This window comes from Streptomyces sp. SID13031 (genome assembly GCF_010548305.1).
Taxonomy (GTDB): Bacteria; Actinomycetota; Actinomycetes; order Propionibacteriales; family Kribbellaceae; genus Kribbella.
Genome location: NZ_JAAGLV010000008.1, coordinates 173,015 through 230,685, shown reverse-complemented (window position 1 = coordinate 230,685; position 57,671 = coordinate 173,015). Strand labels below are relative to the sequence as shown.

The 57,671-nt window shown below is 68.3% G+C and carries 51 protein-coding genes (1 of these 51 cut by a window edge); 28 read left to right on the top strand and 23 right to left on the bottom strand.

The features are described 5' to 3' along the window. The first annotated feature begins 35 nt into the window (after positions 1-35). From lipA to G3I17_RS18120, 3 genes are all read left to right on the top strand, one after another. Positions 36-983, top strand: a complete 948-nt coding sequence (gene lipA, locus G3I17_RS18130) for a lipoyl synthase (protein ID WP_164597695.1) — start codon at positions 36-38, stop codon at positions 981-983. A 33-nt stretch (positions 984-1,016) separates the two neighbouring features. Next, positions 1,017-1,712 (top strand): DUF4191 domain-containing protein, encoded by a 696-nt coding sequence (locus G3I17_RS18125; RefSeq protein WP_164597693.1) that lies wholly within the window; start codon positions 1,017-1,019, stop codon positions 1,710-1,712. Positions 1,713-1,852: 140 nt separating this feature from the next. Continuing rightward, complete coding sequence (locus tag G3I17_RS18120) at positions 1,853-3,136, top strand: cyclopropane-fatty-acyl-phospholipid synthase family protein (RefSeq protein WP_164597691.1); 1,284 nt, start codon at positions 1,853-1,855, stop codon at positions 3,134-3,136. Between the two features lies 1 nt (position 3,137). Here the strand turns inward: G3I17_RS18120 and G3I17_RS18115 are convergent, their stop codons facing one another. Next, entirely contained in the window at positions 3,138-3,602 is a 465-nt protein-coding gene (locus tag G3I17_RS18115) for an RDD family protein (RefSeq protein WP_164597689.1), read from the bottom strand. Between the two features lie 168 nt (positions 3,603-3,770). Between G3I17_RS18115 and glnA the strand changes: the two genes are divergently transcribed. From glnA to G3I17_RS18080, 7 genes are all read left to right on the top strand, one after another. Then, positions 3,771-5,195, top strand: a complete 1,425-nt coding sequence (gene glnA, locus G3I17_RS18110; protein ID WP_164597687.1) for a type I glutamate--ammonia ligase — start codon at positions 3,771-3,773, stop codon at positions 5,193-5,195. A 202-nt stretch (positions 5,196-5,397) separates the two neighbouring features. Further along, positions 5,398-6,177, top strand: coding sequence for an SDR family NAD(P)-dependent oxidoreductase (locus G3I17_RS18105; protein ID WP_164597685.1), 780 nt, complete (start codon positions 5,398-5,400; stop codon positions 6,175-6,177). Positions 6,178-6,227: 50 nt separating this feature from the next. Beyond that, entirely contained in the window at positions 6,228-7,559 is a 1,332-nt protein-coding gene (locus tag G3I17_RS18100; protein WP_164597683.1) for an amidohydrolase family protein, read from the top strand. A 78-nt stretch (positions 7,560-7,637) separates the two neighbouring features. Further along, positions 7,638-8,696, top strand: a complete 1,059-nt coding sequence (locus G3I17_RS18095) for an LLM class flavin-dependent oxidoreductase (protein ID WP_164597680.1) — start codon at positions 7,638-7,640, stop codon at positions 8,694-8,696. A 347-nt stretch (positions 8,697-9,043) separates the two neighbouring features. Next, positions 9,044-9,916: a peptidoglycan recognition family protein gene (locus tag G3I17_RS18090; RefSeq protein WP_164597358.1), complete on the top strand. Its 873-nt coding sequence runs from the start codon at positions 9,044-9,046 to the stop codon at positions 9,914-9,916. Between the two features lie 202 nt (positions 9,917-10,118). Further along, positions 10,119-12,350, top strand: a complete 2,232-nt coding sequence (locus G3I17_RS18085; protein ID WP_164597678.1) for an RICIN domain-containing protein — start codon at positions 10,119-10,121, stop codon at positions 12,348-12,350. A gap of 123 nt (positions 12,351-12,473) precedes the next feature. Next, positions 12,474-12,776 (top strand): pyrophosphatase, encoded by a 303-nt coding sequence (locus tag G3I17_RS18080; protein ID WP_164597676.1) that lies wholly within the window; start codon positions 12,474-12,476, stop codon positions 12,774-12,776. 4 nt (positions 12,777-12,780) lie between these two features. Here G3I17_RS18080 and G3I17_RS18075 read toward each other — a convergent pair whose 3' ends face one another. The 5 genes from G3I17_RS18075 to G3I17_RS18055 are packed head-to-tail and all read right to left on the bottom strand — an operon-like array spanning position 12,781 to position 16,559. Beyond that, positions 12,781-13,332, bottom strand: coding sequence for a hypothetical protein (locus G3I17_RS18075; RefSeq protein ID WP_164597674.1), 552 nt, complete (start codon positions 13,330-13,332; stop codon positions 12,781-12,783). Continuing rightward, positions 13,329-13,670: a PadR family transcriptional regulator gene (locus G3I17_RS18070; protein ID WP_164597672.1), complete on the bottom strand. Its 342-nt coding sequence runs from the start codon at positions 13,668-13,670 to the stop codon at positions 13,329-13,331. The genes G3I17_RS18075 and G3I17_RS18070 overlap by 4 nt, the downstream gene beginning before the upstream one ends. Positions 13,671-13,720: 50 nt before the next feature. After that, positions 13,721-15,283, bottom strand: a complete 1,563-nt coding sequence (locus tag G3I17_RS18065) for a DUF6297 family protein (RefSeq protein ID WP_164597670.1) — start codon at positions 15,281-15,283, stop codon at positions 13,721-13,723. Next, the gene (locus tag G3I17_RS18060) at positions 15,280-15,921 is read right to left on the bottom strand and encodes an ABC transporter ATP-binding protein (RefSeq protein ID WP_164597667.1); all 642 of its coding nucleotides are present in this window, start codon (positions 15,919-15,921) and stop codon (positions 15,280-15,282) included. Before G3I17_RS18060 ends, G3I17_RS18065 begins: the two co-directional genes overlap by 4 nt. Next, positions 15,918-16,559 (bottom strand): class I SAM-dependent methyltransferase, encoded by a 642-nt coding sequence (locus G3I17_RS18055; protein ID WP_164597665.1) that lies wholly within the window; start codon positions 16,557-16,559, stop codon positions 15,918-15,920. Before G3I17_RS18055 ends, G3I17_RS18060 begins: the two co-directional genes overlap by 4 nt. A gap of 105 nt (positions 16,560-16,664) precedes the next feature. Between G3I17_RS18055 and G3I17_RS18050 the strand changes: the two genes are divergently transcribed. The 4 genes from G3I17_RS18050 (at position 16,665) to G3I17_RS18035 (ending at position 19,858) form a co-directional block, all read left to right on the top strand. Further along, a complete protein-coding gene (locus G3I17_RS18050) occupies positions 16,665-17,645 on the top strand; it encodes a carbohydrate kinase family protein (protein WP_164597663.1) in 981 nt (326 codons plus the stop codon). Positions 17,646-17,719: 74 nt separating this feature from the next. Next, positions 17,720-18,580 carry an aldo/keto reductase gene (locus G3I17_RS18045; protein ID WP_164597662.1) on the top strand — a complete coding sequence of 287 codons (861 nt, stop codon included), beginning with the start codon at positions 17,720-17,722 and terminating at the stop codon, positions 18,578-18,580. Then, on the top strand, positions 18,580-19,287 hold the full coding sequence (locus G3I17_RS18040) for an SDR family NAD(P)-dependent oxidoreductase (protein WP_164597660.1): 708 nt from the start codon (positions 18,580-18,582) through the stop codon (positions 19,285-19,287). Before G3I17_RS18045 ends, G3I17_RS18040 begins: the two co-directional genes overlap by 1 nt. Continuing rightward, complete coding sequence (locus G3I17_RS18035; RefSeq protein ID WP_203590382.1) at positions 19,277-19,858, top strand: TetR/AcrR family transcriptional regulator; 582 nt, start codon at positions 19,277-19,279, stop codon at positions 19,856-19,858. Before G3I17_RS18040 ends, G3I17_RS18035 begins: the two co-directional genes overlap by 11 nt. A 2-nt stretch (positions 19,859-19,860) precedes the next feature. On the opposite strand, the gene G3I17_RS18030 is transcribed toward G3I17_RS18035, so the two are convergent. Then, positions 19,861-22,386 (bottom strand): polynucleotide kinase-phosphatase, encoded by a 2,526-nt coding sequence (locus G3I17_RS18030; protein WP_164597657.1) that lies wholly within the window; start codon positions 22,384-22,386, stop codon positions 19,861-19,863. Then, positions 22,386-23,846 (bottom strand): 3' terminal RNA ribose 2'-O-methyltransferase Hen1, encoded by a 1,461-nt coding sequence (locus G3I17_RS18025; RefSeq protein WP_164597655.1) that lies wholly within the window; start codon positions 23,844-23,846, stop codon positions 22,386-22,388. The genes G3I17_RS18030 and G3I17_RS18025 overlap by 1 nt, the downstream gene beginning before the upstream one ends. Positions 23,847-24,161: 315 nt before the next feature. Here G3I17_RS18025 and G3I17_RS18020 point away from each other — a divergent pair, with 315 nt between their 5' ends. Continuing rightward, positions 24,162-24,482 (top strand): hypothetical protein, encoded by a 321-nt coding sequence (locus G3I17_RS18020; protein WP_164597652.1) that lies wholly within the window; start codon positions 24,162-24,164, stop codon positions 24,480-24,482. Between the two features lie 68 nt (positions 24,483-24,550). Here the strand turns inward: G3I17_RS18020 and folE are convergent, their stop codons facing one another. Then, entirely contained in the window at positions 24,551-25,222 is a 672-nt protein-coding gene (folE, locus tag G3I17_RS18015) for a GTP cyclohydrolase I FolE (RefSeq protein ID WP_164597650.1), read from the bottom strand. A gap of 83 nt (positions 25,223-25,305) precedes the next feature. Between folE and G3I17_RS18010 the strand changes: the two genes are divergently transcribed. Both G3I17_RS18010 and ybaK read left to right on the top strand, forming a co-directional pair. Beyond that, positions 25,306-25,986, top strand: coding sequence for a helix-turn-helix domain-containing protein (locus G3I17_RS18010; protein WP_164597648.1), 681 nt, complete (start codon positions 25,306-25,308; stop codon positions 25,984-25,986). Positions 25,987-25,995: 9 nt separating this feature from the next. Further along, positions 25,996-26,487 carry a Cys-tRNA(Pro) deacylase gene (ybaK, locus tag G3I17_RS18005; protein ID WP_164597646.1) on the top strand — a complete coding sequence of 164 codons (492 nt, stop codon included), beginning with the start codon at positions 25,996-25,998 and terminating at the stop codon, positions 26,485-26,487. Positions 26,488-26,600: 113 nt separating this feature from the next. Here the strand turns inward: ybaK and G3I17_RS18000 are convergent, their stop codons facing one another. Together G3I17_RS18000 and G3I17_RS17995 are read right to left on the bottom strand one after the other, a co-directional pair. Further along, entirely contained in the window at positions 26,601-27,722 is a 1,122-nt protein-coding gene (locus G3I17_RS18000) for an epoxide hydrolase family protein (RefSeq protein WP_343238343.1), read from the bottom strand. A gap of 75 nt (positions 27,723-27,797) precedes the next feature. Continuing rightward, complete coding sequence (locus tag G3I17_RS17995; protein ID WP_164597643.1) at positions 27,798-27,959, bottom strand: hypothetical protein; 162 nt, start codon at positions 27,957-27,959, stop codon at positions 27,798-27,800. A 156-nt stretch (positions 27,960-28,115) separates the two neighbouring features. Here G3I17_RS17995 and G3I17_RS17990 point away from each other — a divergent pair, with 156 nt between their 5' ends. Then, positions 28,116-29,126 carry a LacI family DNA-binding transcriptional regulator gene (locus tag G3I17_RS17990; protein ID WP_164597641.1) on the top strand — a complete coding sequence of 337 codons (1,011 nt, stop codon included), beginning with the start codon at positions 28,116-28,118 and terminating at the stop codon, positions 29,124-29,126. Positions 29,127-29,198: 72 nt separating this feature from the next. Here G3I17_RS17990 and G3I17_RS17985 read toward each other — a convergent pair whose 3' ends face one another. Together G3I17_RS17985 and G3I17_RS17980 are read right to left on the bottom strand one after the other, a co-directional pair. Continuing rightward, the gene (locus tag G3I17_RS17985; protein WP_164597639.1) at positions 29,199-31,271 is read right to left on the bottom strand and encodes a phospholipase C, phosphocholine-specific; all 2,073 of its coding nucleotides are present in this window, start codon (positions 31,269-31,271) and stop codon (positions 29,199-29,201) included. Between the two features lie 65 nt (positions 31,272-31,336). After that, complete coding sequence (locus G3I17_RS17980; protein WP_164597637.1) at positions 31,337-32,425, bottom strand: 3-deoxy-7-phosphoheptulonate synthase; 1,089 nt, start codon at positions 32,423-32,425, stop codon at positions 31,337-31,339. 267 nt (positions 32,426-32,692) lie between these two features. Here G3I17_RS17980 and G3I17_RS17975 point away from each other — a divergent pair, with 267 nt between their 5' ends. From G3I17_RS17975 to G3I17_RS17965, 3 genes are all read left to right on the top strand, one after another. Then, a complete protein-coding gene (locus G3I17_RS17975; protein ID WP_164597635.1) occupies positions 32,693-33,232 on the top strand; it encodes a GNAT family N-acetyltransferase in 540 nt (179 codons plus the stop codon). Between the two features lie 176 nt (positions 33,233-33,408). Further along, positions 33,409-33,864: a hypothetical protein gene (locus G3I17_RS17970; protein ID WP_164597633.1), complete on the top strand. Its 456-nt coding sequence runs from the start codon at positions 33,409-33,411 to the stop codon at positions 33,862-33,864. A 9-nt stretch (positions 33,865-33,873) separates the two neighbouring features. Further along, positions 33,874-34,419 (top strand): histidine phosphatase family protein, encoded by a 546-nt coding sequence (locus G3I17_RS17965; RefSeq protein WP_164597632.1) that lies wholly within the window; start codon positions 33,874-33,876, stop codon positions 34,417-34,419. A 3-nt stretch (positions 34,420-34,422) separates the two neighbouring features. Here the strand turns inward: G3I17_RS17965 and G3I17_RS17960 are convergent, their stop codons facing one another. Continuing rightward, positions 34,423-35,403: a MerR family transcriptional regulator gene (locus tag G3I17_RS17960; protein WP_164597630.1), complete on the bottom strand. Its 981-nt coding sequence runs from the start codon at positions 35,401-35,403 to the stop codon at positions 34,423-34,425. A 166-nt stretch (positions 35,404-35,569) separates the two neighbouring features. Here G3I17_RS17960 and G3I17_RS17955 point away from each other — a divergent pair, with 166 nt between their 5' ends. Continuing rightward, positions 35,570-35,851, top strand: a complete 282-nt coding sequence (locus G3I17_RS17955) for a WhiB family transcriptional regulator (protein ID WP_026162890.1) — start codon at positions 35,570-35,572, stop codon at positions 35,849-35,851. A gap of 687 nt (positions 35,852-36,538) precedes the next feature. Here the strand turns inward: G3I17_RS17955 and G3I17_RS17950 are convergent. From G3I17_RS17950 to G3I17_RS17935, 4 genes are all read right to left on the bottom strand, one after another. After that, positions 36,539-36,967: a PLD nuclease N-terminal domain-containing protein gene (locus G3I17_RS17950; RefSeq protein ID WP_164597628.1), complete on the bottom strand. Its 429-nt coding sequence runs from the start codon at positions 36,965-36,967 to the stop codon at positions 36,539-36,541. Between the two features lie 69 nt (positions 36,968-37,036). Then, positions 37,037-37,936, bottom strand: a complete 900-nt coding sequence (locus tag G3I17_RS17945) for an ABC transporter permease (protein ID WP_164597626.1) — start codon at positions 37,934-37,936, stop codon at positions 37,037-37,039. After that, the gene (locus tag G3I17_RS17940) at positions 37,923-38,747 is read right to left on the bottom strand and encodes an ABC transporter ATP-binding protein (protein WP_164597624.1); all 825 of its coding nucleotides are present in this window, start codon (positions 38,745-38,747) and stop codon (positions 37,923-37,925) included. The genes G3I17_RS17945 and G3I17_RS17940 overlap by 14 nt, the downstream gene beginning before the upstream one ends. Before the next feature lie 51 nt (positions 38,748-38,798). Beyond that, positions 38,799-39,875, bottom strand: a complete 1,077-nt coding sequence (locus tag G3I17_RS17935; protein ID WP_164597622.1) for an ABC transporter substrate-binding protein — start codon at positions 39,873-39,875, stop codon at positions 38,799-38,801. A gap of 399 nt (positions 39,876-40,274) precedes the next feature. On the opposite strand from G3I17_RS17935, the gene G3I17_RS17930 reads away from it, so the two are divergent. The 5 genes from G3I17_RS17930 (at position 40,275) to G3I17_RS17910 (ending at position 47,058) form a co-directional block, all read left to right on the top strand. Further along, positions 40,275-41,534: an FAD-dependent oxidoreductase gene (locus tag G3I17_RS17930; RefSeq protein ID WP_164597620.1), complete on the top strand. Its 1,260-nt coding sequence runs from the start codon at positions 40,275-40,277 to the stop codon at positions 41,532-41,534. Between the two features lie 35 nt (positions 41,535-41,569). Then, positions 41,570-42,289, top strand: coding sequence for a DUF1365 domain-containing protein (locus G3I17_RS17925; RefSeq protein ID WP_203590380.1), 720 nt, complete (start codon positions 41,570-41,572; stop codon positions 42,287-42,289). After that, positions 42,286-43,545 carry a cyclopropane-fatty-acyl-phospholipid synthase family protein gene (locus G3I17_RS17920; RefSeq protein ID WP_164597618.1) on the top strand — a complete coding sequence of 420 codons (1,260 nt, stop codon included), beginning with the start codon at positions 42,286-42,288 and terminating at the stop codon, positions 43,543-43,545. Before G3I17_RS17925 ends, G3I17_RS17920 begins: the two co-directional genes overlap by 4 nt. Next, positions 43,542-44,291 (top strand): SDR family NAD(P)-dependent oxidoreductase, encoded by a 750-nt coding sequence (locus G3I17_RS17915; RefSeq protein ID WP_164597616.1) that lies wholly within the window; start codon positions 43,542-43,544, stop codon positions 44,289-44,291. Before G3I17_RS17920 ends, G3I17_RS17915 begins: the two co-directional genes overlap by 4 nt. Positions 44,292-44,382: 91 nt before the next feature. After that, positions 44,383-47,058: an alpha-L-rhamnosidase gene (locus G3I17_RS17910; RefSeq protein WP_164597613.1), complete on the top strand. Its 2,676-nt coding sequence runs from the start codon at positions 44,383-44,385 to the stop codon at positions 47,056-47,058. On the opposite strand, the gene trmB is transcribed toward G3I17_RS17910, so the two are convergent. Then, positions 47,039-47,740 (bottom strand): tRNA (guanosine(46)-N7)-methyltransferase TrmB, encoded by a 702-nt coding sequence (trmB, locus tag G3I17_RS17905; protein ID WP_164597611.1) that lies wholly within the window; start codon positions 47,738-47,740, stop codon positions 47,039-47,041. The genes G3I17_RS17910 and trmB overlap by 20 nt on opposite strands. Positions 47,741-47,907: 167 nt before the next feature. Then, on the bottom strand, positions 47,908-50,910 hold the full coding sequence (locus G3I17_RS17900) for a bifunctional [glutamine synthetase] adenylyltransferase/[glutamine synthetase]-adenylyl-L-tyrosine phosphorylase (protein ID WP_164597609.1): 3,003 nt from the start codon (positions 50,908-50,910) through the stop codon (positions 47,908-47,910). 212 nt (positions 50,911-51,122) lie between these two features. On the opposite strand from G3I17_RS17900, the gene G3I17_RS17895 reads away from it, so the two are divergent. After that, positions 51,123-51,596 carry a hypothetical protein gene (locus tag G3I17_RS17895; protein ID WP_164597607.1) on the top strand — a complete coding sequence of 158 codons (474 nt, stop codon included), beginning with the start codon at positions 51,123-51,125 and terminating at the stop codon, positions 51,594-51,596. 69 nt (positions 51,597-51,665) lie between these two features. Here G3I17_RS17895 and G3I17_RS17890 read toward each other — a convergent pair whose 3' ends face one another. From G3I17_RS17890 to G3I17_RS17880, 3 genes are all read right to left on the bottom strand, one after another. Next, on the bottom strand, positions 51,666-55,298 hold the full coding sequence (locus G3I17_RS17890) for a PQQ-binding-like beta-propeller repeat protein (protein ID WP_164597605.1): 3,633 nt from the start codon (positions 55,296-55,298) through the stop codon (positions 51,666-51,668). Continuing rightward, on the bottom strand, positions 55,295-56,374 hold the full coding sequence (locus tag G3I17_RS17885) for a HupE/UreJ family protein (protein WP_164597603.1): 1,080 nt from the start codon (positions 56,372-56,374) through the stop codon (positions 55,295-55,297). Before G3I17_RS17885 ends, G3I17_RS17890 begins: the two co-directional genes overlap by 4 nt. Positions 56,375-56,506: 132 nt before the next feature. Continuing rightward, a protein-coding gene (locus tag G3I17_RS17880) for a glutamine synthetase family protein (RefSeq protein ID WP_164597601.1) crosses the window boundary here: on the bottom strand, positions 56,507-57,671 show its 3' portion. Its footprint extends 176 nt past the window's final position; the window shows 1,165 of its 1,341 coding nt (coding positions 177-1,341); the start codon falls outside the window, past its right edge; its stop codon occupies positions 56,507-56,509.

Here is a 57,671-nt window from a genome sequence, read left to right as displayed (position 1 = left end):
CTGGGTCTCCGGGAGCGCCGCGTACTCTGGTCGGCGTGACGATCGCCCCAGAAGGACGGAAGCTGCTCAGACTCGAAGTGCGCAACGCGGAGACCCCGATCGAGCGCAAACCCGAGTGGATCAAGACGCGCGCCAAGATGGGCCCGGAGTACCAGAAGCTGCAGAAACTGGTGAAATCCGAGGACCTGCACACGGTGTGTCAGGAAGCCGGCTGTCCCAACATCTTCGAATGCTGGGAAGACCGTGAAGCGACCTTCCTGATCGGCGGCGACCAGTGCACCCGGCGCTGTGACTTCTGCCAGATCGACACCGGCAAGCCGGAGGACCTGGACCGCGACGAGCCGCGCCGGGTCGCCGAGTCCGTCGTCAAGATGGGCCTGCGCTACGCGACCGTGACGGGTGTTGCCCGTGACGACCTCGAGGACGGCGGCGCCTGGCTGTACGCCGAGACGATCCGGCAGATCCACGCGCTGAACCCCGGTACCGGCGTGGAGATGCTCGCGCCGGACTTCAACGCCGTACCGGAGCAGCTGGCCGAGGTGTTCTCGTCCCGCCCCGAGGTGTTCGCGCACAACATCGAGACGGTGCCGCGGATCTTCCGCCGGATCCGGCCGGGCTTCCGCTACGAGCGCTCGCTCGACGTGATCACCCAGGCCCGCGACTACGGCCTGGTGACCAAGTCCAACCTGATCCTCGGCATGGGCGAGACGCGCGAGGAGGTCAGCCAGGCGCTGACCGACCTGCACGAGGCCGGCTGCGAGATCATCACCATCACCCAGTACCTGCGCCCGTCCCTGCGGCACCACCCGGTCGAGCGCTGGGTGCGGCCGGAGGAGTTCGACGAGATGAAGGAGGAGGCCGAGGAGATCGGCTTCGCCGGAGTCATGTCGGGTCCGCTCGTGCGTTCGTCGTACCGGGCCGGTCGGCTGTACCGTCAGGCTGTGGAGTCGCGGATGACCTCCGCGACCCGTCAGGATGCTTAGGACCGACCGCAGACATCACAGACAAAGGTAGAGATGGCCAAGAACGACGCGCCCGCCGAGAAGACCAGCCGGCTCAAGCAGATCCGGTCGGCGTACCAGCTGACCAAGAAGTCCGACCCGCGGATCGGACTGATCCTCGCCGGGATCTTCCTCGGCGTGCTCGTCATCTTCGTGGCCGGCGGCCTGTTCATCGGTCCGCTGATGATCTGGATCCCGCTGGGCGTCGCGCTCGGCTTCCTGGCCACCACGATCATCTTCGGCCGCCGGGTCGAGAAGGCGGCGTACAGCCAGATCGAGGGCCAGGCCGGTGCGGCCGCCTCGGCGCTGCAGACGCTGCGCCGCGGCTGGAACGTGACGCCGGCCATCGCAGTCACCAAGAACGCCGACATCGTGCACCGCGTCGTCGGCCGGCCGGGCATCGTGCTCGTCGGTGAGGGCCAGGCGAGCCGGGTGAAGAACCTGCTCGCCGCCGAGGGCAAGAAGCACAACCGGGTCGCGGGCGGTGCGCCGGTGATCCAGATCATGGCCGGTCAGGGCGAGGGTGAGATCGACATCCGCAAGCTGACCAAGCACGTGATGAAGCTTCCGCAGGCGCTGCAACCGTCCGAGATCACCGATCTGCTCCAGCGGCTGAAGGCGCTCGACGCCGTCCGTCCGCAGGTTCCGATGCCGAAAGGCCCGGTGCCGACCAGCATGAAGGGCGCCCGGCAGGCCATGAAGGGCCGCTGAACGACACCGTTGCCGTAACGCGACAGGCTCTTGCTGCGTTTCCCTGGCGTGAGGACTTTCTGTGCCTCGTGTCGCGCCCGCAGGTCGGCTACCGGCCTTAGGGTGCGACCAGGGACGGGATCAGAACCAGGGGTAGCCAGATGACGGATCTTTACACCGCTGTGCACGAGCCTGCGGTGGAGACGTGGCCTTCGCTCGCGCCGCCACGCTCCAACCCGGTACGCCGGGCCGGCGCGAACGCCGCGTTGCGCTTCATCGCGCGCGATCTGCCGGCCACGATCACCTTGGACAACCGCAGCTACGGCCTGGGCGGCCCGGCGATGCTGGTGCACCGCACCGGCCCTTTCCTCGACCGGCTCGGCCACGACGCCGGCTCCGGCTTCGGCGAGGCCTACCTGGCCGGCGACTGGGACACGGAGCCGGGGACAGACCTGGCCGACCTGCTGCTGCCGTTCGCTGAGCGGTTCAACTCCGAGCAGGATCGGCACCTGCTGCCGAAGTGGGCGCAGTCCCTGCGCTGGCTGGTGACGCGGACGCAGCCTGGCGACCAGGAGAACGACCGGGCCGGCGCCCGGGAGAACGTCAGCCGCCACTACGACCTGAGCAACGCGATGTTCTCGGAGTTCCTCGACCCGTCGCTGACCTACTCGGCGGCGCTGTTCGACCAGCAACCCGAGTCGGACCTCGCCACGGCGTCGTACGACGAGCTCTCCGCAGCCCAGCTCCGCAAGCTCGACGCGATCCTGGACGCGGCCGGTGTGACGTCGGGCTCGCGGGTGCTCGACATCGGCTGCGGGTGGGCCAGCCTGGCGATCCGTGCCGCCCAGCGGGGCGCGTGGGTGACGGCGATCACAATCGCGTCGCAGCAGGCGCTCCTCGCCCAGCGGCGAATCGCCGACGCCGGTGTGAGCGACCGCGTTCAGGTCGCGCTGCGTGACTACCGCGACCAGATCGGCGTCTTCGACGCGGTCCTCAGCGTGGAGATGATCGAGGCGGTCGGCGAGAAGTACTGGCCGGTGTACTTCAACGCGATCGAGCGCCGGCTCGCGCCGGGCGGCAAGGCCGTCATCCAGGCGATCGTGATGCCGCACGACCGGATGCTCGCCACCCGCAACACCTTCACCTGGGTGCAGAAGTACATCTTCCCGGGCGGCCTGATCCCGTCGGTCGACGTGATCGAGCAGGTCACCGCGCAGCACACCGGCCTGCAGGTCGAGGTGCTCCGGCACATGGGTCTCGACTACGCCCGCACCCTGCGGGTCTGGCGCAACCGCTTCATCGAACGCTGGCCGGCCATCGCCGACCTCGGCTTCGACCCGACCTTCCGGCGGATGTGGGAGTTCTACCTCGCGTACTCCGAAGCGGGCTTCCGGGCCGGCTACCTGGACGACGTGCAAATCCTGCTCACCAAGCGATTCGGCTGACCTAGCGTCGTACGACGATCGTGCCCGCGGCGAGGTCGTGCAGGCCGCGGTGCTCCTTGTCGAAGATGACGGCCGGGAGGACCAGGCAGAGCAGGAGGCTACGGATCGCGCCGCCCAGCAGCCCGACCTGCGCGGCATACCCCTGGCCGCCGGCCTTCGTCTTGAGCAGGCGCAGCCCCAGCAGCCGGTGGCCGATGGTCGCACCGGCCAGCCCGGTCAGGATCGCTGACATGGCGAAGAAGATGACCAGCTGGGCGGTGTTGAAGTCGTTGCCCCCGGCCCAGATCGGTTTGCCGACCACCGCGGAGGCGATCAGGCCGGCGACCAGCCAGTCGGCGAACAGCGCGGCGAAGCGGCGGCCCCACCCCGCGACCGAGCCCGGGCCCTCCTCGGGCAGCCCGAGCCGATTGCCCGGATATCGGAACTCCTCGGTGGGTCCTGCCCCGGATTGCGCAGATGATGCCATGATGACCAGGCTAGCGATGCGGTTGAGGATCTCACTCCCCTACCCGCCGCAACCAGTGGGTCAGCGCGGACGCGCTGGGCGTAACATCCGCGAAACATTGAGGTCACGACCGAGTAATCGGCAGGGCCTACGTTCAGATGAATCTCTGAGCCACCCCGAGGAGTATGTATGTTTTCCAGCGCTGAGGAGCTGCTCGCCTACGTCAAGGACGAGGGCGTCGTATTCATCGATGTCCGGTTCTGTGACCTGCCGGGCACCATGCAGCACTTCACCGTCCCGGTCGGATCGTTCGGTCCCGAGGTCTTCGAGGACGGTCTCCAGTTCGACGGTTCGTCGATCCGGGGCTTCCAGCAGATCCACGAGTCGGACATGTCCTTGCTGCCCGACCCGACCACCGCGTACCTGGACCCGTTCCGCGCGGACAAGACGCTGATCGTCAACTTCTTCGTGCACGACCCGCTCACCGGCGAGGCCTACTCCCGCGACCCGCGCAACATCGCGCGTAAGGCGCAGGAGTACCTGAAGTCGACCGGCATCGCCGACACCGCCTTCTTCGCGCCGGAGGCCGAGTTCTACGTCTTCGACGACGTTCGCTTCGAGACGAAGCAGAACGAGAGCTACTACCACATCGACTCCGTCGCCGGCGCCTGGAACACCGGCCGCGTCGAGGAGGGTGGCAACCGGGGCTACAAGGTCCGGTACAAGGGCGGTTACTTCCCCGCCCCGCCGGTCGACCACTTCGCCGACCTGCGCAACGACATGACCAAGCACCTCGAGGCCAGCGGGCTGACCGTCGAGCGCGCGCACCACGAGGTCGGCACGGCGGGCCAGGCGGAGATCAACTACCGCTTCGACACGCTGCTGACCGCGGCCGACGACGCGATGAAGTTCAAGTACATCATCAAGAACACCGCCTGGGAGGCCGGCAAGACCGCGACCTTCATGCCGAAGCCGATCTTCGGCGACAACGGCTCGGGTATGCACTGCCACCAGTCGCTGTGGGCCAACGGCCAGCCGCTGTTCTACGACGAGTCCGGCTACGGCGGCCTGTCCGACATGGCCCGCTGGTACATCGGCGGCATCCTGAAGCACGCGCCGTCGCTGCTCGCCTTCACCAACCCGACGGTGAACTCGTACCACCGGCTGGTGCCGGGCTTCGAGGCGCCGGTGAACCTGGTCTACTCGCAGCGCAACCGGTCCGCCTGCATCCGGATCCCGATCACCGGCTCGAACCCGAAGGCCAAGCGGATCGAGTTCCGCTGCCCCGACCCGTCGGCCAACCCGTACCTGGCCTTCGCGGCCCAGCTGCTGGCCGGCCTCGACGGTATCCGCAACAAGATCGAGCCCGCGGACCCGATCGACAAGGACCTGTACGAGCTGCCCCCGGAGGAGCACGCCTCGGTCAGCCAGGTCCCCACCTCGCTCCCGGCCGTGATCGACGCCCTCGAAGCCGACCACGACTTCCTGCTCGAGGGTGACGTGTTCACCGCCGACCTGATCGAAACCTGGATCGACTTCAAGCGCGAGAACGAGATCGCCCCGATCGCCCTCCGCCCCCACCCGCACGAGTTCGAGCTGTACTACGACGTCTGATCGTCACGCAGTACCAGGCCAACGGCCGGCTCCTTCGAGGAGCCGGCCGTTGGTCGTTCTACGCCGCTGACTACCCGGAACCGCTGATGCCCAGCAGGTATCACAGGCGGCGTAAGAGGTCTTGGACGACAGTGTGCTTTGCGATCCACAGTGGATGGCGGCGGCGGAATCGCTGCTGAACCAGATCCGTGGAGGTCGCGTTATGGCAAGGGTGCTGATCACCGGGTCCGCCGAGGGCCTCGGTCTGATGGCCGGCCAACTGCTCGTCAAGCAGGGACATTCCGTCACTCTGCATGCCCGCAACGATCGGCGCGCAGAGGATGCCCGGGCCGAGCTGCCGGGTGCCGACGGGGTGCTCGTCGGCGACCTGCTGTCCATCAACGGGATCCGTTCGGTCGCCGAGCAGGCCAACGACGCGGGCCGGTTCGACGCCGTGCTCCACAACGTCGGTATCGGCTACCGAGAGCCTCGCCGCATCGAGACCGATGACGGGCTGTCCCACCTGTTCACGGTCAACGTGCTGGCTCCCTACCTGTTGACCGCACTGATCACCCCGCCTCGGCGGCTGGTGTACCTGAGTTCGGGGATGGCTCGCGGCGGGAACGTCGATCTGCGTGATCCCCAGTGGGCCCTGCGCCGCTGGAACGGATCGCAGGCCTACAGCGACAGCAAACTGTTCGACCTGCTGCTGGCGTTCGGCGTCGCGCGGAGATGGCCGCAGGTGATGTCGAACTCGGTGGAACCGGGTTGGGTGCCGACCAGGATGGGTGGGCCAGGGGCACCCGATGACCTCCACCTGGCACCAGTCACCCAGGCGTGGCTCGCGGTCAGCGACGACGCCGCCGCCACGGTCACCGCCAAGCACTTCTACCACCAGCGACAACGACCGGTCCCGGCTGAAGCCCATGACGCCGCCGCACAGGACGCGCTCCTGACCTACTGCGCCGACCTGACCAACGTACAGATCCCTGACCCGCTTTGACCGCGGTCGCCGACACCGTGCCACGTGTGAATACGAACGGAGCAACCGACATGTCCGAGGAAATCCTGATCACCGACGGCCACCTCGTCACAGTCGACGACGCGCTCGGCGATCTGCCCAGAGGTGATATCCGCGTACGGGACGGCATCATCGTCGAGATCGGTACCGACCTGCGCCCAGGGGCAGCGACCGAGATCGTGAATGCACGCGGCCGCCTGATCATCCCTGGCCTGATCGATACCCACCGGCATGTTTGGCAGGGCGCGATCGCCGGTTTCACACCGCAGATGACCGGCTACGGCTATGGACCGGCTGTGCTGACGGGCATCGCTCTCAAACACACCCCGGCCGACATCTACGCCGGAACGTTGTGGGGCGCGCTGCAAGCGCTGGACGCGGGCATCACGACGATCGGCGACTGGGCGCATGCCCTGCAGTCGGCCGAGCACGCCGACGCCGACCTGCGCGGCCTACAGCAGTCCGGCATCCGCGGCTTTTTCTTCTATGGTGGGCCTGGCCCGGCCAGCGACGACCCGAACCCACCGCACCCGGTGGACGCGCGCCGCATGCGCGACGAGTACTTCCCCGGCAACAGCGCCAACGGACGGCTGCGGATGGGCATGGCGCTGCGCGGGCCGTGCTTCACCACCGCCGAGCGTAACGTCAAGGACTTCGCCTTCGCCCGCGAACTCGGTCTGCCGATCTCCATTCACGTCGGCATGGCCGGCACTGCCGACGCTGTCACCACCCTGCAGCAGGATGGGCTACTCGGCCCCGACATCAACTACACCCACTGCAATCAGCTCACCGAGAACGAACTGGACCTGATCGCCGGTTCCGGTGGCACTGTCACCATCACCCCCAGCACCGACATGCTGATGCAGTTCGGCACCTACCCGGCGACCGGGCGCGCCCTCGACCGCGGCATCGTGTCCGGCTTCGGAGTCGACACGATCTGCAGCGCCGGTACCGACCTGTTCTCCGAGATGCGGCTGGCGCTGGCCGCGGAACGGTCCCGGGCGAACAACGAGGCCCTGGCCCGCAACGAGCAAGTCCACGAGGTCGCGCTGCACCAGCGGGACATGCTGCGGTTGGCCACCCTCGGCGGCGCCCAGGTCCTCGGCCTCGCCGACGAGACCGGCACGCTCACCCCCGGCAAGCAGGCCGACATCACCATCGTGGACATGCGGTCCCCGCACCTGGACGGCTTCGGCGACCCGGTGGCGATGCTCGGACTCGGCGCAGGCCCCGCCGACGTCGAGACCGTCCTGGTGGCTGGCGAGTTCGTCAAGCGCGACGGAGCCCTTGTCGGCGCGCACGTGGCGAAGGCTCGGGAGTTGATGCACGAGACGCAGGAGCGGCTCCGCACGGCTGACCGGTGACTACTGGGCGCACGAAGGTCCAACCGCCTGATGAGACAGGCAAAGTGTAGTGAGTTGATTGGCTTAGATTTCTTTGTCATGACCCTTCTCTGGTACATCCCGAATCAGGTCGAACCCGGGCACCGGGGTGACGACGCCGTGCAGGATCACAACAGCTTGGATCGGCTGACGGAGTTGGCCAAGCTCACTGAGGATCATGGCTGGGGTGGTGCGTTGCTCGGGACCGGGTGGGGGCGGCCTGACACTCTCACGGTGGCGACGGCGCTTGCTGCTCGGACGAAGAGTTTTCAGCCGTTGGTGGCCATTCGGCCGGGGTACTGGCATCCCGCGCACTTCGCATCGGCGTCGACGACATTGGATCAGTTGTCGGGTGGGCGGTTGCTGATCAACATCGTGTCCGGCCAGGACAACCTGGCGGCGTACGGGGACAGTGAGGGCGACCAGGCCCAGCGATACGCGCGTACAAAGGAGTTCCTGCAGCTCGTACGGCGTCTGTGGACCGAGGAGGACGTCACCTTCAGCGGCGAACACTTCTCCGTCACCGGATCGACCGTCGCCACCCGCCCGGTCTCACGTGAGGGACGGCCACACCCACGCCTGTACTTCGGTGGCGCCTCCCCCGCCGCTGAGCGGGTCGCCGCGACCGACGCCGACGTGCAACTCTTCTGGGGCGAACCGCTGGAGGGCGTCGCCGAGCGCATCGACCGCCTGAAAGGCCTGCAAGCCGAGCTCGGCCGCGAACACGCGCCGCTCGAATTCGGTCTGCGCATCACCACCCTCGTCCGCGACACCACCGACCAGGCCTGGGCCGACGCGGAGGCCAAGGTCGCCAAGATGGCCGAGTCCACCACCTACCGCGACGAGCGCCGCTTCAAGGCCGTCGGCCAGCAACGCCTGCTGGAGCTCGCCGATCGCGGCGAGGTCCTCGACGAGATCCTCTACACCGCCCCCGGCAAGTACGGCGGCGGAGGAGCCGGCACCACCTGGCTCGTCGGCTCCGCGCAAGACGTCGCCAAGGCCCTCCGCAAATACCAGGACCTCGGCATCACCCACTTCATCCTCAGCGACACCCCATACCGCGAGGAGATCACCCGCATCGGCGACCAACTCCTGCCACTACTCGCCGGCAACAGCTGACAAACCCATCGCATCAGTCTGGCGGTACTGCGGGCGCTCGGCAACTGTCCCGACCGACAGGACATAGTGCCCAGAACCCGGCCTCGCGGGCTGCCCGCGAGCGTGAACTTCGGACGCCGGCCCGACTATGTCCTGTCTGTCGGGACGCAGTCGCCGCATCCCGATCTGGCAATGTCGCTCGACTGTATGGCCGACCAGTGGGTAGGTTCCTGGAGGCTTCGTGGAGTGATTCGGATGCGGTCGGTTTGAACACGGAGTACGGTGGAAATCACCGAAAGTAGGGGAACCGCCACTCCCTGTCGCCGGAGGGGTGGGACTCGCACCGCCAAATGCTGCAAGGAGTCCCGATGGTCGACTACCTCCCACGCTCTGCGTGGGGTGCCCGCCCGCCCAGCTCCGGGCCCGGCCAACTCCTCGCCTCGCGGGTACGGGGCGTTGCGATCCACTGGCCCGGCACCGGAACCACCAGCCCTATCCACAGCAAGGCCTCGGTCGCGGCGGCGTTACGCGGCTGGCAGGCGTTCCACATGGACGATCGCGGCTGGTCCGACATCGCGTACCAGGTCGCCGTCGACCAGTCCGGCCGGGCCTGGGCGCTGCGCGGCCTGCGCGTCCAGTCCGGCGCCAACGGTGACGTGGCCGTCAACCAGCAGTACGGCGCGATCCTGCTGGTGCTCGTCACCGGCGAGCAGCCGACGAGTGCGATGAAGGCGACCGTGCGCGCCGTCGTCGCCGACTTCCGCCGCCTGTTCTCGCGCGGTACGGCGATCGTGCCGCACTCCGCGATCCGGCCCGACCCGACCGACTGCCCAGGACCGGCCGCCCGCGCCGCGATCTCCCGCGGGGACTTCACCCCGAAAAGCTCACCGGAGGATGACATGACTCCCGCCCAGATGACGGAACTGAAGAACTTCATCGAGGCCCGCACCCAGGCGTACGCGCTCTGGGTGCACAAGGCGCTGTCCCGCCAAGTGGACGCCACGGTGAAGGCGTACGCCCTCGACTTGAAGGCGTACGACCGCCAGACCAACGCAGCCGACGCAGCCCGCGCCGCTGCCGCCGTCTGGGCCACCCAGCCCAAGCCCACCGACGACCCCACAGATCCGACCGACCCGACGGATCCCACCGACCCGGAAGATCCCTCGGACCCGACGGATCCCACCGATCCCCCGCTCGAGCCCTTCCCGCCGCTCCCACCAGAGGAAGCCCCCAAGCCGTAGAGCTGATTAGGCACGATGCGGCGCCTCCGGCCACCGGCCGGGGGCAGCGGGCGCGGGCGGCGAGCGGGCGGAGTACCGGAAGCGGTTCCGAAACTCGGGGTTACTTAGACTCACTCTTGAATTAAGTAGGGAAGTTGGCTTTCCTTAGGGCAGCGCGGCTTGAATGCGCATTCCCGCCCCCGAAAATTTCACAGGAGAGTCAATGACTCCAGGAGACGCCCCACTCCGCCCAACGCGAACTCGCCGGTTCGTGGCGATCGCCGCGGCCCTGGTGGCCACGGTAGTCGCGACAGGTCTGACCGTTGCCTCGTCCCCCGATGCCAGTGCGGCGATCTCGCCGACCGGCTGGAACACCGTGGTCAGCAAGAACAGCAGCAAGTGTGTCGATGCCCGCGCCGCCGCGAGCGCGAACGGCACCGCCGTCCAGCAGCAGGCCTGCAACAGCGGCAACGCCCAGCAGTGGCAGTTCCAGCCGACCACCAACGGCTACGTCCGGGTCAACGCCCTCAACAACGCGGCCCAGGCGCTCGACGTCACCAACGTCTCCACCGCCGACAGCGCGCTGATCCAGCTGTGGTCCTACAGCAACGGGCTCAACCAGCAGTGGCAGCCCGTCGAGGAGGCCGACGGCGCCTACCACCTGGTCAACCGCAACAGCGGCAAGTGCCTCGACGTACCGGGTGCCTCGACCGCTGACGGCGTCCAGCTGCAGCAGTACACCTGCAACGGGACCGCTGCCCAATCGTTCAGGATCAACCCAGTGGACGGCACTCCCCCGACCGACCCGCCCGCGGGCCAGCCCGACCTCGGCCCGAACGTGTCGGTCTTCGACCCGTCGATGGCGCAGAGCACGATCCAGAACAAGCTCAACTCGGTCTTCAGCCAGCAGGAGACCAACCAGTACGGCGAACAGCGGTACGCGCTGCTGTTCAAGCCGGGCACCTACAACGTCAACGCCAACGTCGGCTTCTTCACCCAGGTCGCGGGGCTCGGCCTGACGCCGGGCAGCGTGACGATCAACGGCTCCGTGCACGTCGAGGCCGACTGGTTCCCGCCGCAGAACGCGACCCACAACTTCTGGCGTGGCGCCGAAGGCCTGACCGTCAACCCGACGGGCGGGCTGGACCGCTGGGCCGTCAGCCAGGCATCGGCGTACCGGCGGATGCACCTCAAGGGCAACCTCGCCCTGGACGACGGCGGCTGGGCCAGCGGCGGCTTCATGGCCGACACGCTCGTCGACGGCCAGGTCCGGTCGGGTAGCCAGCAGCAGTGGTTCTCCCGCAACACGAACTGGGGCAGCTGGACCGGCCAGAACTGGAACCACGTCTTCGTCGGCAGCCAGAACGCGCCGGCCGGCGGCTTCCCGGACCCGGGCTACACGAAGGTCGCGCAGACCCCGATCATCCGGGAGAAGCCCTACCTGTACATCGATGCCGCGGGCAACTACAAGGTCTTCGTCCCGGCGCTCAAGGCGAACTCGGCCGGCCCCAGCTGGGTCAGCGGCAACCCGGCCGGTGAGTCGCTGCCGATCGACCAGTTCTACATCGCCAAGCCGGGCGTGACAGCGGCGACGCTCAACGCGCAGCTTGCCGCCGGCAAGAACCTGCTGTTCACGCCGGGCGTCTTCAAGCTCAGCGACTCGCTCCGGATCACCCGGGCGAACACGGTCGTCCTGGGCCTCGGACTGGCGACCCTGATGCCGACCAACGGCACCACGTCGATCTCCGTCTCCGACGTCGACGGCGTCAAGCTCGCCGGTCTGCTGATCGATGCGGCACCGACCAACTCGGCGCTGCTGATGGAGATCGGCCCGTCCGGCTCGTCGGCGAACCACGCGGCGAACCCGACCTCGCTGCACGACATCTACTACCGGATCGGTGGTTCGGCCATCGGCAAGGCGACCGAGACGCTGCGGATCAACAGCAACAACGTGATCATCGACCACGCCTGGCTGTGGCGCGGTGACCACCGCGACGGGGTCGGCTGGAACGTGAACACGGCAGCGACCGGGCTCGTTGTCAACGGCAACGACGTGACGGCGTACGGGCTGTTCGTCGAGCACTATCAGAAGTACCAGACGATCTGGAACGGCAACGGCGGGCGGACGTACTTCTACCAGAACGAGATGCCGTACGACCCGCCGAACCAGGCCGCCTGGATGAACGGCTCGACCCGCGGCTACGCGGCCTACAAGGTCGCCGACTCCGTCACCACTCATGAGGCGTGGGGGCTGGGCAGCTACTGCGTCTTCACCTCGGACGCGAGCATCGTGGCCGAGCGGGCGTTCGAAGTACCGAACAAACCGGGTGTGAAGTTCCACAACATGATCACCGTGTCACTCGGCGGTCGCGGAACGATCAACCGCGTCATCAACAACGTCGGTGGCACCGCCAACTCGGCCAACAACGAAGGCACCTGGAACGAGTACCCGTAGGGATCACCTGATCAGGGGCCTGGCCGAGACCTGCCCTTCCGCCAGGCCCCTTCCACTCAACGCCCTGCAGCCGTCAGGGGCGGCAGGGCGTTGAGTGTCGGTCCCAGGTGCTTGGGTTATCGGGTGGAGTTCACAGAGCTGTCAGAACGACTGGAGAAGTTGTCGGCCCGCTACGGGGAACACCTCGGCATCGAGCGGGACGGCGATTGGTTTCTGCTGAAGCTGCAGGAAGAGGTCGGCGAGCTGACCCAGGCCTACCTGCAGGTGACCGGCCGCGCCCGCACCAAGGGCAAGACCCCCGAGGAGATCCGCGACGCCTTCCAGCTCGAGTTCGCCGACGTCTGCTGCCAACTCCTCCTGCTGGCCCGCCACTTCGACGTCGACGTACCGCACGAGATCGAGCGCAAGTGGCTGTCCCACGAGTAGCGGGTCAGCCGCGGCGGGGGGAGGCGTTTCTGATCAGCATCGAGGTGGTGGCTGTTTGGCTGACGAAGATGACGATCCAGCCGGTCCAGGCGAGCCAGGAGGGCATGTCGAGCGGGATGTAGTACTTGAGCAGGAAGCCCGCGAAGGCGTAACCGAAGGGCCAGAGCAGCGTGCCGAACAGCTTCTCGTTGCGCGTCCAGCGGTCGGAGGCCCAGAGCAGGACGACCCCGATCACCCAACCGAACAGGAACACGAAGCCGCCGACCGTGAGCAGCATCAAGGCTGCCACTTCCCGCCTGCGGAACCGCGGACCCAGGTCGACGAGCACCAGGCCGTCGGTCGCCGCCGCCACGATCTCGTCCGGCGAGCCGAGCCGGGTCAGCATCTCGCGGATCTCGCTCTCGCTCGCGGCACCCTCGGCCCGCGCCTCCGCGATGTGCGCGGTGACCTCGGCGACCAGTTCGGTACGCCGGGACTCCGGCAGCGGCTCGGCCTCCTTGGCCAGCCGGCGCTGGTAGTCCTCGACCAAGCGGTCCGCGTCGTTCTGCACGTTCATCCCTGTCTCCCTCGCCCCAGCACGGTGTCGACCGAGTTGCGGAACCTCTCCCAGTCCGCGACGAACGCAGCCAGCGCCTGCCGCCCCTGGTCGGTGGTCTGGTAGTACCGCCGCGGCGGCCCCGAACCGGACTCGCGCCACGTCGTGTCCACCAGCCCCTCCCGCCGCAACCGCGCCAGCAGGGGGTAGATGGTCCCTTCCGAGGTCACCAGCCCGTCGACCTCGCCGAGCTCCTTGACCAGCTCGAAGCCGTAGCGCTCCTCCCCCTGCAGCAACGCGAGCACGCAGAACTCGAGCGTCCCGCGCCGCAGCTGGGTGAAGACCTTCTCCGCTACCATGCGACACAAGGTACCTGTGTACACCAGTAACCGCAAAGCGCGGCCGGCGCTCAGTTCTGTTTCGGGGGGACGGCGAAGAGGATCATCAAGATGATCGCCGGGATGATGACGATCCAGGTGCTGCTCAGCCCCAGGAGTACCGGTGCGAGGCAGATCAGCAGCAGGTCGAAGCCGCGCATCGGCGTCGTGAAAAGGCCCGGCGGGATGGCCCCCATCGGCGAGGCGACCAGTGGTCCGCTGTACGACGGCGGACGGGCCGACGCCTGGCGGACGGCGCCCGTAAGCATCCCGGCCGCGACCGCGAATGCCACCGAAGGACTCCCCAGGGCCGGCTCAGCCAGAGCAGCCCAGACGACGGCGAAGAAGCCCGGTACGACCCCCATGATCACCCGCAACTCGCGGAGGTCCATGCCGAGTGCTCGCACGAGTCCAGGGGACCGGCAGACCGAACGCAGTCCGTCCATCAAGGGGCGTACGGCGCCGAACCCGGCCAGCCCGGCGGCAATGGGCACCAGTACGTCGTACCCGGTACCAGCGACGGCGTACGGGACGACCAGCAGCGCAAAGGCGATCACCACCCGCCGCGGCCACCGCAGTATCCGGAGGAACTCCCGGTGGATCATGGCGACCGCCTCGGAGCCACGGCCGCGCCGCGACTTGAACCGGCCCTGCAGCCGCCAGTGGCGCCCAGAAACGACGTCAGCAAGAAGGCTGACATCCAACGTGATTGCAGCACCGGAGAGCCCAGCCAGCAGGTCTCCCCCGGCAATCACTGTCTGCCGGCTGAGCTTATTCAGCGTCCGGGCTGTGACGACGACCAGGACCACGGCGACCAACAGCCCAGCCAGGCCGAGAATCAGCAGCCGGACCTGCTCCGGAGAGAACAGCGGCTGATCGCCGCCGTCGTCTGCCAGCGCGGACAGCCCCAGGGTTACAGGACCTTCAGCCGTGGGGTGCTGCCGCAGCGCCAGGAGCAATGCGGGGACGGCTGCAACGATCAGGAGCCCGTCGGCGATCCAGATTGCCCAGCGGGACCGCTTGGCTGTCTGCTGCGCCCACACCGTCGCGCAGGCCGTGAAGAGCAGCAGCACTGTCGTCAGTAGAGCCGCCTCGCCCACAGTCGACCAGGAAGCGCCGAACAGCGCCCATCCGATCACCGCCGCCGCAGCACCCACGACAGCGGCCACAATCACCACCAGCCGGTACGACGGACGCAGCAGCGACGCGCGATCGACAGGGGTCGCCAGTAGCCAGAACCCGGTGGCTCGGGATGCCGACACCGGCCCGATGCTCAGCAGCACTCGCAGCATGGTCGAGACAAGTAGCGGCACCAGGATGTAGGGCACCGTGTCGAGCAGCCAGGAGCACGACCCCGACGTACAGGCCGCTGACTTGTCGTTGAGATTCAGCAGTACGTTGCCGCCGGTCGCGCCGAGCATGGCCACAGCGAAGACGATCACGTAGATGTCCTCGAGCTGCTGCCAGACCGTACGGTCCGCCTTGCCCCGGCGGACCTTCCGCATCCACCGGCGCAACGACCGCGACGACGGGATCGCCCCGAAGTCGAGCGGGTCGAAGACGACCGGGCCGTCCGCGGCGTCCGCCGTGCTCATGCGAGCGGGGTGAGCGTGACGGTCTCGTCGGCGACGGCGTCCACCAGCGCCGCGTCGTGACTCGCGAACAGGATCGATGTCCCGGTCTTCTTCTCCGCGATCAGCATCTCCGCCAGCCAGGCGACACCCGCTGAGTCGAGCCGGGCCTCGGGCTCGTCGAGCACCAGCAGCTTGCGCGGCCGGACCAGCGCCGTCGCCAGCGCGAGCCGGCGCCGCTGACCCGACGACAACGAGCCGGGAAGTTGTTCCGCGGCACCGAGCATCCCGACGTCGTGGAGAACGGTGTCGACCAGGTCCTCGGGCTCCGCGTTGCCGTGCGCCCGGGCCAGCAGGTCCAGGTGCTCGGCGACGGTCAGGTCGGGGAAGAAGTCGAGGTCGTCGAGCAGCGAGGCGACGTGGCGACGGACCAGCTCGGCGCGTTCGTCGATGGGTACGCCGTCCAGCAGGATCTCACCCGCGGCGGGCTCGGCGGAGCCCACGATGCACTTCAGTACGGTCGTCTTGCCTGCGCCGTTCGGGCCGACCAGGGCGATCGCCCGGCCGGCCCGCAGGGTGAAGGTGAGGTCCTCGATCACCGGGCGCTCGGCGTACAGGTGCCGCAGGCCCTTCACGGCCAGCCGAGGGGCGGCCTTCGTCACCGCTTCCGGACCAGGGTGAGGCCGTCGCCGATCCCGAGGATGACCACGTCGACCCGCTCGTCCGCGGCGAGGTGCGCGTTGAACTCCTTGCGGTCGACCGGGTCCTCGTCGTGCTCGCCCACCACCCGGCCACCGGCCAGCGTGTTGTCGAACAGCAGCAGCCCGTTGGACCTGACGCGAGGAACGAGCTGCTCGAAGTAGTCGATGTAGCCCGGCTTCTCGGCGTCCACGAAGGCCAGGTCGAACTCGCCCTCGAGCTTGGCGGCCGACTCGTGCGCATCGCCGATCCGCAGGTCGATCTTGTCCGCCACCCCGGCCCGCTCCCAGTACCGGCGGCCGATCGAGGTCCATTCGTCGCTCACGTCGAGGCAGATCAGCTCGCCGTCGGCCGGCAGCCCGCGGGAGATCGCCAGCGCGGAGAAACCGGTGAAGGTGCCGATCTCGACCGCGCGGCGGGCGCCCACCAGCCGGGTCAGCGTGGTCAGCAGGGCCGCCTGGTCGGCGGTGGTGAGCATCTCCGAGACACCGCCCAGCGCGTGCGTCTCGGCGACCAGATCGCTCGCGACCTCGTCCAGCGGCATCCCGTGCGCGACCATGTACTCGTGCAGTTCGTCGGTGACCAGAACCTGACTACCCATCGAAACCCGCCATCCTGAACATCCCAAAGTGTCAATGCTTTCTCACCTGTAGTCTCTACGGGTTGTCCAGCCGCCCGACACCCACCCCTCCGAGGAGACCTCCGTATGCGCATCGCCGTCGCCGGATCGATCGCGACCGATATCCTGATGACGTTCCCCGGACGTTTCAAGGACCAGTTCCTCGAAGAGCAGATGCACAAGGTGTCGCTGTCGTTCCTGGTCGACGAACTGGTGGTCCACCGCGGCGGCGTCGGCGCCAACATCTGCTACGGAATGGCCCAGCTCGGCCAGTCCTCGCTGCTCGTCGGCTCGGTCGGCGCGGACTTCACGGAGTACGGCGAAGCGCTGGCCGCGGCCGGCGTCGACATCTCCCACGTGCGCATCTGCCAGAACGTGCACACCGCCCGCTTCACCTGTACTACGGACCTCGACGCCAACCAGATCGCCTCCTTCTACACGGGCGCGATGGCGGAGTCCCGGGAGATCGACCTGAGCGCGATCCACGCCTCGACGGGTGGCATCGACCTGGTGCTGGTCGGCGCCGACGACCCGGACGGCATGCTGCGGCACACCGCGCTGGCCAAGGCGAACGGGATCGACGTGGCCGCCGACCCGTCGCAGCAGCTGGCCCGGATGGACGGCGAGCAGATCCGCGAACTGATCGACGGCGCGACGTACCTGTTCAGCAATGAGTACGAGTCCGGCCTGATGGTCCAGAAGACCGGCTGGAGCCACGACGAGATCCTGTCCCGGGTGGGAGTCCGCGTCACCACCCACGGCGGCGACGGCGTCGTGATCGAGAACTCCGGCGGCATCCTGGCCAAGATCCCGGCCGTCCCCACGCCTGGCCTGGTTGACCCGACCGGCGGCGGCGACGCCTTCCGCGCCGGCTACCTGACCGGCCGCGCGGCCGGCCTCGACCACGAAGCCGCCGCGCAGATCGGCTGCACCCTGGCCACGACGGTCCTGGAGACCGTCGGCACCCAGGAGTACAGCCTCGACCGCCCGGCCTTCCTCGCCCGGCTGGCCTCGGCATACGGCGCCGACGCCTCCGACACCGCGGCCACCACCCTCAAGCTCAGCTAGTCCGGCAGCTCCTTGCGTAAGGCTCATCGCGCGCTAATGTGAACTAGACGTTCAGTTCACTTAGGAGATGGATCATGACCGAAGCAGTCGCAGCGGCGTCCGGTGAGTTCACGATCGGCGGCGACCTGACCGTTCGCCGGCTCGGATACGGCACCATGCAGCTTCCCGGCCCCGGGGTCTGGGGCGAGTCGCGCGATCCCGACGAGGCCGTGCGGGTGCTGCGCCGCGCCCTCGAGCTCGGCGTCAACTTCATCGACACCGCCGACGCGTACGGGCCGTTCACCGCGGACCTGCTGCTCAAGAAGGCACTGCACCCGTACGCCGACGACCTGGTGATCGCCACCAAGGCCGGCTTCACCCGCCAGGGCCCCGGCGCCTGGGCACCCGTCGGCCGGCCGGCGTACCTGCGCCAGGCCGTCGAGCTCAGCCTGCGGCACCTCGGTCTCGAGCGGATCGACCTGCTCCAGCTGCACCGGATCGACCCCGAGGTCCCCGTCGCCGACCAGGTCGGTGAGCTTGCGAACCTGCAGACCGAGGGCAAGATCCGGCACATCGGCCTGTCTCAGGTGAGCGTCGACGAGCTCGAGGAAGCGGCCAGGACCGCGACGATCGTCTCGGTGCAGAACCTGTACAACCTCAGCCAGCGCGACGACGAGCCGTTGCTGGAGTACGCCGAGAAGAACAACCTCGCCTTCATCCCGTGGTTCCCGCTCGCGACGGGTGAGCTCGCCAGGCCGGGCGGCCCGCTCGACGCGATCGCCAAGCAGCACGAGGCGAGCCCGTCGCAGCTGGCGCTGGCCTGGCTGCTCAAGCGCTCCCCCGTCGTCCTGCCGATCCCCGGCACCTCGTCGGTCGCGCACCTCGAGGACAACGTCGCCGCGGCCAAACTCGAGCTGACCGACGAGGAGTTCGCCCAGCTGACGGCAGCGATCTGATGAGCGTCTGGTTCATCACCGGCGCGTCGCGCGGGTTCGGCGCCGAGCTGGTCCGGGAGGCTGTTGCGCGGGGCAACCAAGTGGTTGCCACCGCGCGCAGACCCGAAGACATCCCTGAACAGCAAGGGGTTCTCCGGCTCGCCCTCGATGTGACCGACGAGGCCGCGCGCGCGGTCTTCGACACCAACGTGTTCGGCGTCCTCAACGTGCAACGCGCAGTACTGCCGGTACTACGCCGGCAGCGCTCCGGACACCTGTTGCAGCTCAGCTCGATCGGCGGCTTCACCGGTACGCCGGGCTGGGGCGTCTACGCGGCGACCAAGTTCGCCGTCGAGGGCTTCTCCGAGGCCCTGTACGCCGAATTGAAGCCGCTCGGCGTCAACGTCACAATCGTGGAGCCCGGCTTCTTCCGGACGGACTTCCTGGACGGATCGAGCCTGCACCGGGCAGACGACGAGCTTGCCGACTACGCCGAGACGGCCGGCGTCATGCGTTCCGTCGCGACCAAGGTGAACCACGGCCAACCGGGTGACCCGGTGAAGGCCGCGGCCGCGATCGTCGACCTGACCGAGGTCGCCGATCCACCCCAGCGCATCCAGCTGGGCACCGACGCGGTCGAGCGAGTCGAGGCCAAGCTCGACCTGGTCCGCTCGGAGCTCGACAAATGGCGGAAGCTTTCTCTAGGTACGGATCACGATGATGCTTGAGCAGTCGTCGCATCCGCGCAGCCTGCGGGCCAAGGACTCGGTGCTCACGGCAACGACCGAGCTCCTCGCCGAGGGTGGGCTGCCGGCTGCGACGGTCGACGCGGTCAGCGCCCGCTCCGGGGTGAGCAAGGCGACGATCTACAAGCACTGGCCGTGCCGGACGGCGATCGCGGCCGAGGCGTTCGGAAAGCAGATGGCGGCGGCGATTCCCCAGCCGGACAAGGGAAACGCGCACGATGATCTGGCCGAGCAGGTGCGCCGGGTCAGCGAGTTCTACGCGGGTCCGGAGGGGCTGGTCTTCGCCCAGCTGCTCGCCGCTTCCGTCACCGATCCGGCGGCCTCGCCGTACTTTCGGAAGTACTTCCTGGATCTGCGGCGAGCGGCGGTGGCCGAGCTCTGGCAACGGGCGCTCGACCGCGGTGAGGTCAAGCCGCAGATCAGCGCGGAGACCGCGACCGACATCCTTTTCGGCCCGCTGATCTTCCGCCTGATGACCGGCCACGCGCCGCTCACCGCGGAGGAGGCCGACAAGATCTCGGCGGCCTGCCTCCACGGGTTGCTCAAGGACTGAGGCTAGAGCCGCGGGTCGACCGGCTCGGACTCCAGCGCCAGGACGGCGAAGACGCATTCGTGGATCCGCCAGAGCGGCTCACCCCGGGCCGCTCGCTCCAGCGCCTCCAGACCGACGGCGTACTCGCGCAGCGCCAGCGACCGCTTGTGTCCGAGCTTGCGGTCGCGCAGCCGGGTGAAGTTCTCCGGCTCGGTGTAGTCGGGGCCGTAGATGATCCGCAGGTACTCCTGCCCACGGACCTTCAGCCCCGGCTGCGCCAGACCCTTCGCTACCCGGACGAGGTTGGCCGCGGGCTTCACCACCATGCCCTCGCCACCGGCCGCGGTCAGCTCCTCCCACCACGCGATCCCGGCGTCCCACGACTCCAGGTCGACGTAAAGCCGTCGGGTCTGCGTGATCAATGAGGGGCCTGCGGCAACCATCCGGTCCGCCAGCGCGAGATGCCAGGCGTGCGGCTTCTCCTGGTACGTCGCCCCCTCCGAAGCCAGCAGCTGGAACGGGGCCAGCCGCACCCCATCCAGCCCCTCGGTCGGCCAGCAGTACCGGCGATAGGCCTCGCTGAAGCGGTCGGCGTTCGCAGTACGGCGCTGGGTGCGGGCGAGCATCTCCCCCACGTCGAGCCCTGCTGCGGCGGCGGATTCCAGGGCAGCCGTTGCGGCGGGCAAGGAAGATCGCGCGGCCGCGCCGACAGCGGCGTACTGATTGCGCAGCAGGGCTCCGGCCTTCGCGCTCCACGGCAGCAGCTCGGCGTCGAGCAGCAACCACGAGGTATCCAGCTCCTCGAACAGGCCGGCCTCCTCAGCGACGGCACGTAGCCCGAGCAGCAGGTCGTCCGTCAGAGCTGCGTCGAAGAACGACCGCCCGGTCCGCGTGTACACGGCACCTCGTCCTGCCAGCCCGAAGCGCTTCTCCGCGACATCATCGTCCCGAGTCAGCAGTACTACCGCCCGCGAGCCCATGTGCTTCTCCTCGCACACCAGCTCGGTGACGCCCTGCGCCTTGTACGCCTCGAACGCCTGCGCCGGATGCTCCAGCAGCCCCGGCACCGGCGAGGTCGCGACCGGGCTCATCGTCGGCGGCAGGTAGAGCAGGAACCGCGGGTCGATCGCGAACCGGCTCATCACCTCGAGCGCGGCACCGGCCTGCTCGGCTCGAACGCTGATCCGGCCGTGCGTACCGGTCTCGATCACCCGCCGGCCGACCACATCGGTGATGTCGAGAACATCGGGCTCGCGCTCCGGAGCAGCCGGTACGTGCAACGGCTTCGCGGGTTTGTAGTACTGCTCGGCGGCGTCGACCTGGACGAGCTCGCGCTCGGGGTAGCGCAGGGCGGTCAGCGAGCCGCCGAACACGCACCCGGTGTCGAGGCAGATCGTGTTGTTGATCCACTCCGGCTCCGGCGTCGGCGTGTGGCCGTAGACGACCATCGCGCGACCGCGGTACTCGTTCGCCCACGGGTAGCGGATCGGCAGTCCGAACTCGTCCGTCTCGCCGGTGGTTTCGCCGTACAGGCAGAAGGAGCGGACGCGACCTGAGGTTCTCCCGTGCATCCGCTCGACCAGGCCGGCGTGCGAGACGACGAGCTTGCCTTCGTCGAAGACATAGTGCGAGATGAGTCCGTCGATGAAGGCGGCGACCTCGGCGCAGAACTCCTCCGGCTCGGCGGCGAGCTGCTCCAGGGACTCGGCCAGACCGTGGTTGATCCGCACCTTCTTGCCGCGCATCGAGCGCAGCAGCTTGTCCTCGTGGTTGCCGGTCACGCAGTACGCGTGGCCGGCGGCGACCATGCCCATCGCCAGCCGCAGTACGCCGGGGGTGTCCGGGCCGCGGTCGACCAGGTCGCCGACGAAGATCACGCGACGGGTCGGGTGTTCCGCGTCGATCGCGCGATTCTGGTCGTCGCGGGTGATCGTGTAGTCGAGCGTGCTGAGCAGCTGCTCCAGCTCGGCGCGGCAACCGTGGATGTCACCGATGATGTCGAACGGGCCGGTCTGGTCGGTGAGGTCGTTGAAGAGTCGCGTGCGCTCGATGCTGACGGCATCGATCTCCTCGACCGAGGTGAGCAAGTGGACGGTCCGGAAACCCTCGCGTTTAAGGCTTTTCAGGCCGCGTCGCAGCTGCGAGCGCTGCCGCTCGACGACCTGTTTGCCGAACTGCCGGTCGGGACGCTGCTCGTTGCGCGCGACGCAGACCTGCTCGGGCGGATCGAGGACGATTGCCACCGGCAACACGTCGTGCTCGCGGGCGAGCGCGACCAGCTCCTTGCGTGCCTCCGGCTGGACGTTGGTCGCGTCGATCACGGTCAGCCGGCCGGCGGCGAGCCGCTTGGCCGCGATGAAGTGCAGGACCGCGAACGCGTCCTTGGTGGCAGCCTGGTCGTTCTCGTCGTCCGAGACGAGGCCGCGGCAGACGTCGCTGGAGATCACCTCGGTACCGAGGAAGTGCTTGCGGGCGAAGGTCGACTTGCCCGACCCGCTCGCGCCGACCAGTACTACGAGGCTCAGCGCCGGTACACCGATGGTCGCCATCAGACGGCCTCCTTCCGACGGAACACGGCGAGCTGGGTCGGCGGCCCGACCTCGCTGTCGTCGGGGCCTACCGGGCGGAGCTCGACGGCGTACCCGTACAGCCGGCAAACCCGGTCAGCCCAGTCGCGGAACTCGGCCCGGGTCCACTCGAACCGGTGATCGGGATGCCGGAACGCACCGGCGGCCAGCTTCTCGAACCGCACGTTGTACTCCGAATTGGGCGTTGTCACCACGACGGCCCCGGGTCGCGCTGACCCGAAGACCGCCTGCGCCAACGCCGGCAGCCGAGGCGGATCCACATGCTCGACCACCTCCATCAGCACGGCCGCATCCAGGCCGGCCAGTCGCGCGTCGGCGTACGTCACCGACGACTGAAACAACCGAAGCCGCTCCCGCTGCCGATCAGACATCTCCGCCACATGCAGCCGCTTCTCAGCAAACCCCAGTGCCCGAGAAGACACATCCGTCGCAATCACCTGGTCATACCGCCCATCCTTGAGCAGCTCAGCAACAAGCACTCCTTCACCACACCCAAGATCCCCAACGCGCTGCCCACCGATCTCCCGCAGCACCTCCAGCACTTTCTCTCGACGCTGCGCAGCGAGAGAAAGTGGCGGTTGGGAAGGCGCTTCCGCCTCCCCCGCCGACCCGGCGGAGTCGGGGAGGTTGTCGCCGTGCTCGGTGAGCGGGTCGTCCTGGAGGAGGTTGCCGTCTGCTTCGGTCATGCGTTCCAGGGCTGAGTCGGTGTAGGTGCGGCGGTGGGCGAGGTAGCGGCGGGCGATCAGCTCTTTCTCGGGGTGGGTGCTGAGCCAGCCGTCGCCGGCTCGGAGGAGTTTGTCGATCTCGTCGGGGCCGACCCAGTAGTGCTTGGCGTCGTCGAGGACGGGCAGCAGGACGTACAGGTGGTTGAGGGCGTCGGCGAGGCGGAGGGTTCCCGTCAGGTGCAGGTCGACGTAGCGGGAGTCACCCCAGGACGGGATCTCGGGGTCGAGCGGGATCGGGCGGGCGTCGACCCTCCAGCCGAGAGGCGCGAAGAAGCGCTCGGCGAGGGGACTGCCGCCTCGGCACGGGAGGGCTGGGATGTGGATCTCCAGCGGGATCGGCTGGGCCGCGAGGTCGGGGCGGGCGTCGCAGCGACCGTTCATCGCCGTGCGGAAGAGTTTGCCGAGCGCGACCGCCAGCAGGCTCGAGGCGGCGTACGGGCGGTCGTTGACGTACTGCCCGAGCGTGAACCCCTCGGCAGCGCGCCCCTTCCCGGAACGCACCAGCGCGATCGGGTCGACCTCCAGCAGCACCGCCGCTGTACAGCGTTCCGCCGTCGCCTCCGGGTAGAGCACATGCGCGATCCCGCCGGCGACCTCCAAGGACTGAGGTCGTGCCGGATTCTTGTGCAACAGGAATCCGAGGTCGGTCGCGGGGACTGCCGCAATGTCAGAACGGGTGGCGATGGTCAGGAACACTTCCGTATTCGATCACGCAGTGCGGCCGAACGGCTCATCATTTGTCCACCGAACGGATCGAAGACTGAGACACGCCCACGAACCACTGGCGTGTCCGGCCGGTTGGTTCTACCTTGTTTTGCAGTGAACGTGTCGCTACAGACCGTCCTTCCCCGCTGACAGTCCGTACCGGTCCCCGGTTTGTGGCGAATTGCCCTGAACCACGCCGACATCCGGGGAAAGGACCATGGCTACTCCCTCAGGCCATTCGAGCGAAAAACCCTGCAAGAGACCCAGTGGCAGTCAGCGGGCAGTGCGGACCGAAGAGGTCCGCCGGTGAAACCCCAGACTTTCGAACTCGTCCGGTACGCCGATATCAGCGGAGTCTCCGGTACCGGCACGGTCGCCGAAGGATGCGTCTTCACCGACGGATCGGTGGCGCTGCGCTGGCACGGCCAGAACCCCTCGACGGCGGTCTGGCCCGACCTCGACTCCATCCTCGCCGTCCACGGCCACTGCGGCTCGACCGTCGTCCGCTGGCTCGACGTCTCGGAGATGGAGACGGTCCCCGGCACCGACCTGCTGCCCGGCGAGGTCGCCCACATCCTGGCGACCGGCCGTCACACCCACCACCCACCGGCAGTCGCCTCAGCCTGACCCGTACGCCGGTACGCCGCGCGCCCGCCGTTCCCCCGCCGACCTCATGTCCGAGGCCGGACGAGAGCTCAGGTCGCGGAGGAGATACCGGTGAGCGCGAAGAACTCCTGGCGTGAGCTGGGGCTGTCGCGGAGCATGCCGTGCAGCGCCGACGTGACCGTCCTCGAGCCGATCGCGCGGACCCCACGCAACGACATGCACTGATGCTCGGCCTCGATCACCACGCCCACCCCCTTGGGTGCGAGCTGATCCTGGAGCCAGTCGGCGACCTGCTTGGTCAGCCGCTCCTGCACCTGCAGGTCACGCGCGAACAACTCCACGACGCGCGCCAGCTTCGACAGCCCGAGGATGCGTTCGCCCGGCAGGTAGCCGACGTGCGCGACGCCCTGGAACGGGAGCATGTGGTGCTCGCACAGCGACTGGACCGGGATGCTCCGGGCCAGCACCAACTCGTCGTACCCCTCGTCGTTGGGGAAGGTCGTCAGCTCGAACTCGCGCGGCGTCAGCATCTCGGCATACGCGTTGGCCACCCGCCGTGGCGTCTCGGCCAGGTGGGCGCTGTGCGGGTCGCGCCCGAGTGCCACCAGCAGGTCGGCGACTGCACGCTCGGCCGCCACCAGGTCGATCTCCGGCCGCCTGCCGACGACGTGCAGCGGAACGGGGTGAAGCGCGGTCGCCGGCTCAGGGCCGGCCAGCTCGTCGAGCCCAACCGGGTCGAGCTCCGAACGGATCGTGGTCATCTGGCGCCTCCAGCGTCGAGAACGATTGACCTTAAAAGCCACCTTACTGTTTCGTCAACGGGAGTTGGCGATAGAATCACCCCGTGGACCAGCCGACGGACGCGAGCATCCAGGCGGTCGCCTCGCTCGACGAGCCGACCCGGCGGCGGCTCTACGACCACGTCGTCGCCGAGCCGGCGCCGGTCAGCCGCGAGGAGGCCGCCGCGGCGCTCGCACTGCCCCGGACCACGGCCGCCTTCCATCTCGACAAGCTCGTCGAGGAGGGCCTGCTCACGGTCGAGTACGAGCGTCGTACCGGCCGGACCGGACCCGGCGCGGGACGCCCGGCCAAGCTCTACCGCCGCTCGGACCGCGAGATCGGGGTGTCCTTCCCGGAACGCCAGTACGACGTCGCCGGGCGGCTGCTCGCGACCGCGCTGGAGGACGCGGAGATGTCGGGGGGCTCGCCCCGCCAGGCGCTGGAACGACGAGCCCGCGAGTACGGCGAATCCGCCGGCCGCGCCGCCCGCAACCACCCCGGGACGCCGCTCGAAGAAGTGCTCCAGGCGCACGGCTTCGAGCCCCGGCGTAGCGGTCTCGCCTTGGACCTCGCGAACTGCCCGTTCAAGGCGCTGGCCAAGGAGCACACCGACCTCGTCTGCAACATGACCCTCCACCTCCTCGGCGGACTGCTCGACGGCCTCGGCGGTACCGGCCTGCAGGCAGTGCTCGAGCCCCAACCCGCCCACTGCTGCGTGCGCCTCACCCCGACGCCGAGGTCGTAGGCTGCACGGGTGGCGAAAGGAAAGCAGAGTGGCCAGGGCACGCCGGCGACGGTCGCGCTGACGAAGGCCGGTATGACGTTCACGACCCACCTGTACGAGCACGACCCGGCGGCCAAGTCGTACGGGCTGGAAGCCGCGGAGGCACTCGGGCTGCAACCGGAGCAGGTATTCAAGACGCTGCTGGTCGAGGTGGACGGCAAGTTGGCGGTCGGCGTCGTACCGGTCGACAAGCAGCTGGATCTGAAGGCGGTCGCCGCCGCCCTCAACGGCAAGAAGGCGGCGATGGCAGACCCCGCGGCCGCCGAGCGGATCACCGGGTACGTCGTCGGCGGCATCAGCCCGATCGGCCAAAAACGCCTCCTCCCCACGGTCATCGACGAGACCGCGACGATCCACGAAACCGTCTACGTCTCCGGCGGCCGCCGCGGCCTCGACCTCGGCCTCTCCCCCACCGACCTGATCACCCTCACCTCAGCCCGCACCGCCCCTATCGCCCGCTGACGGCTCTGTCCCGACCGACAGGACATAGTCCGGTTCGCGCCGGCAGTTCACGCTCACGGCCAACCCGGCGGGACGGGAAATCGGCACTATGTCCTGTCGGTCGGGACGGGCCCCTATCTCACGGTGCGGAAGAAGGCAGTCAGGTCATCGGCGAGGAGGTCGGGTTCCTCCCACGCGGCGAAGTGGCCGCCGCGGGGCATGGCGGTGTAGCGGGTGACGTTGTACGTGCGCGCCGCCCACCTTCTCGGCGGGCGAACCAGGTCTTCCGGGAAGACAGCGATCGCGGTCGGCACGGTCACCGAGGTCACGCGTTCGCGCTGGCCACGGTGGAATTCGTAGTACGGGCGGAACGACGTCCCGATCGAGTTCGTGAACCAGTACAGCGATGCCTGGGTCAGGATGAAGTCGTCGCTGAAGCGGGTGCCGAGGTCGCCGTCGCAGTCGGTCCACGCCCGGTACTTCTCCAGCAGCCAGCTGAGCAGCCCGGCCGGCGAGTCGGACAGCCCCGCGCTCAGCGTGACCGGACGCGTCATCTGCTCGTGCTCGTAGCCGCCCTCCTCGGCGAACCACTCGGACTCCGAGTCGAGGTAGGCCTGCTCCTCCGGCGTCACCTCGGCCGGGTCGAACTCCGCCGGATTCGCCACCGCGAGCACATGGATCCCGACGACCGACTCCGGATACGTCTGACCGAGCAGCGCGCTGATACCGGCGCCAAGATCGCCACCGTGCGCGCCATACCGCTCGAAGCCCAGCTCGTTGTGCATCAGCCGGTGCCACAGCTCGTGCGTCGCAGTTGCCGGTGGCAACGAAGGCCGTTGCGGCGAGAACGCGAAGCCCGGCAGCGAAGGCACGATCACGGTGAATGAGTCGAGTGGCGATCCCCCGTACTGCGACGGCGTGGCGAGCCGGTGAGCCAGCTCGGTCAGCTCCAGCACCGAACTCGGCCAGCCATGCGTCACCACGATCGGCAACGCGCCCGGGTGCTCACCGTCGTACTGGAGGTAGTGCACCGGCACACCGTCCAAGTCGGCGAAATGCGAGGGCAGCGCGTTGAGCGCCACCTCCTGCTTGCGCCAGTCGAAACCCGTGGCCCAGTACTCGACCAGTCTGCGGAGCTCAGTGCTATCGGTACCAGCCTCCCAGCCGGCCCCCGGCCAGGCCGTCGCCCACCGCGTCCGCCGCAGCCGCGACCGCAGGTCGTCCAGCTCCTCCTCAGGAACAGCAAGCACATCCACGCGAACGATCCCTCCCCAAAAATCGCCCCGACTAAGCACCTCACCTTTCCTCAAGTTGCGTTGAACCACCAGTGGTCAGCTCAGATTGAGGTGCTGGAAGACCCCGGTACCGCGGAAGACCTTGAGGCCGAACTGACCCGACGACTGATCGGTGTCGGTGGCGTGAAGTCGGCGCCGATCGCCTTGCTTGGACGAAAGCATCGCCGCCGCCCTGACCTTGCTTGCCGCCAGCAACATCTGTCCAGTTGCCGCTCGCCGGGTGGATCTGCCCGATGTGCTGCACGGTCTCGATGCCCAAGGCATCCAATTACTGCTGCGCCTGGTGCCGCATCGTCTTGCGGTCGTTTGCGCAAAGGGTTGCGCAAAGCACGCTGAGCGACGAATATTCGACGGATGGTCACGATGACGGACGTCGCCCGCACCGCCGGCGTTTCGGTCAGCACGGTCTCGCACGTCGTCAACGGCACCCGCCGGGTCGCCGCCGCGACCCGCGACAAGGTGCACCAGGCGATGGGCCTGCTCGGCTACGAGCACAACCCGATCGCCCGCTCCCTCGCGGCCGGCTCGAACCGGACGATCGGCCTCGCGCTGACGGCGGCCTCCAACCCGTACTGGGTCGATCTGGTCCAGGGCATCGACGGCGAGGCCACCAGGGCCGGTCTGAACCTGATCATCGTCGACACCCGCGACGACGCCCGGCACGAGGCGGTGGCGGTCGCCAATTTGCTTGCCCACCACATCGAAGGCCTGGTGATCGCGCCGTCCGACGACTGGCGCCACCTCACCCTGCCGCTGCTGCGCGACCACCCGGTCCCCTACGTGATCGTCGACCGGATCGATCCCGACCTGCGCGCCGACCAGGTCGGCGTCGAGAACGAGGCGTCCACGGCCGCGGTGATCGACCACCTGATCTCGGCCGGTCACACCCGGATCGGGATGATCGCCGGTATCTCCGGCCTGGCGACCAGCGCCGAGCGGCTCCGCGGTTTCCGGAACGCCCACCACCACGCCGACCTCGCCATCGACCCCTGCCTGATCGTGGAGGGCGCCTCGACGAGCGAAGGTGGTCGCCGGGCCGCGCTCGCACTGCTCGACCTGCCGGAGCCACCGACGGCGGTCTTCGCCGCGAACAACGACATGACCATCGGAGCACTGGCCGCCTTCAAGGCGGCGGGCATCCGGGTGCCGCGCGATCTCGCGATCGTCCACTTCGACGACTTCGCCTGGGCCGATCTGTTCAGCCCCGGGCTGACGGCCATCGCCCAACCGTCGGCGGCGATCGGCGCCCGCGCAGTCCAGCTCCTGGTCCGCCGGATGACGGATCGCGAGGCACCACCCCAAACGATCCGTCTCCCGGCAGAGATCATGCACCGCGAGTCCTGTGGCTGCCCACCCCGCACCTAAGGTCACGAGCCCACCTCTGGTGAGCTCGAACACCTTCCGGCGGGCGTGGTCGCTGGTTCTGGCCGGGTCGGGCTAGCCGGTGACGCTGGCCGCGCCGCTCTCGAGATGGCCGGTCAAACGGCGCCGGTATGTCGTGTCGTCGGCGGTGGTGATCTCCAGGTCGTACCAGCCTCGGTCGGTCGGCCAGGTGAGCGCGCGCGTCTGCTTGCCGCGGACGTCCTGGTTGATCGTCCGGCTGCCATAACCGCGCGCCTTGAGCTTCACGGTGAGGGGCTTCGTGCCGGTGTTCTCCAGCTCGACGTGCAGCGAGCCGCGGTCCTCGCGGATCCGCACGTCGAGTCCGGCCGCGATGCCGTCGACCGCACCCGCCAGCTCGACCCAGAAGCGGTTGGGGCCCTGGACCGCGAGCTCGTACGGACCGCTGACCGGGATCTCCCGGACGGTCTCTGCCGTGACGTCGAGGTGCGCCGGCGCGGGCAGCTCGCCGCCGTACGGATAGATCACGAAATGCGCCGCCTCAGCCGCATTGTTGCCCAGCGCCAATTTCAGCTTGCCATTGGCAACGAAGCCTGAAACCGACGGCTGGTAAGGCAATGCGCGCGCCGGACGACGGCCCGGTTCCTGCAGCGGAAGCGCCTGGGTGACGGGCGGCGTCGGCTTCCAGCGAGAGATCGGCGCCGGTACCGGACCGGGTGCGTCGGTCGACGGCTGCTTGTGCGACCGCTTGAAGTCGAAGGCCGAGGTGAGGTCACCACAGGCTGTCCGCCGCCAGGAGCTGATGTTCGGCTCCTTGACGCCGGTCCAGCGCTCGAGGAACTGGATCACCGAGGTGTGGTCCGACACCTGCGAGTTCACGTGACCGCCGACCGACCAGGGTGAGATCACGGTCATCGGGACGCGCGGGCCGAGGCCGATCGGGCGACCGGCGTACCAGTCGTCGCCGGCGCCGGAATCGGGGCGCGGCGCGACCGGCGGCGGTACGTGGTCGAAGTACCCGTCGTTCTCGTCGAAGTTGATCAGCAGGACCGTCTTGGACCAGGTCACCGGGTCCGAGGCGATCGCGTCGAGCAGGTCGTAGACGAGGTTCGCGCTGCCGACCGGGGTCGACGAGCCGGGGTGCTCGGAGTCGACCGCCGACGGGACCAGCCAGCTGACGGCGGGCAGCTTGCCGGCTTTGATGTCGGCCCGCACGCGCGGTACGAGCGACTCGGGCTCGCTGCGGTGCATCGCCTTGTAGAAGAGTTTCTGGTCGGCCTCGGGCTGCTTCGCGACCGCGTCGGCGAGCAGCTTCAGCGCGGCGGCCTGCTCGGCCGGGTTCTTCTCGAAGAGCTTGTCGTAGAACTCCTCGGTGGTCCGGTAGCCGGGCACGGACGCGAGGATCCGGTGGCCGAGCTCCTTGAAGGTCTTGAAGTACTCCACCGCGTTGTCGGTGAAGTTGTCCCACTCCTGGTAGATCTGCCAGGAGACGCCGGCCGCTTCCAGCCGCTCCGGGTACGCCGTCCAGTCGTAGCCCTTGTGGTCGTAGCTGTACGCCGCGTTGGTGACCGCGCGCTGGGTGGTACCGGGCTCGTAGCCCGTCGTGCCGGACCACAGGTAGTTGCGGTTCGGGTTGGTCGAGCCGTTCACCGAGCAGTGGTAGGCGTCGAGGATGGTGAAGGTCTCGGCCAGCTCGTACTGCAGCGGGATGTCGCGACGGTCGTAGTGCGTCATCGTCGCGGCCGTCTTGGCCTGCACCCAGTCGTCGTTCCAGCCGTTGCCCCAGGCCTGGGTCGCATCGGTGAAACCGTGCGCGAGCGCACCGAGGTACTGGATGTCGTCCGGGTTGCGGCCGGCGTCGGCAGCGGCCTTCCGGATCGAGAACGGCAGTACTTCGCCGCCGCCGGTCACCGGCTGGTGGAACACCGACTTGCCGTTGCGCAGCCGCAGCGGCAGGCGGTCGCCGTACCCGCGGACACCGCGGAGCATGCCGTAGTAGTGGTCGAAGGAGCGGTTCTCCTGCATCAGCACGATCACGTGCTCGATCGCGTCGAGACCACCGGGCCGGATGGGCTGCGCCATCGCCGAGTGCAGCGACGGTGGGAGCAGCGACAACGCTGCCCCACCGGCTGCGGATCCTAGAACCAGGCGGCGGGAAATCTCAGTCATGCCCCGGACAGTAGGTCAGGACGTGCTGGTCGCGGGATGGCTCACGACCTACATTCTTCAGAAATTCACGCGCCGGTACGACGCTTGATCGCGGCGTCGCGCAGACCCTCCAGAACGGTCTCGGTGGTCTCCCAGCTCAGGCACGCGTCGGTGATCGACTGTCCGTAAACGAGTGGCTTCGTGGGGTCGAGCTCCTGGCGTCCCTCGACCAGGAACGACTCCAGCATCACGCCGACGATCGCCTTGTTCCCGGCGGCGACCTGCTGCCCGATCTCGGCGGCGACGGCCGGCTGGCGGCGGTGGTCCTTGCGGCTGTTGCCGTGGCTCGCGTCGATGACGACGCGCTCGGGCAGGCCGCCCTTGGCGAGCAGCTCGGTGGCACCGGCGACGGACTCGGCGTCGTAGTTGGGTCCGGCGTCGGAGCCGCGCAGTACGAGGTGGCAGTCGGGGTTGCCGCGGGTGTGCAGGATCGCGGGCGCGCCGTCGTGGTCGATCCCGGTGAACACGTGCGGGACCGCCGCCGCCTTGATCGCGTCGACCGCGGTCGCGATGCTGCCGTCGGGGCGGTTCTTCATCCCGATCGGCATCGACAGGCCGGACGACAGCTGGCGGTGCACCTGGCTCTCGACGGTCCGCGCGCCGATGGCGCCCCACCCGACGGTGTCGGCGATGTACTGCGGGGTGATCGGGTCGAGGAACTCACAACCGACCGGCAGCCCCTTGGCCAGTACTTCGAGCAGCAGCGCGCGGGCCGTGCGGAGTCCCAGGTTGACGTCGCCCGAGCCGTCGAGGCCGGGGTCGTTGATCAGGCCCTTCCAGCCGAGGGTCGAGCGTGGCTTCTCGAAGTACACGCGCATCACCACGAGCAGCCCGTCGGAGAGTCGCTCGGCGATCGGGGCGAGCCGTTCGGCGTACTCGAGGGCGGCCTTGGCGTCGTGCACCGAACAGGGGCCGACGACAACGAGCAGCCGGTCGTCGACGCCGTTGAGCACATCGGTGACGGCCTGGCGGCCCTTGACGACGGTCTCGGCGAGCTCGGCGCTGAGCGGCAACTCGTCGTGCAGGGCGAGCGGCGTCACCAACGGGACGGTCTTCTCGATCCGTCGGTCGACGACCGCGCCTTGCGGTGCCTGCTGCTGCGGGAGGGTGTTCATGAGGGGGACCTTTCCGCCGGTACTCCGCGGTGGACCCGAGGACAGCGCCGGCTGGGAATGAGAAAAGGCAAGGACGAATGTCCTTGCCTCGAGAGCCGGCTCTGGTTCGTGTTCAGGCGTCAGCGATTGGCTGAGCTGCCCGGCACCACAGCCGGCCACTCAAAAAATCGCCAATAGCAACGCTTCACGTCGCCGACGATATCACCCAGCGCAACCGGCCGGCGAAATCGCCTGGCACCTGGACCGTCGTCATGGTTGCCTCGGGCCATGACCACCGACATCACCATCCGCGCCACCCGGGTGGACGAAGTCCCCCGCCTCCGGTCGATCGAGAAGGCGGCCGGCGTGCTCTTCCACGAGATCGGCATGACCGACGTGGCCGAGCATCCGCCGCCTTCACTGGAGATCTTCGAGCAGTACCAGCGGGCCGGTCTGGCCTGGACCGCCGCTGGTGTGGACGGCCAGGCAGTCGGCTTCGTGCTGGTGAAGTTGATCGACGGCGCGGCGCACATCGAGCAGGTGAGCACCCATCCGGATCATGCCCGGCAAGGCATCGGGCGGCGGTTGATCGACGAGGTCGACCGCTGGGCGGCGGGGCGGGGACTGCCCGCTCTCACCCTCAGCACCTTCCGCGACATCGGCTGGAACGGGCCGTACTACGCGCGCCTGGGTTTCCGGGAGCTGACCGCTGCCGAGCTGACCCCGGGGCTGGCCGAGATCCAGCGGGAGGAGACGGCGATGGGGCTGGATCCGGCCGGGCGGGTGCTGATGCGGCGGGAGATCGAGACGGGTGGTGTCAGTGGGTGAGATCTGACTTTCCCCGGGTGTAACCGGGAGGCGCCGTGGGTCGTTGAGGGTCGCAACAGGTTGAGGACTTCTCTGTGGAATCTCTTAAGGGGTGCTAGCACGGTGGCAGGTCCGCTCGGGGGTCATGGGTTGCGTGCGTCATCCGGCAGACACGGTTGCCGGGCCGGGGCCGGGCGGTGAGGCCGCGGACTTTCGAACTGGTCCGCTATCGCGACCTCAGCGGCGTCTCGGGTACCGGCGTCGTCGCCGAGGGGTGTGTGTTCACCGACGGCTCGGTCGCGCTGCGCTGGCGCGGCACCAACCCGGCGACGGCCGTCTGGCCCGACATCGAGTCGGTGCTCGCCGTCCACGGCCACCAGGGCGCGACCGAGGTCCAGTGGCTCGAGGGTGAGGAGTCCGTCCCGTATGCCGGGGCCGACGCGTGGGCCGAGCCCGCCGAGAGCGCTGACGGCTGGACCGCGCCGGAGGACACCTGGTCCGCGCCTGCGGTCGAGCGAGGCGGGCCCGAGCTCGACCTGGAGCACTTGTTCGGCGGGCAGCACAATGTGCGGCCGCCTGGTTCCGTATCCGACCCTTCCGCGCTTCCGCCAAGCCGCGCCAGAGGCTGGGCGGGGGCTCGGCATCTCAGGTAGAACACTCTTGTGACCCACATCTACCTGGTCCGGCACGGTCAGCCGGACTATGCGCCGGTGGATAGCCGTGGCTGGCCCGGAATGGCCGCTGACGCCGCTCCGCTGGCTCCAGAGGGCTCCGGGCAGGCCGAGGCGGCTGCGGACCTCCTGAGTGGCATCGGTGCCACATACCTGATCGCCTCCCCCTTCACCCGGGCCCTGCACAGTGCAGCGATCATCGGGCACCGGTTGGCCCTCGGAGTACGGGTCGACTACGACCTGCGCGACTGGCTGCCCGACAGCACGGGCTCCTGGCGAGGGGTGGCCGACGTGCGGGCGGCGCAGGCCGAGCTGGACGAGTACGACGGCGAGTGGCCCGACGGGATCGTCCGGGCTTGGGAGCCGCTATCGGTGGTACGGGCTCGGGCGCGGGCAGCGCTGGCTCGGCACACTGCGAGCACCGACGGGCCGGTGCTCGCCATTACGCACGCGATGGTCATCCGGGCTCTGACGGGTGAGCGCGAGACTGCGCACGGCGGGCAGGTGTACTTCCGGTACGACCCGGCCGACGATTAGGGCCTAGGGCCGGACTGCCGAGACCAGGGTGGTCACAGCCTCAGCGAGGGAGTTCACCCAGCCGTCCGGCTCCCCCAGCGTCTGCCAGCCGGGGCCGCCGACCACGAGGTGGTACGACGGCCTGGTGCGCGCCAGGCCGCGCAGAGCGTCCAGGTCGGCCGTCTCGGACGCACTGGACCAGATGAAGACGGCTGCCGGGCGGATCCGGCGTACGGCGTCAGACAGCGAGTTGACCGGCGTCGCGGCACCCAGTGTCCGCACCCGCACGCCACGCTCGGCCAGCGCAGCCGCCACTGCCAGCAGCGGCAACGCGTGGTCCTCCCGCTCGAGGCAAGCCAGTACTACGGCCCGCTCCGTCTCGTCCGGCCTGTGCCGCTCCACGTTGCGCCGGGTGTGGTACCTCAACCCGCCGGCCACCGCGTCCGACGCCAGGTGCTCGACCTCGACGCATGCCCCGGTCCGCTCCCACTGGTCGCCGACCTCGACCAGCAGCGGCATCAGCCGGCTCGTCCAGGCGTCGACAGCTCCCGACATGTCCAGGCTGCGCGCGACCTCATGGGTGAGCCGGTCGCCGTCCATCGCGTTCGCGAGCTGGAAGAGGTCGGCCAGCTTCCCCGGGCCATCGGTGCGAGTCCGGGCGGACCGGCGTACCGGGACCGGCTTCGGAACTCCGTGTGACCGCGTCCGGGTGCCGTCGGCAACAGAAGTGGCGGATGTCACAGTGGGTGATTGGGTGGGATAGATCCGGTCACGAACCGATGCCGCCGCCTCGGCCGTCGCGACGCCCTGATCGATCAGCCGGAGCATCGCCCGCAGCCGGGCCAGATCCTCCGGGCTGTAGCGCCGATGACCGCCTGCTGACCGTGCGCTCGGGCTCAATCCGTACCTGCGCTCCCAGCTCCGCAGGGTCGGCGCGGCGATCCCGAGCCGGCGCGCGGTGGCCCCGACGGTGAGCGAATCGGCGGGGGTCGGCACGGCGTTCATGATGCCCTCCCACCGCCTCGAAAACGTGAAAATCGCCACGGGCCGATAACAACTCGACCGAGTTTCGAGACAACAAGGGTTGAACTGCGCATGAGTTGAGCATAGTTTTCACCGAGCGCCCGTCCGCGCTCACGGTGAGTCATAGGAGGTTGCCATGTCGAGAGGGATGCCTCGCCTACCCCGCCCGCTCATGGATTTGTGGGACTGGCAGTCGCAGTCTGCGTGCCGCGACGTCAACCCGGAGCTGTTCTTCTCCCCCGAATCGGAGCGTGGCGTTCGCAAACGCGCTCGCGAGATGGTGGCCAAGTCGCTCTGCGGTACCTGCCCGGTCCAGCCCGAATGCCGTCAACACGCTCTCTCCGTCGGAGAGCCGTACGGCGTCTGGGGTGGAACCACGGAATCCGAACGGGACAACGTAGTACTCGCCGAACACAGGAAGTCCGCCTGACGGCCGCGGGGAGCTGAACCACCCCGACCCACCCGGGTCCGGCCCTGCCGCCGGACCCGGCCCCCGACCTCCAGCGGCCTCGCCCGCACCACAGGTCGGCAACACCGCGCCCCCGGCCCAGCCCAGCTGGCTCTATCCGGCGCGCCCAAATCCTGGCAACGATTGCAGCGCAGCCCGGCTCGCGACGCCTGCTCCGCTGCGCTACGCCGCCTGCCTCGCGGTCGATCGCCGTAGCCACCGCGAGCGGGCCGACGCAGTGAGAACTGAGTGTTCGAAGGCTCGCACGCCGTGGAAGGTGTCGCGATCCAGATCTACTCCAGTTCGCCGGCAGGCAGGCTCCTCTCCAGGCACGCCTAACTCCACCGGCGAGCGCTCACACTCGCGCATTATGGGGAGAGCGACAGGGTTATGTATGCGCGGCCATCCAGAGCCCGAACACAGCCAAGCCCACCACCCCGGGTGGGAAACTAACTTGCACCTGGCGACGAAAAGTTTCCCACTGAACCCGGCCATCAGCCGAGCCCCACCCGGCGCTCGCCCCGACCGGCCCCGCCCGAATATCGATCGGCGTCACGTGGCGGCCCCTGCCCTACCCAACGCGGGCGTCAGCGCATCCACCTCCCCGGGCGATGCAACCGGCGCAGCGGAGCGGAGCAGGCGCCGCGAGCTGGGGACGGGGGCGGGCGGTTAGGGCTTGCCGTCGTCTGGTTCGGTGGGGGCTTCTTCTGCGTCGGCCGGCTTCGGCTCTTCGGACGGGGATTCGTCTTTGGGCTTGTCCTGGATCGGGTCCGTCGGCTTCTGTGGCTCCGGTGGGCGCGCGGTGGTGCGCGGGTCGCGATACCGGTCCAGGGACGCCAGGAAGTCCGGGTCGTCGTCCGGCGCCACCGGGCGGCCTGTCGGCTTCGGCTTGGGGACCGCCGTTCGTTCTCGGCGGACGGCCTGGGCGCGGGACATCAGGAGCCAGACGATCGGGCCGACGAAGGGCACGAAGACGATCAGGACGATCCAGACCAGCTTGGGCAGGTACGGAACGTCTTCATCGCGTGTCTGGATGCAGGAGAAGAGCGCGTAGACGCTCAGCACCAGGCTGATCAGGAACGGCAGAAATCGGACCACGCTCCAACAGTACGGGCACCGGACGATCGGTGCGGTCAGCTAGCGCCGGACCCCGGGATGTCTCTGCGCTCAGTTCGCGCCGGTGAGGCCGCGGGCTCGGAGGACTGAGCTCTCCAGGGGGCGGAAGACGAGTAGTTCGATTCCGACGCCGACGACGAAGATCAGCAGGATGCCGGCGAAGACCATCGAGATGTCGGACAGGGACATTCCGTCGTGCAGGTACTGACCGAGGCCCACGCCCAGGTCGGGCGAGGTGGCGATCAGTTCGGCTGCCATCAGCGAGCGCCAGGAGAACGCCCAGCCCTGCTTCAGCCCGCCCAGGAAGCCGGGCAACGCGGCCGGCAGCAGGACGTACCGGATGCCGCTGAGCCGACTCGCGCCAAGTGCCTTGCCGACGCGCGGCAGGATCGGTGGTACCTGGTCGAGGCCGGAGACCAGGCCGTTGGCGATCGACGGTACGGCGCCGAGTAGCACGACCCAGTAGATCGCCTGGTCGTTAAGCCCGAACCACAGGATCGCGGCCGGGACCCAAGCCACCGATGGCAGGCTCTGCAACCCGGACACCAGCGGGCCGATCCCGCGCCGGACGACGCTGAAGTTCGCGATCGCCAGCCCGAGCGGTACGGCGATCACCAGCGAGATCGCGAACCCGATCACCGCGCGGTGCACCGACACCCAGAACAGCTCGACGATCTTCCCCGAGGTCACCAGTTGCCAGATCTGCGCCCAGACATCGGCCGGCGCAGGCAGCTTGAACTCGGGCCAGAACGCCGCCGCCCACAGCACCTGCCAGATGACCACGAAGAGCACGATCGCCGCGATCGGCGGCCACACCTTCGTCAGCGTCCGCCGGAGCAGACTCCCGTCAGGCGCGTTGACCGGAGTGTCGAGCGCGTCCAGGCCGGCCTCGACCGACCCGGGCTCCAAAGCGGCAGAACGATCCTGTACGCCGGTGTCAGGCTGCGGCATGACTGCTGATCACCTTCCGCAGCGCACCGTTGATCTCGTCGACAGCGCCCGTCTCTCCCGCACCGGACAGCCCGTCGACGTCCCACTCGCGCACGACCCGCCCGGGCCGCGACGACAGCAGTACTACCCGCTGCCCGAGCCGCACCGCCTCCCGCACGTCATGCGTGACGAACAAGATCGCAGTACCGGTCGCGCGCCAGATTCGCAGCAACTCGCCCTGCAGCACGTCCCGCGTGATCGCATCCAGCGCAGAGAACGGCTCATCCATCAACAGCAACGACGGCTTACCCGAAGCCGAGCCAGCCCCAGAGCCAGACTCAGTGTTGTCAGTAGTCGAGGCCAGCGCCCGCGCCAGAGCGACCCGCTGCCGCATACCGCCCGACAGCTCGTGCGGCCGCTTGTCGCCCAGCCCGCCCAGCCGCACCAACTCCAGCAGCTCAGCAGCCTTCGCCCGACGAGCGGCCTTCGACACTCCAGCCAGCCGCAGTGGCAGCTCCACGTTGCCCGCAGCAGTCAGCCACGGCATCAGCGCAGCCTCCTGGAACACCACCGCAGGCCGCGACGAGCTCAGCTCGATCCGCCCGCTGGTCGGCTTGTCCAGCCCCGCAACGAGGTTGAGCAGCGTCGTCTTGCCACAGCCGGACGCACCGAGCAGGCAAACGAACTCACCGGCCGCCACATCCAGGTTGACGCCTTCGAGCGCGACCACCGACTTGCGGCCCTGCCCGAACGCCTTCCCGACCTGGTGAAACCGCACCGGCCGTACTGCGTTGCTCGTGGCCGTCGCGCTGGCTTCGGCTGTCGCAGTCATCGTCTGCCTCCTCGTTGCGGAACCGTCGTACCTGTAGGCACTTCGGGGGAGCTACTTCTTGTCGAGGCCGGCTGCGTCAACCGTGGGCTTTCCGGCCTTGGTCAGTACTTCGTTCAGCGGGCCGAGGTCGGCGAAACCGGAGACGCTGGGAGCCGTCTTGGCGATGCCGGCGGTGACCTGGTCCTTGGCCAGCTGCGGGAACTGCGCGGCGATCGGATCGGCGGTCGCCTCGATCGTGCTGAAGGCGCGGTCGATCACGGCCGGCTTGAGCGCCTTGCCGGTCAGGTCGAGCAGCTGCTTGTTGACCTCGGTCTTGGCCGCGGTCTTGTCCGCGTTGATGCTGTCGATCGACGCGACCAGCCCGGTGAGCAGCTGCTTGACCGACTCCGGGTGCTCCTGCAGGAACTGGGTCCGGACGATCAGCACGGTGGTCGGGAACTTGCCGTCCGGCCAGAGCGAGGCCTCGTCGAGCAGCACCTTCGCGCCGGCGTCGAGGACGAGTCGCGACGACCAGGGCTCGGGCAGCCAGGCGGCGTCCACGTCACCCTTCTTGAAGGCGTCCAGCGTCTGCGCGTTCTCCAGGTTGGTGACCTTGACCGTCTTGGTCAGGTTCTTCTCGGCCAGCCACTTCTTCAGCGACACGTCCTGGGTGTTGCCCAGCTGCGGCGTGACGACGGTCTTGCCGGCCAGGTCCTCCGGCTTGGTGATCGTCGACCTGACGACCAGCTGCGCGCCGCCGGACGTCGTACCGGCGATCAGCCGGACGGCCTCCCCGTTGGACTTCGCGTAGGCGTTGATGGCCGGGCCGGAGCCGATGAAGGAGGCATCCAGCGAGCCGCCGAGCAGCGCGCCGACCGCCTCCGGGCCGGCGTTGAACTTGGTCGGCACCAGCTTCGTGCTGCCCAGCTCCTTGGTGAACAGACCCTTGCCGAGGCCGACCAGCGCGGCGGCGTGCGTGACGTTCGGGAAGTAGCCGAGCCGCAGCTCGGTCGCCGGGCCCTTGTCGGCCGAGGCAGCCGGCGCTGCGTCATCCTCGGCGCGCGAGCAACCAGCAGCGACGGCGATCAATGACAAGACAGCGGCCGAGGCGGCCAGAACACGGGCAGGACGGAAGCTCGTGATGCTCACAGGGATGACCTTCAGGTGTGCGGGCGACCCATAAAGATCGCGGGCGGGAATTTCAGAGCGGCTGGACAGCAAACAGCTGGTCGGACCGGATCCGGTCAGGACCTGCACTGAGAGGTGGCGCCGAAGGTCAACAGGTTGCGGAGGCGACGCGGAGCAGGTCGACATGCCGACGGCGCGTGAGCGTGTCGGCTGGCCGGTTGGCGGTGACCTGCATGCACACCATGAAAGCGGACAAAGTCCATCAACGGGCTCTGGTTTCGGTATATGAGACGACAAATCACGATCTGAGACATTTCAAGCGATTGACCCCGGCACCGATCAAAACCGCCCGCTGCTACGAACCACCCCCAAGCGCGTCCTGAACTTGTTCAGAACTTATGCAACGGGAAAGGCTTTCGTATGAGCGGCGACCGTCCGACCGCCGCGGTGCTGGGCTCCGGAGTCTCCGGCCTGACCGCGGCCCACGTGCTGAACCAGACCCATGACGTGACCGTCTTCGAGGCGGCCGACCGGCCGGGCGGGCACGCCCACACCCATGACGTGACGGACTCCGCCGGCAACCCGCTGCGGATCGACACCGGCTTCATCGTGCACAACGAGCGCACCTACCCGAATCTGCTCCGCCTCTTCGCCGAGCTGGGCATCGACACCCAGCCGACCGAGATGAGCATGAGCGTGCACTGCGACGGCTGCGGTCTCGAGTACGCCGGCGGCCGCGGCGCCCGCTCGCTGTTCAGCCAGCCCCGGCGCATCGCCGATCCGCGATTCCTGCGGATGCTGGCGGAAGTACCGCGCTTCCACCGTGAGGCCCGCCAGGTGCTCGACACCGGCGACGACCGGCTGACCTGGGGCGGCTTCCTCCGCACTCGGGGCTTCACCCAGTACTTCGTCCGCCACTTCGCGTTGCCACTGGTCGCGTGCGTCTGGTCGTCCGGCTCAGCCGACGCGGAGCGCTACCCCGCGCAGTACCTGTTCCGTTTCCTCGACTACCACGGCATGCTCACGGTGACCGGCTCGCCGCAATGGCGAACAGTCACCGGCGGCTCCCGGACCTACGTCGACGCAGTGCTCGACAACATCGCCGATGTCCGCACCTCAACGCCCGTACGCGCGGTACTACGCCACGACGACGCCGTCGAGGTGATCACCGACCGGTCCGAGGAGTTCGACAAGGTCGTCGTCGCCACGCACGCCGACACCGCCCTGGACCTCCTCGGCGATGCAGCGCCCGAGGAGAAGACCCTGCTCGGCGCCTTCGACTACTCCGTCAACCCGACCTGGCTGCACACCGACACCGCAGTACTGCCGCAGGCCAGCAGTGCGCGCTCCTCCTGGAACTACCGCATGCGCAGCTGCGAGACCCCCGAGCCGCAGGTGCTCGTCAGCTACTGGATGAACCGCCTGCAGGACCTGCAGAGCCCCGACGAACACCTGGTCACCCTCAACCCGCACGGCTCGGTAGACCCCACCAAAGTGACCGCACAGATGACCTACGCCCACCCGATCTTCACCCCGGAGTCAGTAGCCGCAGCACCCGTACTACGAACCGCCGGCGGCCCGCGACTCGCATTCGCCGGAGCACACCTCGGCTGGGGCTTCCACGAGGACGGCTGCCGCTCCGGAGTCGAGGCAGCCGAGAGACTGGGCGCTACGTGGTGAACCACCAAAGGCAGACGCAGAGGCAGCAGCCGGCCGTGGCGACTCTCCCGCAGTTGCCCGCCATCGTGTCCGGGCACGTGAGCCACTCACGCCGAATGCCCCTACGCCACCGGTTCCGCTACCGCACGTACCAGTGGCTCGTGGACGTCAACCACCTCCCCCGCCGGCGTTTCTCGGCCAAGGACCACCTCGGCCTGGGCCCATCCCTGCGCGACAACATCGCCACCTTCACAGCAGCCCACGGCATTCAGCTCCGGCCGGATGATCGCGTACTGATGCTGGCGAACGCCAGGAGCTTCCTCGGCTTCGTGTTCGACCCCCTCAGCGTCTTCTGGTGTCTCACCTCCGCCGGCGAGCTGCGCTGCGTAGTACTGGAGATCCACAACACCTACGGCGAGCGCCACGCGCAGCTGGCCAGACCTGACGCCGCCGGTCGCTTCACGCTCGGCAAGGAGTTCTACGTCTCGCCCTTCTTCACAGTGGACGGCCGGTACGACGTCACGCTGCGCCTGGACGCCGAGCGGGTCTCGGTCGCGATCGACCTCGTCCAGCAGGAGCGTCGGGTGTTCTCCGCCGCCTTCACCGGGAAACCACGCATTGCCAGCCGACTGACAGTGCTGAGAGCGGCCTTGCTCACACCTTTCATCACCTATCAGATTTGGGCGCTGATCCGAATGCATGGTGTCTGGCTCAGGCTTCGCCGCTTACCGGTGATCCACCGCGAGCCCCACATCCCACCGGAGGGAGTCCGATGAGTTCTCTGCGCCTCGTCGACGCCGAGCACTGGCCGCGCGTCGCGCGTACGCCATACAGCCCGGTACGGGCCGCCGCCGCCCGGCTGATCTTGCGGAGAGCGGTCCGCGATCTCCCGCTCGTCGTCCTGCTGCCCGGTGGTGGCCGCGTCGGCGCCGGCTGTGCGGGTGCACCCGTGATGGAGATCGTTGCCGAGAGCTTCTTCCACCGGATCGGCGCGGATCTCAAGATCGGCTTCGGCGAGGCGTACATGGCCGGTGACTGGCGCGCGGGCGAAGGCACTGACCTGGCCGAGCTGCTCACCGTCTTCGCACGAGAACTCACCGATCTCGTACCACCGGCACTGCAACGGTTCCGCAAGCTGATCGAGCAGCGGATGCCGTCGTCCGAGGACAACGACCGCGAAGGCGCGCGCTCCAACATCGCCCGGCACTACGACCTGTCCAACGAGCTCTTCGCCACGTTCCTGGACGAGACCATGAGTTATTCATCGGCTTGGTTCGAGACGCAGGACGAAGACCTGGCGACAGCGCAACGCCGCAAGATCGACGGCGTCCTCGACTATGCCGGAGTCGGCGAAGGCACCCGGGTGCTGGAGATCGGTACCGGCTGGGGACAGCTCGCGATCCAGGCAGCCGAACGCGGCGCGACCGTCACGTCGGTGACGCTGTCGGCCGAGCAACGCGACCTGGCCCGGAAGCGGATCGCCGAGGCCGGTGTCAACGCGGAGGTCGAGCTGCGCGACTACCGCGACGTGCGCGGCCAGTACGACGCGGTGGTCAGCGTCGAGATGATCGAAGCCGTCGGCGCGCAGTACTGGCCGGCGTACTTCGCGACGATCGACCGGCTGCTGGCACCCGGCGGACGGTTCGCGCTGCAGTCGATCACCATGCCGCACGACCGGTTGCTCGCCACCAGGCACGCCCAGGGCTGGATCCACCAGTACATCTTCCCCGGCGGCCTGATCCCTTCGCTGACCGCGATCGAGCAGATCGCGGGCGCGGCGGGCGGGCTCGAGATCGCTCATCGCCGCGACCTCGGGCCCGCCTACGCCCACACGCTGCGGCTGTGGCGGGACCGGTTCACCGATCGCGCCGCCGAGGTCGCGAACCTTGGCTTCGACGCCGTCTTCCGGCGGATGTGGGAGTTCTACCTGGCGTACTCCGAGGCCGGTTTCCGCGCCGGGTACCTGGGCGTTTCCCAACTGGCTCTGGTGCGGAAGGACCTGACCGGGGCGGTGGAGTGGAGGTCAGAATGAGCAGAGCTATGGATGTCGCCGGCCGCAGGATCTGGGTCGTCGGCGCCTCCTCGGGCATCGGCGCCGCACTGGCTCGGGAGCTGTGCCGCCGCGGCGCGCACGTCGCGATCTCCGCACGCCGGGCCGACGCCTTGCAAGCGGTCGCCGGCGAGTGGATGACGGCCGTTCCGTGCGACATCACCGATGCTGACGACGTCCGGCAGGCGGCCGATGTCGTCGCGGCCGAGCTCGGCGGGATCGACATCGCTGTCCTGAGCGCCGGCTACTGGAAGCAGATGGGCAGCGACTTCGACGTCGAGTCGATCAACCAGCATCTCAAGGTGAACGTCGGCGGGATGGCGAACTGCCTCGGCGAGCTGATCCCCCGGATGAATGTGCAGGGCGCCGGAGTGATCGTCGGCATCTCGTCGGTCGCGGGCTACCGCGGGCTGCCCGGGTCGGAGGCGTACGGCGCGTCGAAGGCCGCGCAGATCAACCTGCTAGAAGCCCTGCGCGTCCGGCTCCGCCCTGACGGTATCGACGTCATCACTGTCTGTCCCGGTTTCGTCAAGACGGAGATGACCGAGCAGAACACCTTCCCGATGCCGTTCATGGTCTCCGCCGAACAGGCCGGCCGGGCGATCGCGGACGGCATCGAGAAGCAGTCCGCGCGGATCGTCTTCCCGTGGCAGATGTCACTCCTGATGCGGGTTGCCAAGCTGGTTCCCGACCGGCTGTGGGCGATCGCTCTCACGCCTCGGTCCTGAACTGTCCAGATCAGGACACGGCTGTTGCTCAGGACTTGGGCGGGTGCATACGGTCCTCCGGGACCTTCCCGCCTTGTGAGGAGCTCGCGTGATGCCTGTTGCCCCGGACAGCTGGACCCCTGGTGGACCGTTGACCGCGGACAAGCTCACCACCGAGTACGCCGACCGCCCGCTCGGTACGGACGCCAACCGACCCCGGCTGGGGTGGATCGCGACCGCGCCGGGCTATGGCGCGACCCAATCGGCGTACCAGCTGCTGGTGGCCTCGAGCCCTGACCTGCTGACGCCCGAGACGGCCGATGTGTGGGACACCGGGCAGGTCTCCTCGGCGAAGAGCTTCGGGATCGCGTACGACGGGCCGGTACTGACGCCGCGGACTCGCTATCACTGGGCTGTCCGGTTGTGGGACGGGCTGGAGCGAGTCGGTCGCTGGAGCCCGGCGAGCTGGTTCGAGACCGGGCTGCTCGGCGAGGGATTCGGCGACGCGCGATGGATCGGTGCTCGCGACTCCGAAGTACGGGACGAGGACGTTCCGGCGCCACTGCTGCGGCGTGCTTTCACGCTGGCTGGAGGTGTCGAGCGGGCGCGGCTGTATGCGAGCGGGCTCGCCTACCAGGAGCTGCGGATCAACGGGCAGCGCGTCGGCGACTCGGTGCTCGATCCCGGGTTCACCGACTACGAGGACACCGTGCTGTCGGTCGCGTACGACGTGACGGCGCTGCTGCAGTCCGGTGACAACGTGCTCGGCGCCGAACTCGGGCGCGGCTTCTTCGGGCTGTCGACCCCGAACGTGTGGCGTTGGCACCAGACACCGTGGACCGCCGAGCCGCGGCTGCTCGCCCGGCTGGTGATCGAGCACGCCGATGGCACCGCGACCGAGATCGTCACCGACGATGCATGGCGAGTGACCGATGGGCCGACTCGCTCCGACTCGCTGTTCTCCGGCGAGACCTACGACGCTCGACTGCACCCGGCCGGCTGGGATGCGGCCGGCTTTGACGACTCCAGTTGGACCAGGGCGCTCGTCGTTCAGGCTCCGCGTGGTCAGGTACGCGCGCAGGAGCACGAGCCGATCCGGGTGATCGAGGACGTCGCGCCGGTGGCCTTCACCCAGCCGAAGCCCGGCGTGTGGATCGCCGACTTCGGGCGAACGACGGCGGGCTGGACGAAACTGCAGGTGACCGCACCGGCCGGTACGACGATCAGCCTCACGCACGGTGAGAGGTTGCTTGCCGACGGCACCGTCTTCGCCGAGAACCCGCATGTCCGGAAGGATCGTTTCCAGCGCGACGAATACCTTGCCTCAGGCAACGGTATCGAGGAGTGGGAGCCGCGCTTCTCGTACAAGGGTTTCCGCTACGTCCAGCTCGAAGGCTTCCCGGGCGAGCCGACGCGCAGCTCGGTGACGATGCGGGTGGTGCACTCCGATGTCGCGGAGATCAGCCGGTTCAGCGCGAGCCAGCCGCTGTACGAGCAGATCGACCAGGCGATGCGGCGGACCGTGCTGAACAACCTGCACGGCATCCCGACCGACACCCCGAAGATGGAGAAGAACGGCTGGACCGGCGACGCCCAGGTCGGCGCCCCGACGATGGCCGGCACCCTCGGCATGGCCCGCTTCTTCACCAAGTGGCTCGGCGATCTGCGCGACAGCCAAGACCTGGACGGCAGGTTGCCGGTGATTGCGCCGACCGGCGACTGGGGCTACACCGAGCTCTCCCCCGCCACCGAATGGTCGACGGTCTACCCGTTTATCCTGCGCGAGATGCACCGCTGGTACGGCGACGAGCGGCTGCTCGCCGACCACTGGGACGCAGTACTGCGGTATCTCGACTACGAACTCGATCGGGTCGAGGACGGGTTGTCGCTGAGCGTCCTCGGCGACTGGATCCCGCCGGGCTACCCCGACGGCCCGCCACCGGAGGACCGCCGCCTGACCGGTACGGCGTACCTGTATCGCGCCGTACTCGCGGTCGCCGAGATCGCCGAGATCCTTGGCCGGCCGGCCCAGGTCGATCGGCTGCGCAAAGCCGCGGGCGAGCTGGCCGACGGGCTGAATCGCGCGTTCCTGGATCGCTCCGCGGGGCTCTATCGGACGGCCTCGGATCCGGACTACCGGCAGACGTCGAACGCGCTGCCGCTAGCCTTCGGATTAGTTCCGGAGGAGTCGGTATCCGCGGTGGTGGCCAACCTCGTGGCCGACATTGAGGCGCGCGGCTTCCACCTCAACACGGGATGCCTCGGGGTCGGCGTACTGCTGCCGGTGCTGAGCGCACACGGCCATGCCGACGTGGCCGCGAAGGTCGCGTTGCAGCGGTCGTATCCCAGCTGGGGTTACTGGTTCGACAACGGGGCCGACACGATGTGGGAGATGTGGGAGACCGATACCCGGTCGCGCAACCACTACTTCCAGGGCACGGTCGCACAGTGGCTGTTGGAGAACGTGGCCGGGTTGCGCAACGTCGCCAACGGGTGGGAACGCATCCTGGTCCGGCCGGATGGGCGCTCCCAGGTGGATTCGGCTTCGCTGCGGACCGACACCGTTCGCGGGCGGGTCTCGGTGGCTTGGCGGCGAGTTGGGCGGGTGTTCCAGCTCGAAGTACAGGTGCCTGTCGGTACGACTGCCGAAGTACACGTGCCTGCTGAGGCGGCCAGCGATGTGACGGTCATTCCGGCGCCCTATGCCGACGAGCCGGTGCAGCGGGACGGGTACTGCGTCTTCACCGTGCCGTCAGGTCACTGGAACTTCACGTCGCGGACTTCGTGAACATCAGGTCGCGACAGTGACGGCCCTCGGCGTGCGCGCGTGACTCGAACTTGGTGACCGGCCGCCAGTCGGGTCGCGGTGCCCAGCCCTCGTATTCGTTGGTCAGCAGCGGCTCAGCCGCACAGATCGAGAGCATGTCGTCCGCGTAGTCCTGCCAGTCCGTTGCCAGATGCAACCTTCCGCCCGGCTGCAGGCGGGTGGCGAGCAGCTTGACGAACGGCGCTGTGATCAGCCGCCGCTTGTGGTGCCGCTTCTTCGGCCACGGATCCGGAAAGAACACCCGCACTCCGGCGAGCGTGTCCGGCCGCACATGGTCGCGCAGAAAATCGAGCGCGTCCCCATGCAGCAACCGCACGTTGTCGAGCTCGTACTTCTCCACCCACAACATCAACTGCCCGAGCCCGGCCGGGTAGACCTCCGCCGCCAGGTGGTTGACCTCAGGCGCCTGCCGAGCAAGCTGCGACGTCCCTTCCCCCATCCCGGACCCGATCTCCAGGACAACAGGCGCCTCCCGCCCGAACCAGCCGGCCAGATCAACCTCGCCAGCCGGCAGTTCCTCCAGCTTGCGCCCCAACTGAGGCCAGTTGGTCTCCCAGACCCGCTGCTGCCCAACCGTCATCCGGACACTCCGCCGGATGTAGCTGGACACCCCCGCCTGCCTGACCTGATCCACCGTCTCCACCCGCCAATCCTAGGCTCGCGTCCCGAACGACAGGACATAGCACCTGTCCCCAGGCATCCCCCGGCCCGCCTGAGCGCGGAATCCCGAGCCGATCGGCACTATGTCCTGTCGCTCGGGACATCCCCATCGCTGTACCACCTGGCTCCGCGCTCTCCTCTGAAAGGTGGTCAGTCGCCCCAGAAGAGGCGGTCGACGACGTTGCGGGCCTGGCGGGTTCGGCGGAGGTAGTCGTCGGAGAAGCGGCTGGTTTCGCCGGCGTTGTAGCCGCAGATCTGGGCTACGGCGGCGAGGTCGCGCGGGTCGCGTGGGAGGGAGTCGCTCGGGCGGGCCCGGACGAGCATGATCGCGTTGCGGATCCGGGTGGCCATTTCCCAGGCGCGGCTCAGGACGTCGGCATCCGGGGCGTCCACCAGGCCGACGTCGACCGCGGCGCGGAGGGCGCCCAGCGTGCGGGTGGTCCGGAGGCCCTCGATCCGGTGGGCGTAGCGCATCTGCAGGAGCTGGACGGTCCACTCGATGTCGGCCAGTCCCCCGCGGCCGAGCTTGGTGTGGGTCGCGGGGTCGGCGCCGCGCGGCAGGCGTTCGGCATCGACGCGCGCCTTGATCCGGCGGATCTCCATCACGTCGCGCTCGGAGATCCCGCCCACCGGGTATCGCAGCGGGTCGATCAGCTCACGGAACCCCTTGCACAGTTCGGAATCGCCACACAGCGGATCGGCGCGCAGCAACGCCTGCGCCTCCCACACGGCCGACCAGCGTGCGTAGTACGTGGCATAAGAAGCGAGTGTGCGAACCAACGGCCCCTGCCGGCCCTCCGGTCGCAGGTCGGCGTCGATCGCCACCGCGGGATCAGCACCGGGCAGCGCCAGCAACCGCCGCAACTCGGTCGCAGCCTGGGTGGCGAAGTCCGTCGCCGCCTTCTCCGATGCCCCCGGCAACGGATCGTGCACGAACATCACGTCGGCATCGCTGCCATAGCTCAACTCGTGGCCACCGAACCGCCCCATCGCGACGATCGACATCCGCGTCGGCTCCGGCTCGCCCTTCGCCACGGTCCGCCGGGCAACCTCGAGCGCAGCCGTCAGGGTCGCCACCGACACCGTCGTGAGCGCCTCCCCCACCGCCTCGACCTCGAGCAACCCGGACAAATCCGACGCCGCGACCCGGAACAGCTCCCGCCGCCGCGCCCCACGAATCGCCGCGACAGCCGCCGCCGGCTCATCCTGACGCCGCCCAGCAGCAGACATCTCGATCAGCAGCGACTCCTGCGCCCGCGGAGCCAGCTCGCGCTCATCCGCGAGCATCGCCGTCGCCTCAGGCGCCCGCTGCAACAGATCCACGGCGTACCGCCCACTGGCGAGCAAGTGCGCGAGCCGCTCGGCCGACGCCCCCTCGTCGCGCAACTGACGCAAGTACCAAGGAGTCGACCCAAGCGCATCGGAGATCGTCCGGAAAGCCAGCAACCCGGCGTCGGGATCAGGCGACTCGGCAAACCACCCGAGCATCGCCGGCAGCAACGCCCGCTGGATCGACGACCGTCGCGAAACTCCCTCCGACAACGCCTCGATGTGCCGCAGGGCCGAGGCCGGATCGGCGTACCCGAGCGCAGTCAGCCGTTGCCTGGCGGCCTCCGGCGTGAGCCGCACCTCGCCACCGGGGATCCGCGCGACCGCAGCCAGCAGCGGCCGGTAGAAGAGCTTCTCGTGCAGCCGTCGTACTTCGAGCCCGTGCTTCTTCCAAGCCGACATCAGATCGTCGATCGGGTTCTTCGTGAACCCCAGCGACCGCCCGAGCCGGCGCAGGTCGTCGTCATCGTCCGGAACCTGATGCGTACGCCGCAACCGGTACAGCTGGATCCGATGCTCCATCGACCGCAGGAACCGGTAAGCATCAGCCAGTACTGCGCCGTCGGTCCGCCCCACATATCCCGAGCCGGTCAGCTGCTCGAGCGCGACCAGCGTCGTCCCGCTCCGCACCGACTCGTCGCTGCGCCCATGCACCAACTGCAGCAGCTGTACTGCGAACTCCACGTCCCGCAAGCCACCGGGACCGAGTTTCAACTGCCGATCCGCGTCGGCCGCGGGGATGTGGTCGACCACCCGCCGCCGCATCGCCTGGACGTCGCCGACGAAGCCTTCGCGATCGGCCGCCGACCACACCAGCTCGCGCGTCTTCTCGGCGTACTCCCGGCCGAGCTCCGCATCGCCGGCCACCGGCCGCGCCTTCAGCAGCGCCTGGAATTCCCACGTCTTCGCCCAGCGTTGGTAGTACGCGAGGTGACTGTCGACCGTGCGCACCAGCGGACCCGCCTTGCCCTCCGGACGGAGCGCCGCGTCGACCGGCCACAGTGTGCCCTCGGCCGTGTGCGCCGAGCAGATGCGCATGGTTGCCGAGGCCAGCGCGGTCGCAGTCTTCAGCGCCCGCGCCTCGGCCTCGCTTTCCAGCGGCTCGGCCACGAACAGCACGTCCACGTCGCTCACATAGTTCAGCTCACGCCCGCCACACTTGCCCATGGCAACAATCGCGAGCCGGCAGTCGGCCGCCTTCGGGTGGGCCTTGAAATAGTCGTTGCGCGCGATCCGCAACGCCGTCTCCAACGCACCACCGGCAAGATCGGCCAGTACTGCGGCTGTCTCGTCGACGAGCAGCCCTTCGGCCAGATCCCTCGATGCCAGCCGTAAGAGCAACCGCCGGTACTCCACCCGCAACGCGTCCACCGGGTTGTCGGCATCGACAGCGGTCGCGAGGCAGGCGGCGACGTCGTCGGGCGTCGGCCGGGCCGCCGCCAGCGCCGGATCGGCCAGGTCGTACCAGTGCCTTGGATGCACACTCAAGTGCCGCCCGAACGCCTCGCTCGCGCCGAGCACGAAGACCAGCCGGCGACGGAAGTCCCCGTCCATGTCGAGGGTGCGCGCGAAGGCGGCGAGATCGAAGCCGTTGGCGTGCAACGACTCGGCCATCCCGAGCAGACCGGTCAGTGCGAGATCGGGATCGGCCGACTCCGACAGCGACGCGATCAGCTGATCGCTCGCCATCGGGCTGTGCTCGTCCGGCGCGCTCAGCGCATCCAGCGCGTCCAGCTCGTCGAGCATCCGCCCGGCCCGCGCCGAATCCGCGAACCCGGCCCGCGCCAACCGTCCCGCCCCAGAACCCCTCCGTACCTCCGCCACGAGAGCCAGCCTAGTGGTGGGCCTCTTCCTCCATGTCGGCCGTCGTGTTGAGGGTGTCGAGCAGGTCGCGCAAAACCTGTACTTCCTGCCTGAGCACTTAAAGCAACTTCACAGCAGATCTCGGGCGGCGCGCGACCGGATTGCGGTGCGATTGCGGTCAACACACGGAGTGGCTTGGCATATTCGCGCTGTAGTCGGCATGATGGCTCGTTATGGTCATGATGACGGGGTCGCTCGCTGTTCGGGGCACGGTGGTCTGGTTGACGCCCCAGCAGGGTGGGCGAGTGTCCGGGCCGCCCGAGCCGGACTACGACTACGACTACACGGCAACCGCCTACCTCCCACCGAGGTCGGCCGAAGACGGGCAGGCAGGGCTGTCGCTCCGCCGCTTCGCACCGGGTGCCTGGCGCACCCCGGCGGAAGGCATCCTGGTCCCCCCGAAGGGCCACCGGGCCCAGCAGGTGATCCCCGGCAACATCGTGGTGATCACCGAAGGCGTCCGCCCGGTCGGTCTGCTCACGGTGGAAGAGGTCCATATCCTCGCCCCGGACGGCACCGCCGTCGTCGAGCCCGCCCCACAGGCCGACATCACCGGCCTGACAGCGGTACGACCGGCAGACGCCGACGCGCCGTACCGCCACTCCACCGCAACCGCTCGATGGAGCGCGCACGAACGCGCCGGCTAACCCCGCCCTCCTCGCCTACGTCCGAAGAACTGACGTTGACGTCCCTCCGGTTCTTCGGACGTAAACGTTCTACTCGGCGGGGATTGCGTTCAGTACTGCGAATTTGTCGGCCGCGCCTGCGTTGGAGGCGGCCACGACCTTGCGGGTGATGGTGTGGGTGCCGCCTGCGGGGATGTCCAGCTTGAACTTGCTCATCGTGAAGTTGCTCTGTGAGTAGCCCACGAAGGGGCCGCTCGCGGCGCTGTAGATCAACCCGTAGGTCTCGTTGTCCGGACTCGTGCCGGACTGGGCGATCCAACGATTCGCGGTGGGACTCTGGCTGAACGGGCCGCCGCTGGTGACGGGCGGGAAGCCCGAGACGGCCGAGCGGGAGCCGGGGCCGTCGTGGTCAATGGCGTCGCCGGCCCAGACCGAGAGGGCGGCGGGTGAGTCGTTGGTGAAGGTTGTCGCCGCGGTGATGAACTGGTCGTCCGGAGTCGCCGTGTAGGTGGTGACGATCTTCAGACCTGGGTGCTCGGTCGAGGTCCCGGTCACCCGCACGACTGCCCTGGAACCGGTGTTCTCGACGATCTGTACGTCGTTCGAGCGCGTCTGGAGCTGCTGCCACGCGTTGCCACCGAGCGGTTCGGCGGTGCTCACATAGGGCAGGTTGATCCAGTCGAGCTGGTCCGGCTGACCGGTGATCGCCAGGTCCAGCACCTTGCCGGTGGTGGACAGGTTCAGCTGCGGATCGTTGTAGGCCTTCGCGATCGCCATCGCCAGGTGCTTGTTCTCGATCACGATGTCACCCGGCCCACCTTCGACCAGGCCGCTCGGCAGCCGCTTGCCGATGCTCGCGTCGACGGTCACCGGCGAGACCTCGAGGTTCACCTCGACCGCTCCCCCGGCACCGACCTCGATCTCCCGCGCCGCGGTGCCGTAGCCCAGCTGCGCAACCTGGATCGTGTACTTCCCCGGCCCCTGCGGCAATGCGAGCCGGTAGTTGCCATCAGCATCGGTCGTGCTGGCGCCGATCGACGAGCCGGCACGCACCACGCTGACAGTCGTGTTGGCCGCCGGCGCACCGGTCGCCTTCTGAGTCACCTTGCCCGTCACAACCGGCCAGCGCGCAGCCGTAGTACCGCCCGGGGTGAAGGCGTAGAGGTTGCCGTCGAACGCTCCGACGACCACCGTATTGCCGCTGACCGCAGGACCGGCCGACACCCAGGTACCGATGTTCTGCTGCCACAACGGCTGACCCGTACCGGCGTCGAGTGCATAGAACCCACCACTGTTGGCACCGACGAACAGTGTGGAACCCGCTAGCGCCGGCGAGGTGAACGACCCACCCCGGTACGTCGAACCAGGCAGCAACTGATCCCAGATGACAGCACCCGTCGTCGCGTTGAGAGCAGTCACCGCCCCACTCGGGAAGGACATGTAGACCGTGTTGCCCTTGATCGCCGCAGCAGCCGGAGTCGCCCCGCTGCTGACCAGCGACGGGTGCGAGCTCGTGTAGCTCCACACCACGGCCCCGGTCGCGCCATCACGCGCCACGATGCCGTTGTTCGACCCGATGAACACCTTGCCGTTGGCCGCCGACGGGATGCCGTCCTGCCAACCACCCAAGGTGTCCGTGCCGGTCCACAGCTTCTTGCCGGTCGCCAGGTCGTAGGCGATCACGATGCTGCCGTCCTGGTTCCCGACGTACACGCGACCGTCGGCGACCGCCGGCGTACCGTCGCTCATCGTGTTGCCTGCCATCGGCGAAGCCCAGATCCGCTCGCCGGTCTTGGCGTCCAGCGCGACCACGATGCCGGCCGCGCCCTCGCCGAAGCGGGTCTGGTACGGGAAGAGAACCTTGCCATCAGCAACCGTTACGCCGTAGTACCCGTAGGTGCGCTGATTGTTCCCCTCCGGCGCCGGTCCCGGGTCGTTGCGCCACTTCAGCGCGCCGGTCTTGGCGTCCAGAGCGAACAGCACGCCACGCAACGTCGGCACGTAGACGAGCCCGTCGGCGACGGCAATGCTTCCGTGCACCGACGACGGCACCGTGTACGTCCACAGCACCTGCCCAGTGGCCTGCGACACCGCATGGACCGCGCTGTTGCCCTCACCGTTCTCGTCCCGCGTCCCGGCGTACACGACGCCGTCGACGATCGCCGGCGAGCCGGTCAGGAAGGTGCCCTTGGTCCGGTACGACCAGGCGAGCCGCTGACCCGCCTCGATCGCGTCCGTCGCGACACCCGCGTGCGCGGCGTCACCGTGATGCTGCGACCAGTCGGCGCCCGCGACGGGCACGATCGCCTTGTCCGCGGTGAAAGTGAAGTTCGAGGTCGCGGTCCACCGAGCACCGTCCTCGTCCTCGACCTCGACCTCGACCGAATGCGGCCCGATCGGCTTCTTCAGGCCCGCCGGCAACGCGGCGTACCAGGTGAACTCGCCCGTCGATCGCAGATCCGACCAGTGCCCGCGGTCAACCCGGTACCGCGCGCTGACGGGCGCGTCGGTGGTGTCGTAGGCGTTCACCTGGATGCCCGGGAACTTGTCCAGCGGTACGGCGGTACCGGGTGCCGGGCTCACGATCGTGAGGTCCTTCTCCGCGCCGTAGATCCGGAACGGGTTGTCGAAGGTCTTGTTGTCCAGGTTGATGAACCGGAACCCGCGCGGCGAGTTGTCGATCGTGTACGAGCTCGACACCGTCTGGATGTGCTTCGCGGTACCGGCGAAGTCGCTCTTCGGCTCGACATCGTTGGAGTGCTCGTGGCCGACCAGGATCAGCTCGGCGCCGTACTGCTCCAGCACCTTGCCGTACTCGTCGTAGACCGACGGCGACCCGAACGGCACGTTCATCGGCTGGTGGGTCAGCACGACGAGGTGCTTGCCCTTCTTCACGTTCTGGGCAAGGTCGGCCTTGACCCATTCGAGCTGCTCGGCGAAGGGCGCCGCGCCGTTGTTCTCCAGCACCAGGAAGTGCCGGTCGCTGTAGTCGAAGGAGTACCACTCCGGGCCGACGTGCTTGCGATAGTTGTCGATCCGGTCCGCGTACGTCGCGCCGGCGGCGTACTCGTGGTTGCCGACGGCCGGCCAGACCGGCACCTTCGAGTTGGCCGTACTCGCCTTGTAGTAGTTGAACTCCGCGTCGGTCGCGCTGTTCGTCAGGTCGCCGCTGACCTGGATGAACGCCAGGTCCTGGCGGGTCGAGTTGATCTCGGTGATCTGCTCGGGCAGCTGCGCGTTGACATGCGGGTCGGCGACGTTGCCGAAGGTGAAGCCACCCGAAGCCGACGCCTTGTCCTTGCGCAGCCCGAAGTCGACCGCCTTCGCCGAACCGGCGGCCAGCGCGCCGAGGTTGCGGTAGAACTTCGGCTGCATGGTGTCGTCGGTACCGACCGAGTAGCCGGCCGGCTGGGTGATGAAGACCAGGTCGGTACTACGCCGCCCGATATCGGAGTCGAAGGAGTAGTGCCCGGCCGCATCGGTGAGCACGGTCTTCTGACCGTCCGACACGCTGACGCCGGCCAGACCCTTCTCGCGGTTGTCGATCCGGCCGTCGTTGTCCTCGTCGTCGAAGACGGTGCCGGAGATGGTGGCGCTGGGACCGTCGACCGCATCGGCGAGGACGCCGGTGAGCGGCACCCCGACGACCAGCACGGCCAGGCCGGCCGTCGCGCCGTACAGAATCTTGTGCCACTTGCCTAGGCGGGGCTTGTGGGGAGTCATGACAAGAAGAACCTTTCTACGAACCAGAAGAGCCCGAAGGCGGCGACGACCCCGGTCGCCGCGCGTTGCGCCGGTACCGCGTAACCGCTCTTGCGGACCAGCAGAAGCAGCGGGAAGACCGCGACCAGCAAGATCGCCTGGCCGGTCTCGATCCCGACGTTGAAGCTGAGCAACGAGACCAGCAGATCCCCGCTGACCGCATCGGTGATCCGCAGCGAACCGGCGAAGCCGAGTCCGTGCAGAAGACCGAATCCGAAGACCACCGGCAGGCGGTGGCGGGTGGCGCCGAGCAGATTCTCCAGCGCCACGAAGGCGATCGACAGCGCGATCAGCGGCTCGACGACGATCGCGGGCACGGCGATCCCGCCGAGCAGGGTGGAGATCAGCGTGACGCTGTGCGCGAGCGTGAAGGTCGAGGTGACCTGGAGCAGGCTCTTGAAACTCTGCGCGCCGATGATCAGCGCGATCACGAAAAGAACGTGGTCGAGGCCGAGCAGGATGTGCTTCACGCCCATCCGGCCGAACTGCAGGCTCGACGTCATCATCGAGTCGTCGCCGATGGTGAAGTCGTGATGGCTGCGGTCGAAGACGGTCCGGCCGGTACGGTCGCCGAAGTGGTACTCGACCAGGTTGGTGTGGTCGTCGGCGACGGCGTCGGAGTCCTGGAACACCTTGTAGAGCAGGTGGAACGAGCCGGTCGAGCCCGGGCAGGAGAAGGTCAGCGCGAGATCGGCGTACGGCTTGGTGGCCCGGGTCGCGATCGACGTACCGGCCAGCTCGGGTTCACAGGCGGCGCCGTCGAGCGAGACGACCAGTCGCTCGTCGAGGTACTCCGCGAGCCTCGGCCGGGCTGCCTCCAGGGCGTCCTCGCGGCCGGCGTCGTCCTCGGTCGGCGCACCGAGATCGACCGCGCGCGCCAGTACGGCGTACTCGAGGCTGAGCAGGTAGTTCACCCGCGAGCCGTCCTGGCTGACTGTCGAGTAGCCCGTCGAGGCGATCACGTGCGCATCGGCCGTGGTCACCCCACAGCCGAACAGGAACATCACCAGTCCGGAGAACACCAGCCATCGCCGCATGAGACGACATCTCACGCGGCCCGGACGGCCATTAGGTGTCGCCGCAGGAAACTATTTACCGCCCTAGCGCGGCGAGTAGTAACTATCTGCGATCGGATCGCAGATAGCCACTACTCCAGAGCGCCGGCGCGGTTACAGAACCGGCAGCAGCTTGTTCAGCTCGAACGGGGTGACCTGCTTGCGGTAGTCCTGCCACTCGACCCGCTTGTTGCGCAGGAAGAAGTCGAAGACGTGCTCACCGAGCGTCTCGGCGACGAGTTCACTGTCCTCCATCACCGAGATGGCTTCGGCCAGGCTGCTCGGCAGCGGCTTGATACCGAGTGCCTTGCGCTCGCGGCTGGTCAGCGACCAGACGTCCTCTTCGACCTCGCGAGGCAGCTCGTACCCCTCTTCGATGCCCTTCAGCCCGGCCGCGAGCATCAGCGCGAACGCCAGGTACGGGTTCGCCGCCGAATCCAGCGACCGGAACTCGACCCGCGAGGACTGGCCCTTGTGCGGCTTGTACATCGGCACCCGGACCAGCGCGGAGCGGTTGTTGTGGCCCCACGAGATGAACGAGGGCGCCTCGTCGCCGACGGCGAGCCGCTTGTACGAGTTCACCCACTGGTTCGTCACCGCGGTGATCTCGGCCGCGTGCTGCAGCAGCCCGGCGATGAACGCGCGTCCGGTCTTGGACAGCCCGTACTGCGCGCCGCCCTCGAAGAACGCGTTCCGGTCGCCCTCGAACAGCGACATGTGGGTGTGCATGCCCGAGCCCGGGTGCTCGCTCAGCGGCTTCGGCATGAAGGAGGCGTAGATGCCCTGCGAGAGCGCGACCTCCTTCACCACCACCCGGAAGGTCATGATGTTGTCGGCGGTGCTCAGCGCGTCGGCGTACCGCAGGTCGATCTCCTGCTGGCCCGGTCCACCCTCGTGGTGGCTGAACTCGACCGAGATCCCCATCGACTCGAGCATCGTGATCGCCTCGCGGCGGAAGTCGTTGCCGATGCCCTGCGGGGTGTGGTCGAAGTAGCCGGACGAGTCGACCGGTACGGGGTACGTCCCGGGCGCGCCGGTCAGCGACTTGAACAGGTAGAACTCGATCTCGGGGTGGGTGTAGAAGGTGAAGCCGAGGTCGGCCGCCTTCGACAGGGTCCGCTTCAGCACATGCCGCGGGTCGGCGAAGGAGGCCGAGCCGTCGGGCATGTTGATATCGCAGAACATCCGCGCGGTGCCCATCGTCTCGCCCCGCCAGGGCAGGATCTGGAACGTCGACGGGTCCGGCTTGGCCAGCATGTCCGCCTCGGTCACCCGGGCG

Coding starts and splice junctions, on each gene's coding strand:
- G3I17_RS18125 (WP_164597693.1), top strand. CDS start 1,017: ATGGCCAAGAACGACGCGCCCGCCGAGAAGACCAGCCGGCTCAAGCAG.
- G3I17_RS18120 (WP_164597691.1), top strand. CDS start 1,853: ATGACGGATCTTTACACCGCTGTGCACGAGCCTGCGGTGGAGACGTGG.
- G3I17_RS18115 (WP_164597689.1), bottom strand. CDS start 3,602: ATGGCATCATCTGCGCAATCCGGGGCAGGACCCACCGAGGAGTTCCGA.
- glnA (WP_164597687.1), top strand. CDS start 3,771: ATGTTTTCCAGCGCTGAGGAGCTGCTCGCCTACGTCAAGGACGAGGGC.
- G3I17_RS18105 (WP_164597685.1), top strand. CDS start 5,398: ATGGCAAGGGTGCTGATCACCGGGTCCGCCGAGGGCCTCGGTCTGATG.
- G3I17_RS18100 (WP_164597683.1), top strand. CDS start 6,228: ATGTCCGAGGAAATCCTGATCACCGACGGCCACCTCGTCACAGTCGAC.
- G3I17_RS18095 (WP_164597680.1), top strand. CDS start 7,638: ATGACCCTTCTCTGGTACATCCCGAATCAGGTCGAACCCGGGCACCGG.
- G3I17_RS18090 (WP_164597358.1), top strand. CDS start 9,044: ATGGTCGACTACCTCCCACGCTCTGCGTGGGGTGCCCGCCCGCCCAGC.
- G3I17_RS18085 (WP_164597678.1), top strand. CDS start 10,119: ATGACTCCAGGAGACGCCCCACTCCGCCCAACGCGAACTCGCCGGTTC.
- G3I17_RS18075 (WP_164597674.1), bottom strand. CDS start 13,332: ATGAACGTGCAGAACGACGCGGACCGCTTGGTCGAGGACTACCAGCGC.
- G3I17_RS18070 (WP_164597672.1), bottom strand. CDS start 13,670: ATGGTAGCGGAGAAGGTCTTCACCCAGCTGCGGCGCGGGACGCTCGAG.
- G3I17_RS18065 (WP_164597670.1), bottom strand. CDS start 15,283: ATGAGCACGGCGGACGCCGCGGACGGCCCGGTCGTCTTCGACCCGCTC.
- G3I17_RS18055 (WP_164597665.1), bottom strand. CDS start 16,559: ATGGGTAGTCAGGTTCTGGTCACCGACGAACTGCACGAGTACATGGTC.
- G3I17_RS18050 (WP_164597663.1), top strand. CDS start 16,665: ATGCGCATCGCCGTCGCCGGATCGATCGCGACCGATATCCTGATGACG.
- G3I17_RS18045 (WP_164597662.1), top strand. CDS start 17,720: ATGACCGAAGCAGTCGCAGCGGCGTCCGGTGAGTTCACGATCGGCGGC.
- G3I17_RS18040 (WP_164597660.1), top strand. CDS start 18,580: ATGAGCGTCTGGTTCATCACCGGCGCGTCGCGCGGGTTCGGCGCCGAG.
- G3I17_RS18035 (WP_203590382.1), top strand. CDS start 19,277: ATGATGCTTGAGCAGTCGTCGCATCCGCGCAGCCTGCGGGCCAAGGAC.
- G3I17_RS18030 (WP_164597657.1), bottom strand. CDS start 22,386: ATGGCGACCATCGGTGTACCGGCGCTGAGCCTCGTAGTACTGGTCGGC.
- folE (WP_164597650.1), bottom strand. CDS start 25,222: ATGACCACGATCCGTTCGGAGCTCGACCCGGTTGGGCTCGACGAGCTG.
- G3I17_RS17995 (WP_164597643.1), bottom strand. CDS start 27,959: ATGTTGCTGGCGGCAAGCAAGGTCAGGGCGGCGGCGATGCTTTCGTCC.
- G3I17_RS17990 (WP_164597641.1), top strand. CDS start 28,116: ATGGTCACGATGACGGACGTCGCCCGCACCGCCGGCGTTTCGGTCAGC.
- G3I17_RS17985 (WP_164597639.1), bottom strand. CDS start 31,271: ATGACTGAGATTTCCCGCCGCCTGGTTCTAGGATCCGCAGCCGGTGGG.
- G3I17_RS17980 (WP_164597637.1), bottom strand. CDS start 32,425: ATGAACACCCTCCCGCAGCAGCAGGCACCGCAAGGCGCGGTCGTCGAC.
- G3I17_RS17975 (WP_164597635.1), top strand. CDS start 32,693: ATGACCACCGACATCACCATCCGCGCCACCCGGGTGGACGAAGTCCCC.
- G3I17_RS17960 (WP_164597630.1), bottom strand. CDS start 35,403: ATGAACGCCGTGCCGACCCCCGCCGATTCGCTCACCGTCGGGGCCACC.
- G3I17_RS17955 (WP_026162890.1), top strand. CDS start 35,570: ATGCCTCGCCTACCCCGCCCGCTCATGGATTTGTGGGACTGGCAGTCG.
- G3I17_RS17945 (WP_164597626.1), bottom strand. CDS start 37,936: ATGCCGCAGCCTGACACCGGCGTACAGGATCGTTCTGCCGCTTTGGAG.
- G3I17_RS17940 (WP_164597624.1), bottom strand. CDS start 38,747: ATGACTGCGACAGCCGAAGCCAGCGCGACGGCCACGAGCAACGCAGTA.
- G3I17_RS17930 (WP_164597620.1), top strand. CDS start 40,275: ATGAGCGGCGACCGTCCGACCGCCGCGGTGCTGGGCTCCGGAGTCTCC.
- G3I17_RS17920 (WP_164597618.1), top strand. CDS start 42,286: ATGAGTTCTCTGCGCCTCGTCGACGCCGAGCACTGGCCGCGCGTCGCG.
- G3I17_RS17915 (WP_164597616.1), top strand. CDS start 43,542: ATGAGCAGAGCTATGGATGTCGCCGGCCGCAGGATCTGGGTCGTCGGC.
- G3I17_RS17910 (WP_164597613.1), top strand. CDS start 44,383: ATGCCTGTTGCCCCGGACAGCTGGACCCCTGGTGGACCGTTGACCGCG.
- G3I17_RS17895 (WP_164597607.1), top strand. CDS start 51,123: ATGGTCATGATGACGGGGTCGCTCGCTGTTCGGGGCACGGTGGTCTGG.
- G3I17_RS17890 (WP_164597605.1), bottom strand. CDS start 55,298: ATGACTCCCCACAAGCCCCGCCTAGGCAAGTGGCACAAGATTCTGTAC.
- G3I17_RS17885 (WP_164597603.1), bottom strand. CDS start 56,374: ATGCGGCGATGGCTGGTGTTCTCCGGACTGGTGATGTTCCTGTTCGGC.